The organism is Comamonas sp. MYb69, assembly GCF_037479315.1.
Taxonomy (GTDB): domain Bacteria; phylum Pseudomonadota; class Gammaproteobacteria; order Burkholderiales; family Burkholderiaceae_C; genus Comamonas.
Genome location: NZ_JBBGZG010000018.1, coordinates 56,112 through 111,647, shown reverse-complemented (window position 1 = coordinate 111,647; position 55,536 = coordinate 56,112). Strand labels below are relative to the sequence as shown.

56 protein-coding genes (1 of these 56 cut by a window edge) are annotated in these 55,536 nt (G+C 65.7%); 22 read left to right on the top strand and 34 right to left on the bottom strand.

Annotated elements, in window-relative coordinates:
• Positions 1-566: 566 nt before the first annotated feature.
• The 5 genes from WH303_RS21320 to WH303_RS21300 form a co-directional block, all read right to left on the bottom strand.
• Positions 567-1,739, bottom strand: coding sequence for a D-alanyl-D-alanine carboxypeptidase family protein (locus WH303_RS21320; RefSeq protein ID WP_339521029.1), 1,173 nt, complete (start codon positions 1,737-1,739; stop codon positions 567-569).
• An 85-nt stretch (positions 1,740-1,824) separates the two neighbouring features.
• The gene (locus tag WH303_RS21315) at positions 1,825-2,466 is read right to left on the bottom strand and encodes an alpha/beta hydrolase (RefSeq protein WP_021026532.1); all 642 of its coding nucleotides are present in this window, start codon (positions 2,464-2,466) and stop codon (positions 1,825-1,827) included.
• A gap of 98 nt (positions 2,467-2,564) precedes the next feature.
• Positions 2,565-2,918 carry a (2Fe-2S) ferredoxin domain-containing protein gene (locus WH303_RS21310; protein ID WP_021026531.1) on the bottom strand — a complete coding sequence of 118 codons (354 nt, stop codon included), beginning with the start codon at positions 2,916-2,918 and terminating at the stop codon, positions 2,565-2,567.
• Between the two features lie 91 nt (positions 2,919-3,009).
• Complete coding sequence (locus WH303_RS21305; protein WP_021026530.1) at positions 3,010-4,224, bottom strand: VanZ family protein; 1,215 nt, start codon at positions 4,222-4,224, stop codon at positions 3,010-3,012.
• Positions 4,225-4,284: 60 nt separating this feature from the next.
• On the bottom strand, positions 4,285-4,704 hold the full coding sequence (locus tag WH303_RS21300) for a CopD family protein (protein ID WP_027010811.1): 420 nt from the start codon (positions 4,702-4,704) through the stop codon (positions 4,285-4,287).
• 199 nt (positions 4,705-4,903) lie between these two features.
• Here WH303_RS21300 and hemB point away from each other — a divergent pair, with 199 nt between their 5' ends.
• On the top strand, positions 4,904-5,917 hold the full coding sequence (gene hemB / locus WH303_RS21295) for a porphobilinogen synthase (RefSeq protein WP_339521028.1): 1,014 nt from the start codon (positions 4,904-4,906) through the stop codon (positions 5,915-5,917).
• Between the two features lie 71 nt (positions 5,918-5,988).
• The gene (locus tag WH303_RS21290; RefSeq protein WP_445228319.1) at positions 5,989-7,236 is read left to right on the top strand and encodes a magnesium transporter CorA family protein; all 1,248 of its coding nucleotides are present in this window, start codon (positions 5,989-5,991) and stop codon (positions 7,234-7,236) included.
• A 23-nt stretch (positions 7,237-7,259) separates the two neighbouring features.
• Here WH303_RS21290 and WH303_RS21285 read toward each other — a convergent pair whose 3' ends face one another.
• The 3 genes from WH303_RS21285 to WH303_RS21275 form a co-directional block, all read right to left on the bottom strand.
• Complete coding sequence (locus WH303_RS21285; RefSeq protein ID WP_339521026.1) at positions 7,260-9,311, bottom strand: bifunctional 2',3'-cyclic-nucleotide 2'-phosphodiesterase/3'-nucleotidase; 2,052 nt, start codon at positions 9,309-9,311, stop codon at positions 7,260-7,262.
• Between the two features lie 145 nt (positions 9,312-9,456).
• Entirely contained in the window at positions 9,457-10,149 is a 693-nt protein-coding gene (locus WH303_RS21280; protein WP_021026525.1) for a dienelactone hydrolase family protein, read from the bottom strand.
• A 57-nt stretch (positions 10,150-10,206) separates the two neighbouring features.
• Positions 10,207-11,424 carry an MFS transporter gene (locus WH303_RS21275; protein WP_339521025.1) on the bottom strand — a complete coding sequence of 406 codons (1,218 nt, stop codon included), beginning with the start codon at positions 11,422-11,424 and terminating at the stop codon, positions 10,207-10,209.
• A gap of 134 nt (positions 11,425-11,558) precedes the next feature.
• Here WH303_RS21275 and WH303_RS21270 point away from each other — a divergent pair, with 134 nt between their 5' ends.
• From WH303_RS21270 to WH303_RS21245, 6 genes are all read left to right on the top strand, one after another.
• A complete protein-coding gene (locus tag WH303_RS21270; RefSeq protein ID WP_339521024.1) occupies positions 11,559-12,434 on the top strand; it encodes a helix-turn-helix transcriptional regulator in 876 nt (291 codons plus the stop codon).
• A 79-nt stretch (positions 12,435-12,513) separates the two neighbouring features.
• Positions 12,514-13,260: an SDR family oxidoreductase gene (locus WH303_RS21265; RefSeq protein ID WP_339521023.1), complete on the top strand. Its 747-nt coding sequence runs from the start codon at positions 12,514-12,516 to the stop codon at positions 13,258-13,260.
• Between the two features lie 25 nt (positions 13,261-13,285).
• Positions 13,286-14,002 carry a two-component system response regulator CreB gene (creB, locus tag WH303_RS21260; protein WP_339521022.1) on the top strand — a complete coding sequence of 239 codons (717 nt, stop codon included), beginning with the start codon at positions 13,286-13,288 and terminating at the stop codon, positions 14,000-14,002.
• Positions 14,003-14,011: 9 nt separating this feature from the next.
• Positions 14,012-15,484: a two-component system sensor histidine kinase CreC gene (gene creC / locus WH303_RS21255; RefSeq protein ID WP_339521021.1), complete on the top strand. Its 1,473-nt coding sequence runs from the start codon at positions 14,012-14,014 to the stop codon at positions 15,482-15,484.
• Positions 15,485-15,594: 110 nt separating this feature from the next.
• Positions 15,595-17,016, top strand: a complete 1,422-nt coding sequence (creD, locus tag WH303_RS21250; RefSeq protein ID WP_339521020.1) for a cell envelope integrity protein CreD — start codon at positions 15,595-15,597, stop codon at positions 17,014-17,016.
• Positions 17,013-17,210 carry a hypothetical protein gene (locus WH303_RS21245; RefSeq protein WP_021026518.1) on the top strand — a complete coding sequence of 66 codons (198 nt, stop codon included), beginning with the start codon at positions 17,013-17,015 and terminating at the stop codon, positions 17,208-17,210. The genes creD and WH303_RS21245 overlap by 4 nt, the downstream gene beginning before the upstream one ends.
• A gap of 70 nt (positions 17,211-17,280) precedes the next feature.
• On the opposite strand, the gene WH303_RS21240 is transcribed toward WH303_RS21245, so the two are convergent.
• From WH303_RS21240 to WH303_RS21220, 5 genes are all read right to left on the bottom strand, one after another.
• Positions 17,281-17,919, bottom strand: a complete 639-nt coding sequence (locus tag WH303_RS21240) for a hypothetical protein (protein WP_339521019.1) — start codon at positions 17,917-17,919, stop codon at positions 17,281-17,283.
• Positions 17,919-18,536 carry an ABC-type transport auxiliary lipoprotein family protein gene (locus tag WH303_RS21235; protein ID WP_445228318.1) on the bottom strand — a complete coding sequence of 206 codons (618 nt, stop codon included), beginning with the start codon at positions 18,534-18,536 and terminating at the stop codon, positions 17,919-17,921. Before WH303_RS21235 ends, WH303_RS21240 begins: the two co-directional genes overlap by 1 nt.
• A 223-nt stretch (positions 18,537-18,759) precedes the next feature.
• Positions 18,760-19,725: an MlaD family protein gene (locus WH303_RS21230; RefSeq protein WP_021026793.1), complete on the bottom strand. Its 966-nt coding sequence runs from the start codon at positions 19,723-19,725 to the stop codon at positions 18,760-18,762.
• A gap of 2 nt (positions 19,726-19,727) precedes the next feature.
• Positions 19,728-20,555 carry an ABC transporter ATP-binding protein gene (locus WH303_RS21225; protein WP_339521017.1) on the bottom strand — a complete coding sequence of 276 codons (828 nt, stop codon included), beginning with the start codon at positions 20,553-20,555 and terminating at the stop codon, positions 19,728-19,730.
• A 2-nt stretch (positions 20,556-20,557) separates the two neighbouring features.
• Complete coding sequence (locus WH303_RS21220) at positions 20,558-21,682, bottom strand: MlaE family ABC transporter permease (RefSeq protein WP_021026795.1); 1,125 nt, start codon at positions 21,680-21,682, stop codon at positions 20,558-20,560.
• Positions 21,683-21,976: 294 nt separating this feature from the next.
• On the opposite strand from WH303_RS21220, the gene WH303_RS21215 reads away from it, so the two are divergent.
• Together WH303_RS21215 and WH303_RS21210 are read left to right on the top strand one after the other, a co-directional pair.
• The gene (locus tag WH303_RS21215) at positions 21,977-23,659 is read left to right on the top strand and encodes a GMC family oxidoreductase (protein ID WP_339521016.1); all 1,683 of its coding nucleotides are present in this window, start codon (positions 21,977-21,979) and stop codon (positions 23,657-23,659) included.
• A 521-nt stretch (positions 23,660-24,180) separates the two neighbouring features.
• On the top strand, positions 24,181-24,939 hold the full coding sequence (locus tag WH303_RS21210; RefSeq protein ID WP_312988378.1) for a sulfite exporter TauE/SafE family protein: 759 nt from the start codon (positions 24,181-24,183) through the stop codon (positions 24,937-24,939).
• A 30-nt stretch (positions 24,940-24,969) separates the two neighbouring features.
• Here the strand turns inward: WH303_RS21210 and mrdA are convergent, their stop codons facing one another.
• The 4 genes from mrdA to WH303_RS21190 form a co-directional block, all read right to left on the bottom strand.
• Complete coding sequence (mrdA, locus tag WH303_RS21205; protein WP_021026799.1) at positions 24,970-26,922, bottom strand: penicillin-binding protein 2; 1,953 nt, start codon at positions 26,920-26,922, stop codon at positions 24,970-24,972.
• Positions 26,923-26,943: 21 nt separating this feature from the next.
• Positions 26,944-27,462 carry a rod shape-determining protein MreD gene (gene mreD / locus WH303_RS21200; RefSeq protein WP_021026800.1) on the bottom strand — a complete coding sequence of 173 codons (519 nt, stop codon included), beginning with the start codon at positions 27,460-27,462 and terminating at the stop codon, positions 26,944-26,946.
• Between the two features lie 37 nt (positions 27,463-27,499).
• Positions 27,500-28,441 carry a rod shape-determining protein MreC gene (gene mreC, locus WH303_RS21195; protein ID WP_312988380.1) on the bottom strand — a complete coding sequence of 314 codons (942 nt, stop codon included), beginning with the start codon at positions 28,439-28,441 and terminating at the stop codon, positions 27,500-27,502.
• 288 nt (positions 28,442-28,729) lie between these two features.
• On the bottom strand, positions 28,730-29,776 hold the full coding sequence (locus WH303_RS21190) for a rod shape-determining protein (RefSeq protein ID WP_021026802.1): 1,047 nt from the start codon (positions 29,774-29,776) through the stop codon (positions 28,730-28,732).
• A gap of 212 nt (positions 29,777-29,988) precedes the next feature.
• Between WH303_RS21190 and gatC the strand changes: the two genes are divergently transcribed.
• The 3 genes from gatC to gatB all read left to right on the top strand — a co-directional run bounded on the left by gatC (position 29,989) and on the right by gatB (position 33,381).
• Positions 29,989-30,288, top strand: coding sequence for an Asp-tRNA(Asn)/Glu-tRNA(Gln) amidotransferase subunit GatC (gatC, locus tag WH303_RS21185; RefSeq protein ID WP_116926797.1), 300 nt, complete (start codon positions 29,989-29,991; stop codon positions 30,286-30,288).
• A 142-nt stretch (positions 30,289-30,430) separates the two neighbouring features.
• A complete protein-coding gene (gene gatA / locus WH303_RS21180; protein WP_339521015.1) occupies positions 30,431-31,906 on the top strand; it encodes an Asp-tRNA(Asn)/Glu-tRNA(Gln) amidotransferase subunit GatA in 1,476 nt (491 codons plus the stop codon).
• 20 nt (positions 31,907-31,926) lie between these two features.
• Positions 31,927-33,381 (top strand): Asp-tRNA(Asn)/Glu-tRNA(Gln) amidotransferase subunit GatB, encoded by a 1,455-nt coding sequence (gatB, locus tag WH303_RS21175; RefSeq protein WP_339521014.1) that lies wholly within the window; start codon positions 31,927-31,929, stop codon positions 33,379-33,381.
• 135 nt (positions 33,382-33,516) lie between these two features.
• Here gatB and WH303_RS21170 read toward each other — a convergent pair whose 3' ends face one another.
• The 6 genes from WH303_RS21170 to WH303_RS21145 form a co-directional block, all read right to left on the bottom strand.
• Positions 33,517-33,669 (bottom strand): transcription initiation factor TFIID subunit D10, encoded by a 153-nt coding sequence (locus WH303_RS21170; RefSeq protein WP_182344043.1) that lies wholly within the window; start codon positions 33,667-33,669, stop codon positions 33,517-33,519.
• Between the two features lie 219 nt (positions 33,670-33,888).
• Positions 33,889-34,677, bottom strand: a complete 789-nt coding sequence (locus WH303_RS21165; protein WP_339521009.1) for a hypothetical protein — start codon at positions 34,675-34,677, stop codon at positions 33,889-33,891.
• Positions 34,678-34,785: 108 nt separating this feature from the next.
• Entirely contained in the window at positions 34,786-34,944 is a 159-nt protein-coding gene (locus tag WH303_RS21160) for a hypothetical protein (protein WP_165841215.1), read from the bottom strand.
• Positions 34,945-34,985: 41 nt separating this feature from the next.
• Positions 34,986-35,114 (bottom strand): hypothetical protein, encoded by a 129-nt coding sequence (locus WH303_RS21155; protein ID WP_021026809.1) that lies wholly within the window; start codon positions 35,112-35,114, stop codon positions 34,986-34,988.
• Between the two features lie 261 nt (positions 35,115-35,375).
• Positions 35,376-36,566, bottom strand: a complete 1,191-nt coding sequence (locus WH303_RS21150; protein WP_339521006.1) for a hypothetical protein — start codon at positions 36,564-36,566, stop codon at positions 35,376-35,378.
• On the bottom strand, positions 36,563-37,792 hold the full coding sequence (locus WH303_RS21145; protein ID WP_339521004.1) for a hypothetical protein: 1,230 nt from the start codon (positions 37,790-37,792) through the stop codon (positions 36,563-36,565). Before WH303_RS21145 ends, WH303_RS21150 begins: the two co-directional genes overlap by 4 nt.
• Positions 37,793-38,111: 319 nt before the next feature.
• Here WH303_RS21145 and WH303_RS21140 point away from each other — a divergent pair, with 319 nt between their 5' ends.
• Both WH303_RS21140 and WH303_RS21135 read left to right on the top strand, forming a co-directional pair.
• Positions 38,112-38,570, top strand: coding sequence for a PaaI family thioesterase (locus tag WH303_RS21140; RefSeq protein WP_021026812.1), 459 nt, complete (start codon positions 38,112-38,114; stop codon positions 38,568-38,570).
• A gap of 58 nt (positions 38,571-38,628) precedes the next feature.
• Positions 38,629-39,183 (top strand): nitroreductase family protein, encoded by a 555-nt coding sequence (locus WH303_RS21135; protein WP_021026813.1) that lies wholly within the window; start codon positions 38,629-38,631, stop codon positions 39,181-39,183.
• Between the two features lie 63 nt (positions 39,184-39,246).
• Here the strand turns inward: WH303_RS21135 and WH303_RS21130 are convergent, their stop codons facing one another.
• The 6 genes from WH303_RS21130 to serA form a co-directional block, all read right to left on the bottom strand.
• A complete protein-coding gene (locus WH303_RS21130) occupies positions 39,247-40,338 on the bottom strand; it encodes an ABC transporter ATP-binding protein (protein WP_339521000.1) in 1,092 nt (363 codons plus the stop codon).
• A 1-nt stretch (position 40,339) separates the two neighbouring features.
• Positions 40,340-41,206: a carbohydrate ABC transporter permease gene (locus WH303_RS21125; RefSeq protein WP_339520998.1), complete on the bottom strand. Its 867-nt coding sequence runs from the start codon at positions 41,204-41,206 to the stop codon at positions 40,340-40,342.
• The gene (locus WH303_RS21120) at positions 41,196-42,191 is read right to left on the bottom strand and encodes a carbohydrate ABC transporter permease (RefSeq protein WP_339520996.1); all 996 of its coding nucleotides are present in this window, start codon (positions 42,189-42,191) and stop codon (positions 41,196-41,198) included. Before WH303_RS21120 ends, WH303_RS21125 begins: the two co-directional genes overlap by 11 nt.
• Before the next feature lie 19 nt (positions 42,192-42,210).
• Positions 42,211-43,575: an ABC transporter substrate-binding protein gene (locus tag WH303_RS21115; protein ID WP_339520994.1), complete on the bottom strand. Its 1,365-nt coding sequence runs from the start codon at positions 43,573-43,575 to the stop codon at positions 42,211-42,213.
• Positions 43,576-43,672: 97 nt separating this feature from the next.
• Positions 43,673-44,629 (bottom strand): TauD/TfdA dioxygenase family protein, encoded by a 957-nt coding sequence (locus WH303_RS21110; protein ID WP_339520992.1) that lies wholly within the window; start codon positions 44,627-44,629, stop codon positions 43,673-43,675.
• Between the two features lie 192 nt (positions 44,630-44,821).
• Positions 44,822-46,051 (bottom strand): phosphoglycerate dehydrogenase, encoded by a 1,230-nt coding sequence (gene serA / locus WH303_RS21105; RefSeq protein ID WP_021026819.1) that lies wholly within the window; start codon positions 46,049-46,051, stop codon positions 44,822-44,824.
• 313 nt (positions 46,052-46,364) lie between these two features.
• Between serA and WH303_RS21100 the strand changes: the two genes are divergently transcribed.
• The 5 genes from WH303_RS21100 to WH303_RS21080 all read left to right on the top strand — a co-directional run bounded on the left by WH303_RS21100 (position 46,365) and on the right by WH303_RS21080 (position 49,520).
• Positions 46,365-47,495, top strand: coding sequence for an alkene reductase (locus WH303_RS21100; RefSeq protein WP_021026820.1), 1,131 nt, complete (start codon positions 46,365-46,367; stop codon positions 47,493-47,495).
• A 76-nt stretch (positions 47,496-47,571) separates the two neighbouring features.
• A complete protein-coding gene (locus WH303_RS21095) occupies positions 47,572-48,147 on the top strand; it encodes a hypothetical protein (RefSeq protein ID WP_339520990.1) in 576 nt (191 codons plus the stop codon).
• A 13-nt stretch (positions 48,148-48,160) separates the two neighbouring features.
• The gene (locus tag WH303_RS21090) at positions 48,161-48,523 is read left to right on the top strand and encodes a hypothetical protein (protein WP_339520988.1); all 363 of its coding nucleotides are present in this window, start codon (positions 48,161-48,163) and stop codon (positions 48,521-48,523) included.
• A gap of 80 nt (positions 48,524-48,603) precedes the next feature.
• The gene (locus WH303_RS21085; RefSeq protein ID WP_021026822.1) at positions 48,604-48,834 is read left to right on the top strand and encodes a hypothetical protein; all 231 of its coding nucleotides are present in this window, start codon (positions 48,604-48,606) and stop codon (positions 48,832-48,834) included.
• Positions 48,835-48,986: 152 nt separating this feature from the next.
• Positions 48,987-49,520, top strand: coding sequence for a GNAT family N-acetyltransferase (locus tag WH303_RS21080; RefSeq protein ID WP_339520985.1), 534 nt, complete (start codon positions 48,987-48,989; stop codon positions 49,518-49,520).
• A gap of 8 nt (positions 49,521-49,528) precedes the next feature.
• On the opposite strand, the gene WH303_RS21075 is transcribed toward WH303_RS21080, so the two are convergent.
• The 3 genes from WH303_RS21075 to pyrE are packed head-to-tail and all read right to left on the bottom strand — an operon-like array spanning position 49,529 to position 51,545.
• Positions 49,529-50,146, bottom strand: coding sequence for a DNA-3-methyladenine glycosylase I (locus WH303_RS21075; RefSeq protein ID WP_021026824.1), 618 nt, complete (start codon positions 50,144-50,146; stop codon positions 49,529-49,531).
• A gap of 15 nt (positions 50,147-50,161) precedes the next feature.
• On the bottom strand, positions 50,162-50,806 hold the full coding sequence (locus tag WH303_RS21070) for a hypothetical protein (protein WP_021026825.1): 645 nt from the start codon (positions 50,804-50,806) through the stop codon (positions 50,162-50,164).
• Between the two features lie 40 nt (positions 50,807-50,846).
• Complete coding sequence (gene pyrE, locus WH303_RS21065) at positions 50,847-51,545, bottom strand: orotate phosphoribosyltransferase (RefSeq protein ID WP_021026826.1); 699 nt, start codon at positions 51,543-51,545, stop codon at positions 50,847-50,849.
• A gap of 10 nt (positions 51,546-51,555) precedes the next feature.
• Here pyrE and WH303_RS21060 point away from each other — a divergent pair, with 10 nt between their 5' ends.
• Together WH303_RS21060 and WH303_RS21055 are read left to right on the top strand one after the other, a co-directional pair.
• A complete protein-coding gene (locus tag WH303_RS21060) occupies positions 51,556-52,359 on the top strand; it encodes an exodeoxyribonuclease III (RefSeq protein ID WP_027010895.1) in 804 nt (267 codons plus the stop codon).
• Positions 52,360-52,421: 62 nt separating this feature from the next.
• Positions 52,422-53,009: a hypothetical protein gene (locus WH303_RS21055; RefSeq protein WP_339520980.1), complete on the top strand. Its 588-nt coding sequence runs from the start codon at positions 52,422-52,424 to the stop codon at positions 53,007-53,009.
• A 3-nt stretch (positions 53,010-53,012) separates the two neighbouring features.
• On the opposite strand, the gene pntB is transcribed toward WH303_RS21055, so the two are convergent.
• Both pntB and WH303_RS21045 read right to left on the bottom strand, forming a co-directional pair.
• On the bottom strand, positions 53,013-54,428 hold the full coding sequence (gene pntB, locus WH303_RS21050; RefSeq protein ID WP_339520978.1) for a Re/Si-specific NAD(P)(+) transhydrogenase subunit beta: 1,416 nt from the start codon (positions 54,426-54,428) through the stop codon (positions 53,013-53,015).
• A gap of 19 nt (positions 54,429-54,447) precedes the next feature.
• Positions 54,448-55,536 carry the 3' portion of a Re/Si-specific NAD(P)(+) transhydrogenase subunit alpha gene (locus WH303_RS21045; protein WP_339520976.1) on the bottom strand. It continues 579 nt past the right edge of the window, so 1,089 of the gene's 1,668 nt are visible here — the last part of the coding sequence; its start codon lies beyond the right edge, outside the window; the stop codon is at positions 54,448-54,450.

The window sequence follows — 55,536 nt, the reverse complement described above, 5'->3', positions numbered from 1 at the left end:
ACTTACCGTGATTTGCTGCCAGCCCCTTGCCCCAAAGGCAAAGACGGCAGCCCCTTCGGAAATTCCGAAAAGCCCTCTAATGTACCACCTGACTCCAAATTGAGCAAATGGTTTGGACCCAAGCCCGCCGCCCGGTGGCCGCCATCCAGGCACTTTCCCGGCACAACGCCCAGCAGCCCTGCGCCAGGCGCTCTCATTTTTGCGAGCACAGAAACCACAAAGCGTGCCAGGGGCACGCTTTGCAGAGGGGTGGGCTGGGCGTCTGCCGGGCCTTAGAACCTGTTCAAAGTCTCTACGCAGCCGCGTTGGAGTGCAATCGGGATGAGTTCGAAGGGATGGAACGCAGCTTGCACCGGGGTGCAAGCAAGGGCCAGCGCGCAGAAATCGCCCGATTTCACTCCAACCCGTAGGGACAGTGGCTTTGCGGGCGGTCTGCGTCGTTGCAAATCCTCGCAATAGCTGGGCTATTGCTGCGGTATTGCGCCTAGCATCCCATCCCGCAAAGACGCTGTCGCGGCGCGAGGAGACTTTGAACAGGTTCTTATAGGGCCCGCATCAGCACCGCTTTACTTGATCCACAGACGGATCGCATCCCAGGCGCGGCCAAAGATGCCCGCTTCTGCGACATCATCGAGCGCCACCAGCGGCACCTCGGCCACTTGCTGGCCGCCTGCCATCACCTTCAAGGTGCCCAGCTTCTGGCCCTTGGTGAAAGGCGCAATCAGCGGCTCCTGGCTCACCACCTGGGTTTCGAGCTTGCCGCCGGTGCCCGCTGGCACATTCACGACGATGGGCGCCACGCTGCCGATCTTGACGGTGTTTTGCGCGCCCTTCCAGGCCTTGGGGGTCGCCACGGCCTGGCCGCCGTCAAACAGCTTGACGGTGTCGAACGCGGTATAGCCCCAGTTCAACAGCTTCTGGCTTTCGTTGGCGCGGTCCTTGTCGCTGGCAGCACCCAGCAGGATGGAGATCAGGCGGCGCTCGCCCGCATTGGGCACCTGGCGCTTGGCCGTGGAGACCAGGCAGTAGCCGGCGGCATTGGTGTGGCCGGTCTTGAGGCCGTCCACCGTCGGGTCACGGAACAACAAAGTATTACGATTGGTGCCGTTGGACTTGGGCGTGCCGGGGTAGAACCACTGCTTGGTCGCGTAGTAGTGCATGTACTCCGGGAAGTCTTTGATCAGGCGGTTGGCCAGAATGCTCAGGTCCTTGGCCGTCGTCGTGTGGCCGGGCTCGGTCAGGCCTTCGGGGTTCTTGTAGGCCGTGTTGGTCATGCCCAGCGCCTTGGCCTGCTCGTTCATCAGGCGCACAAAGTTCTCGGCGGTGCCGCCCACGGCTTCGGCCAGTGCCATCGTCGCATCGTTGCCGGACTGCACGATCATGCCGTGCAGCAGGTCATCCACCTTCACCTGCATCTTGGGGTCGATGAACATGCGCGAGCCGGGCATCTTCCAGGCGCGCTCGCTCACCGGCATGGTCTGCTCCAGGCTGATCTTCTTGTTGCGCAGCGCATCGAACACCACATAGCCGGTCATCAGCTTGGTCAGCGATGCCTGCTCGACCGGCGCATCCACATCCTTGGCCGCCAGGATCTGGCCGGTGGTCACGTCAAACAGCAGGTAGTTGCGCGCCGCGATCTCGGGCGGCTGGGGCGCTGCCAATTGGGCAAAGGCCAGGGTGGGCGCCAGCAGCGCTGCTGCAGCCCAGTTACGCAGGGTGGGCATCAAGCTCGATTTCATGTCGTTCAACTCTTAGAAACAAGTGCCTGCAGCGCATGAAGACTGGCCGCAGGATATCAAAAACAATAGCAATACTACACCACCGTCACAAGGCGGGGGCCAGCAGGTGCCGCGTGACCAGGCCTTTGAGAAGCGGTAATTGTCCGTGGAAAAAATGCCCGCCTCCGGGCACAACCGTAACCGGTAGTATCTGAGGCCGTGCCCAGTCCATCACCGCAGCGAGCGGCACCGTGTCATCGGCTTCGCCATGTACCACCAGGGTGCGCTCATGGGCTTCGGGCGGCAAGGTCGCCACCGTAAAGCGCGATGCGGCCGTGCCCACGAACACCGCCTTGTCGATCTGGCGTTGGGGCCAAAGTTCCGCCAAGGCATGGCTCATCACAAAGGAGCCAAAAGAAAAGCCCGCCAGCGCCAGATTGCCCTGGGGCGCGAGCTGCTCGACAACGGCCAGAAAATCCTCGCGCTCGCCCCGGCCCTCGTCATAGCTGCCCGCCGACTGGCCGACACCGCGAAAGTTGAAGCGCAGCGCCGTCCAGCCGCTGGCCACAAAGGCCCGCGCCAGGGTCTGCACCACCTTGTTGTCCATCGTGCCGGCAAACAGCGGATGAGGGTGGGCAATGATGGCCGTGCCGCGCTGCGCGCCATCGGGGCTGGCGGCCAGATCGCGGGCCACTTCCAGAATGCCGGCCGGCCCATGGATGGTGAAACGTTCGGTTTGCGCGTTCATGCTGCGGTCTACTCCATGGCGGGCCACCCACCGCCTGCAGCGGCAGTGGCGCCCTGTGTCTATGCGGGAAAAAGTCGGGGGAGGATGCAGGCGCGCGCTCAGCGGCCCACGTCGGGCGGGGTCAGCAAGCGCTCGACCACCTTGCCGTTCTTCAGGTGCGACTCGACGATCTCATCGATATCGTCATTGTCGATATAGGTGTACCAGACGCCTTCGGGGTAGACCGCCATGATGGGCCCGCCTGCGCAGCGGTCCAGGCAGCCGGCCTTGTTGACGCGCACCTTGCCCGGTCCGCTCAAGCCCTCGGCTTTGACGCGGGCCTTGCAGTGGTCAAACATGTCCTTGGCGCCATGGTGGGCACAGCTGTCTTCACCGTTGACGCGGTCATTGAGGCAGAAGAACACGTGGTGCTGGTAGTACTGGCCGTCGTTGCCAGGTTTTTGCTCGCTCATGCCAAGCTCTCTTCGAATGCGATCCCCCATTGTGGCAGCTTGGCGCCCGCCTGGCGCCCAGAGGCCGCAATACTGCCACGGGCTACTGCGTTTAGCCTTGCTCGGGCGGGGTGCCGGAGGCCGCGTGCTGGTGCAGCCGTTGGCGCCGGCGCGCCGCTACCACAGCAGGCAGCCGGCCCAGGCGCAGCAGCACATAGGCGATCACCGCAAACGGCCACAGCCAGCTGAGCCACTGCCCCAGGCCAAAAAAGCGGATAAAGCGCCCCTGTTCCCAGGACTGCAAGGCATCGGCGTAGTAAGGATTGGGCGGCGATTGGTTGAGCAGGTTGACATCGATCATCAAGCCCATCAGCAGCAACAGCACGCAGTAGCGGCGCGGCAGGCCCACCTGCAGCAGCGCCAGCGACACGGCCAGCGCAATGCCCAGGCGCGTGGTCTGGTCCAGCCAGTCCCAGGCATAGGCCGGCCCGTAGCTCAGCGAAGACGACAGCGCCGAGACGGCAATGCCGCTCAGCACCACCAGCGCCACCATGGCCATGCGCCGCGTCACGCTGCCCATCACGCTGAAGGCCAGCCAGCAGGGAATCAGCAGGCCCAGCAGCACGGCCATCAGCTGGCCGATGGGCGACAGCGGCTCGGTGGCCTGCATGAAGTTGGGCATCCAGTGCTCGAAGGCCGAGTTCTCCAGCATGTCGACCAGCCACATCTCCAGCCGGTCAAAGACCTGGCCCAGGCCAAAGGGCTGCGCGGCCGGGAACAGCAAGGCCAGCGGCCACAGCATCAGCAGCACGATGGCGCCACGCGCATCGGCATCGAACCAGCGTGCCCGCACATCGCGCCAGCGCCGCAAGATACCCAGCCAGGCCAGCAAGGGCACGGCCAGCGCGCCCAGCAAGGTGCCGATGCTGTTGAGCAGCCAGTCCATGTTGCTGGACACCCTTAGCGGCAGAAAAATCTGCAGGAACTCCATCGCAAGCGACAGCAGGCTGCCCACGCACAAGGCCCAGAACCAGCCCGTCCTGACCCAGCCATGGCGCCACCAACCCAGGCTCAGCAGCAAGCCCAGCGGCGCATAGCCGGCCACATTGATCCAAACATCGAACCAGGTCCAGTACGGCGGCGGGATGCGGGCGAGCAAGAACTCCGCCGGCGAGATGCCCTGGGTGCGCCAGCCGGCAAAGGGAAAGAGGCTGGCAAAGACGATCAGCGCCACATACACCGGCACCAGCGGCCAGGCGATGGTGCGGTGTTCGCCGGCCGGGGCAGGCTCTTGCAGGCTGAGGGGTGCGGAGCGGCTGTCAGGCATGGTGCGTAGGCCCTGGTGCGCAGATCGTTGTCCGTGATGGGCTACCCAAGTGTGCGCGAATTAAAAGGGTTTGACGACGACCAGCACCACGATGATGACCATGGCAACCACCGGTACCTCGTTGAACCAACGGTACCAGACATGCGAATGCCGGTCCGTGCCATTGGCGATCTTGCGCAGCAGCACGGCGCAGGCGTGGTGGTAGCCAATGACCAGCAGCACAAAGAACAGCTTGGCATGCAGCCAGCCGCCAGCACCGCGCCACCAACCCAGCCACAGCCACAGGCCCAGGCCCAGCGCCAGCACCGCAATCATCGTCATGAAGCGCAGGAGCTTGCGCGCCATCAGCAGCAGGCGCTCGCGCTCGGCCTGCGAGTCGGCCGGCACCATGGCCAGGTTCACGAAGATCCGGGGCAGGTAGAACAGGCCCGCAAACCAGCTGGCCACAAACACGATATGAAAGGCTTTGATCCACAGCATGAGCATGCGCCACAGTGTAGTGGCTGGCACGATGGCCCAGCGCTGGACCCCGGCTTAAAAGCGGTCCGATGCTGCGCGCAAGCCCGGCCTTGATCTGGCGCAAGCCCGGCACAAGCCCAGCGGCCATTCCTCCATGCCCAGCGCAGTCTCTCGGGCCCGCGCTGTGCAGCCTGCCGTTGATCTGGCGCACAATTGCTGCATGCATCTGTCCAGCCCCACCCCCTTTCCCCACAACCGTCCGCGCCGTCTGCGCCGCGACTCCTTCACCCGCAACCTGGTCCGCGAGAACGTGCTCACCCCGCACGACTTCATCTACCCGGTCTTTGTGCATGAAGGACAAGGCAAGCGCGAGCCCGTGCTGTCCATGCCCGGCGTCGACCGCCTGAGCCTGGACCTGTTGCTGCCGGTGGCCGAGCAGTGTGTGGCGCTGGGCATTCCGGTGATGGCCCTCTTCCCCCAGATCGACACGGCGCTCAAGACCCCCGACGGCAAGGAGGCGCTCAACCCCGATGGCCTGATCCCGCGCGTGGTGCGGGCGCTGAAAAAGGAATTCCCCCAGCTGGGCGTGATGACCGATGTGGCGCTCGACCCCTACACCAGCCACGGCCAGGACGGCCTGCTCGACGAGACCGGCTACATCCTCAATGACGAGACCGTCGAGATCCTCGTGGGCCAGGCGCTCAACCATGCCGAGGCCGGTGTCGACATCGTCGCCCCCAGCGACATGATGGACGGCCGCATTGGCGCGATCCGCGAGGCCTTCGAATCCCAGGGCCACATCTACACCCGCATCATGGCCTACAGCGCCAAGTACGCCAGCGCCTTCTACGGCCCCTTCCGCGATGCGGTGGGCACACGCGGCGCGCTGGGCAAGGCCGACAAGAACGTCTACCAGATGGACCCTGCCAACACCGACGAGGCGCTGCGCGAAGTGGCGCAGGACCTGGCCGAGGGCGCCGACATGGTGATGGTCAAGCCCGGCATGCCCTACCTGGATGTGGTGCGCCGCGTCAAGGACGAGTTCAAGGTGCCCACCTTTGCCTACCAGGTCAGCGGCGAGTACGCGATGCTCAAGGCCGCCGCCCAGAACGGCTGGCTCGACCATGACCAGGTGATGATGGAGTCGCTGCTGGCCTTCAAGCGGGCCGGTGCCGATGGCATCCTGACCTATTTCTCGCTGGACGCCGCGCGCTGGCTCAAAGAGAAAAACTGATAGCAAAAATACCAGGACGGGCTTGCACAGGCCCGTTTTTTTTGCCATGCTGCGCCTGAACCGAGCGAGGAATTCCGGTGAGTACACCCAGCAGCATCCGCATCTTTCACATCATCGGCAACGAGGCCAGCGAGCTGGCCGCCGTGCCCTATGAACTCCCCGACAAAGGCTTTTTGTGGCTGGCCTGCACGCGCGGTTACTTCAGCGAGCAGCTGGGCAGCCTGCAGCTGGCGCTGCAAAAGCTCAGCGGCGCGCCCCTGGTCGATCTGCATGTCTCCGACCTGCTCAATGCCCAGCTCCCCTCCCACTACGACTACACCTCGCAGTACGACCTGCTGGTGATACGGCGCCTGGCCAGCACCCCTTCGCAGGCGGGCACCGCCGCCTTGGCCGCCGCCCGGCGCACCGCCGCTGCCAAGCCCATCAATGAGGCGCCCCACATCAGCACCATCCCGGTCGGCTTTGCCGCCTGGGAGCGGGTGCTGCTGTCGGTGCACCCCGAGGACTGCACCGTGCGCGACGCCTATGCCCGGCGCCTGCTGCAGTTTGCCAAGGCCGGCGCGCCCGCCCCGCAGGATGCCAATGCGCCCGACCTGGGCCAGATATCGCATGCCACGCAAGAGCGCCTGGCACGCGAGGACAAGGCCTTTCGCAACCCCGGCAGCAGCCCCACACCGGGCGGCCTGCAGCCCATCCGCCTGCCCATGTCCCCGGCCGATCTGATGATGCGCGTGGTCAACATCATTGTGGACAACTACCTGGACCTGCGCCGCGAACTCTCGCGCCACCTGGACCAGTGGCAAAGCGCGCTGCTGTCGCCGCGCAAGCGCATTGCCAACTGGCAGGCGCTGCTCGAAGCGCGCCTGTCCCTGCACCAGCTCGACGAGATCTGCGAGGACCAGCGCGCGGCCGTGCAGGACTGGGTCGATGCGCTGGAGACCTGGCCCCAGCCCGAGGCGCCCAGCGCCCAGCGCGAGCTCGAAGCGCTCAAGGTGCGCAGCCGCGATGTGCTCGAACACATAGAGCGCGTGGTGCACCATGTGCGCCGGCTGGAGCAAAGCACCGAGACCGCCGTGCAGATGCATTTCTCGGTCCAGAGCAACCGTGCCAACGACATCATGCGCACGCTCACCACCATCACCGCCATCTTCCTGCCGCTCAACCTGATTGCCGCGATCTTTGGCATGAACTTCGAGTTCATCCCGCTCATCCACAAGGAAGACGGCTTTTGGTGGGCGATGGGCGTGATGGCCTGCATCACCGTGGCGCTGATCGGCTTTTTCTCGTACAAACGCTACCTGACCCGCACGGGTAGATAGCGCTTGCACCGCTGCTGGACGGCTTACTGGCCCAGATCAATGCGGTAGACCGCGCGCTGTGTGCCCGTGCCGTCATCGGCCTTGTCCAGCGAGACATTGGCCAGGCCCGCGGCCTGGGCGACCGACAGCGCGTTGGCCGCCGACGTGAACAGCACCTTGCCGGCCGTTGGCGTCTTGGCAAAGCGCCAGCTGTGGGCAGCGCCGTTGGCTGCGCGGGTCACCTGCGGGTGCTCCTTGATGTACGAGATCACCACATCGCGGTTGGCATCGGGCGAGGCATAGATCGTGGCGCGGCCATCGAGCTCCGGCAGAAAGCTCTTGCCGCTGGTGGCGCGGTAGTTGTTGGTGGCAATCACAAAGTCCTGCGCCGGGTCGATGGGCGCGCCCCTGTACTGCAGATCCACGATGCGGCTGCCGATGGGCTGGGTCACATCGATCTGGTAGCGCATGTCGGCGGTGGTGAACATGTCGAAGTTGTAGCCGGGGAAGCTGCTGATCAGCCACTGGTCTGCGGTGGCAGCCGGGTCGATGCGGTTGAAGCGCTGGGCAGCGGCCTCCAGCCAGCGCTTGATCTGCGCGCCGTTCACCTTTACCGCGTAGACGGTGTTGGGGTAGAGGTAGAGGTCGGCCGCGTTGTAGATCGCCAGCGGGCCGGCGGCCACATCGGTGTAGTCCGCACCGCCCTGGAAGCCCGACTTGAAAGGCGCGCTTACCGACAGCACCGGCAGCTGCGCGTACTGCGGCAGATTGGCCTGCACATAGCGCTGCACATAGTCCTGCTGCGCCTGGTTGACCAGCTGGATCGCGCCGGGGTCGCCCACATCGGCAAACTGCGTGCCCATGCGAAAGTCCGTCTGGCCCACCGGCGTTTTCACATAGCTGATCGCCGCCTGGTGCTGGCTCTTCACCACCGGTGCAATGCTGCTGTCAACGGCCACATAGCTGGTCTTGCCTGCGGCATCCTTGCCGGTGGTGGTGCTGCGCAGCTCCGACTTGCTCTGCGTCTTGTCCACGCTCCAGGCCTTGCCGTCCCACTTCAGCGCCAGCGCCACCACGCCCAGCGCCTTGCCCCAGCTGCTGGCCATCACCGCCGGCACGCCGTTGATGGTGCCGGCCTTGTTGTCGACCCCCGCCATGCTGAATGCCGGTTGCGCGGCCGTGTCGGGGAACACGCTGTGCTGGTGGCCCATCACCATCGCATCGATGCCCGCCACCTGGCTCAGGTAGAGGCCCGGGTTCTCCATGTCGGCGCGGTATTCCGAGGCGTCCAGGCCGCCGTGCAGCAGCGCCACAACGATGTCGGCGCCCTTGCTGCGCAGCTCGGGTACATACTTTTGCGCGGCCTCGACGGCGCCGGTCACCTGCACCTTGCCTTCCAGATGGCGCTTGTCCCAGCCGAGGATGCCGGGCGTGGTAAAGCCGATTACGCCGATCTTGATGGGCAGCTTGACGGCCTTGCCGTCGCTGTCGGTGCCGCTGATCTCGCGCTCCAGCACCACATAGGGCGACACCAGCGGGGCCTTGGTCTGGCTGCTGAGCACATTGGCCAGCGCCATCGGGTAGCCATTGCCCGCGCACTTCTTGCTGGCATCGACGCCATCGACCTGGAGGCCGCCACCGAGCACCTGGTTGAGAAAGGGCAGACCATAGTTGAACTCATGGTTGCCCAAGGTGCCGGCATCGAACTTGAACACGGCCATGGCCTTGTACATCGACAGCTGCTGGTCGCAGGCAATCGGCGCCACCTGCGCCTCGTAGTCGGCCAAGGCGGTGCCCTGGATGGTGTCGCCGTTGTCCACCAGCAAGGTATTGGCAAAGTCGCTGCGCGCCTGGCGGATCAGGGTGGCCGTGCGCTCAAAGCCATACGAGGGGTCATCGGCCAGTTTGAAGTAGTCGTAGCTGCGGATGTTGAAGTGCAGGTCGGTGGTCTCCAGCACCGCCAAGGTGGCGGTCGCCGATTTGGCGCTGCTGGAGCCGCCACCGCCGCAGGCCGTCAGCATGGCGGCAGCGGCCAGCGCGGCCAAGGGAAGCGGTGCCATCCGCAGATCGGCGGCACGGAAAAAGGGGGTGCGCATGGTGTTTGTCGTTGAAAGTGAGCGATGCGCGCATCATCTGCAGCCCCCATGACGACGGTGTTACGAAGACCCCCCGAAAATGCAACAAAGCCTTGCAGGCTCAGAACCTGCAAGGCTTGGTGCGGCGCTAGGCGGGAGTGACCGCTCAGCCTACATGCTTGGCAAAAAAGGCCATGCTGCGCGCCCGTGCGGCGGCCGATGCCGCTGCATCGTAGGAGCCGCGCTGGTCACAGTTGAAGCCGTGGTCGGCCGCGTAGACATAGACCTCGGCCTCGGGGTGGGCGCTGCGGAAGGCATCCACCGACGCCAGCGAGATCCAGTGGTCCTTGTCGCCAAAATGGGCCATCACCGGGCAATGCGGCTGGCGCGCGATCTCGTCGCCGGTGGTCATGCCGCCGCCGTAGTAGGGCACCGAAGCCGACAGGCCCTGGAGCTCGCAGGCTGCGCGCCAGGCCAGCAGACCGCCCCAGCAAAAGCCGGTGATGCCGACCTTGCCGCCGCTGCGGCGTGCGCCCTCGTCAATCGCGGCCTGCAGGTCCAGCAGCACGCCAGGGGCCACGGCGGGCGCTTCGGCAGCGGCCTTCAGGGCCACACCGGCCTGCATGTCGGCCTCGCTGTAGCCCAGGTCCACACCGGGCTTGACGCGGGCAAACGTGGCGGGCGCAATCGCCACATAGCCGCTTTGGGCAATGCGGTCCGCCACCGAGCGGATGTGCGAGTTGACACCAAAGATCTCCTGCACCACTACGATGGCGCCGCGTGCTTTGCCTTCAGGCTCGGCGATATAGGCGGGAAACACCTGGCCGTCGGCCGAGGTCAGATCTACAAAATGTCCCATAGCGATCACTCCTTGCTAAACAGATTCGACAGATGCGAGATGCGGGGGCCTGGTCGATTATGGCGTTGCGCAGGCCGCTGCCGGTGCCGGACGCGCCAGCATCGTCAGCCAGGCGGCCACCAGCAACAAGGCCAGCCCGCCATAGACCGCCGCCAGGCCCAAGCCGGTCTGCGGGTTCACCAGGTGGATGCCCAAGGACGCGAGCAGCGAGGTCAGCAAAAAGGCCAGACCACCGGCGATACCGCCCGACAAGGCAGCGTGTTTAGGGAACATCGACAGCACATTGGCAAAGTGGATATTGAACACCAGGCCCGCCGCCACATGGATGCAAAAGGCGACGGCCGCCATCACTTCCAGCGATGGCCAGGACGCGGGCAGCCAGGTTGTCAGCGCCAGCAGTGCGATGAAACCGGCCATCGCCAACAGCGCAGCCTGGTGCTTGGCCGCCAGCGAGCGCGCCATCGCCGCACGGGCGATCAGGCCGCCGCCCATCCAGGCCAGGCCCATCAGCAGCGCCAACGACCCCGTCGTCGTGGGCGGGCGGTGGTACACGGTCTCGACGATAAAGGGCGAGGCCATGCTCCAGCCCATCACCATCGCATACGCAGCGCTGACGCAGAGCACGCCGCGCGCAAAGGCGCGGTTGCGCATGATCTCCCAGGCCCGGCTGGCCACTTCACGGGGACGGATAGGCTGGGGCTGGGCGAGGGTCTCGCCGCCGCCCAGCAGCTCCAGCACCAGCGCAACCACCGAGAACACGGCCAGCACCACAAAGTTGGCGCGCCAGCCCCAGTGGGTCTGCACAAAGCCGCCAATAAAAGGCGCGCAGATGGGCCCCAGCGACCAGACCACGGTCATCCAGGTCAGGTAGCGCTGCAGCGCCGGGCCCCGGAACACATCGACAAAAAAGGTGCGCTTGCCGACCACGGCGACGGCGCCCAGCAGGCCTTGCAGCAGGCGCAGCGCGCAGATGACCACGATGTCGTCGCTGACGGCAATGGCCGCGCTCGACAGCGCAAACAGGGCCAGCGCCACCATCGTGGGCCGCCAGCGGCCAAAGCGGTCCAGCAGCACGCCCACCACCAGCTGGCCCAGGCCATAGCCGGCGATGAACAAGGTCAAGGTCAGCTGGATCTGGGAGGCGGTGCCGCCCAGGCTCTGGGCCATGGCGGGCATCGAGGGCAGGTAGATATCGGTGCCGATGCCCGACAGGGGGATCAGCAAAAAGGCCAGAAAAACGCCGAATGTGGCGTTGTCAGCAGTGATTCTTCGCATGGGAGTCCGCGCCTGAAAATAAACAGGGCGCCAGTGTGTTATGTTTTTTAGACTGGTACAAGATTCTGCTTAGCCTAGGCTTGGAAGGCCTATACTGCACTGCACCATTGCCGCTACCCTAACCGCCCATGACCATGCTTGCAGCCACCCCCACCCATGCCCCGCCTGCCGTTGCGGCCTCTGTCCCCTCGCAGGAGCTGGGCCACTTTCTGCGCGCCCGGCGCGAGAGCCTGTCGGCCGCGGCCATGGGCCTGGCGCGCCATGGCCGGGTGCGCACCCCGGGCCTGCGGCGCGAAGAGGTCGCCCAGCTCGCCGGCATTGGCGTGACCTGGTACACCAAGCTCGAACAGGGCCGCGAGGTGCAGCCCTCGCGCCAGGCGGTGGAGGCCATCGCCCGCGCGCTGCAATGCAATGACGACGAACTGCGCCACCTGCTGGTGCTGGCGGGCATCAAGCTCGACCAGCCCGCCGCCAGCGTGCTCGACGCACCGGGCTGCCTGCACCGGCAGTTGCTCGACAAGATGCTGCCCTACCCGGCCCAGATGCAAAGCGCTGCCTTTGACCTGCTCGACGCCAATGCCGCCTATGAGCGGCTGATGGGCGTATCGCTGCAGCAGCTGCCCGCGCTCGAGCGCAACTGCCTGCACATGAACCTGTTCAACCCGCAGTGGCAGCGCGTGATGCGCCATGAGCCCCAGGCCATCGAGCGCATGGTGGCCATGTTCCGCGCGGCCTACACCCAGCAAAGTGGCGACCCGGCGATAGCCCAGCGGCTGGACTACTTTCTGGCGCAGTCGCCGGTCTTCCGCAACGCCTGGGAGCGCTACCAGGTGCGCAGCCCGGAGAACAACGAAAAGACCTTTGACCACCCTGTTGTCGGCATCTTCCACCTGCGCCAGACCTACTGGTGGTCGGCCCCGCGCAACGGCATGCGCATGGTGGTCTACCTGCCCGTCAGCGACCAGGACGCCGAGACGCTGGACCGGCTGGCCGCGCTGCCCGCGCCTTGAATGCCGCCTGGGCATGCGGCGCAAGCTCGCCTAAGATAGGGCCTCGTAAGATAGGGCCTCTTTTGTGAGCCTCCATGCCATGACCTCAATCGTCCTTATCACCGGTGCCAGCCGTGGCATCGGTGCCGCCACTGCCGTCCTGGTCGCCCAGCATGGCTGGGATGTAGCCGTGAACTACAGCAGCAATGAAGCAGCGGCCCAGGCCGTGGTGCAGGCGGTGCAGGCCCTGGGCCGCCGCGCCATCGCCGTGCAGGCCGATGTGGCCGATGAGGGCCAGGTGTTGGCGATGTTTGCGCGCGTGGACAGCGAGCTGGGGCGCATCACGGGGCTGGTCAACAACGCCGGCGTGGTGGACCGCGCCCAGCGCCTGCAGGACATGGACATGGCGCGCTGGCGCCGCATGTTCGATACCAATGTGCTGGGCAGCTTTCTCTGCGCCCGCGAAGCGGTACGCCGCATGAGCACCGCCGAAGGCGGCGCGGGCGGCAGCATCGTCAATGTCTCGAGCCGGGCTGCCTGCCTGGGCTCGGCCCACCAGTATGTGGACTATGCGGCGTCCAAAGCCGCCATCGACACCATGACCCTGGGCCTCGCCCATGAGGTGGCCGCGCAAGGCATACGCGTCAACGGCGTGCGCCCGGGCCTGATCGAGACCGATATCCACGCCAGCGGCGGCCAGCCCGACCGCGTGCAGCGGCTGTCGGCCGGCGTGCCGCTGGGGCGCGGCGGCACCGCAGACGAAATCGCCCAGGCCATCTACTGGCTGATGTCCGAGCACAGCAGCTACTGCACCGGCTCCTTCATCGATGCCGGCGGCGGCCGCTAGGCCACCCGTTCTGACGGAACCCACCATGCACCCTGCTCCCCATGTTCTGCTGCTGGAAGACGATCCAGCCATTGCCCGCACCGTCTGCTATGCGCTCGAGCGCGATGGCATCGGCTGCACCCATAGCCTGTTGCTGGCCGATGCCTGCGCGCAGTGGGCCAGTGGCCATTTTGATGCGCTGCTGCTCGATGTGGGCCTGCCCGATGGCAATGGCCTGGACTGGTGCCGCCAGCTGCGCGCCAACGGCTCGCCCGCGCCCATCCTGGTGCTCAGCGCCCGGGGCGAAGAGGTGGACCGGGTACTGGGCCTGGAGCTGGGCGCCGATGACTACCTGAGCAAGCCCTTCAGCCCGCGCGAGCTGGTGGCCCGCACCCGCGCGTTGCTGCGCCGTGCCCAGCAATTTGCGCCGGCGCCGGCCAGCGCCAGCAGCGCCCCACCCCATGCCGCCAGTGCTGCCTTCCAGGTCGATGAGGCGGGCCAGTGCGTGCGCTTGCAGGGCGTGCTGCTGGACCTGACGCGGCGCGAGTTCCAGCTGCTCAGCAGCCTGCTGGCCGCGCAGGGCCGCATCCTCAGCCGCAACCATCTGCTCGATGCCGTCTGGGGCCTGCACAGCGACAGCACCGACCGCACGGTGGACACCCACATCAAGACCCTGCGCGCCAAGCTGCGCACCGTGGTGGCCGACCGCGACTTCATCACCACGCACCGCGGCATGGGCTACAGCCTGCGCGATGGCGACTGAGGACCGGCCATGCGTCTGGGGATCCGCCTGCTGTTTGCGTTCTTCCTGATCAACGGGCTGGCGGCCTTTTTTGTGCTGCGCGTGTTCATGGCCGAGATCAAGCCCAGCGTGCGCAAGGTGACCGAAGACACCCTGGTCGAGACCGCCTACCTGCTGGCCGCGCAGGCCAGCGATGACCTGGCCGATGGAAAGCTGGGCAGCGGTAGCGGCAGCAGCACCAGCCGCTTTGCCCAGCAGGTGCAGGCCGCCTTCCAGCAACCGCTGCGGGTGTGGATCTGGGACACGCGCAAGGCCACGCTGGACCTGCGCGTGACCGTGACCAATGCCCAGGGCCGCGTGCTGTTCGATTCTGCCGGCCAGGATGTGGGGGCCGACTACGCGCGCTGGCGCAATGTGGCGCTCACCTTGCGCGGCGAATACGGCGCCCGCACCTCACGCGAAGTGGCCACCGACGAGGCCACCAGCGTCATGTATGTCTCCGCGCCCATCGTGCGGGATGGCGCCATCGTCGGCGTGCTCACCGTCTCCAAGCCAGCCAATGCGGTGCAAAGCATCATCGACAGCAGCGAAAGCAAGATGCTGCGCGGCGGTGTGCTGTTTTTGCTGCTGTCGGCGGCCGTCGGCTTTGCCATCACCTGGTGGCTGGTGGTACAGGTGCGCAAGCTGCGCAGCTATGCCCAGCAGGTGCAGGGCCCCACCTTGCAGGAGGCCCAAAGCAGCCGCATCACCCGCGCGCCCAAGACACCCGAGGTGCCCGATGTTCCCGGCGAGCTGGGTGACCTGGCCCAGGCCATGGATTCGATGCGCCGGCGCCTGGAAGGGCGCGACTACATCGAAGGCTATGTGCGCGCGCTCACGCATGAGCTCAAAAGCCCGGTCGCCGCCATCCGGGGCGCGGGTGAGCTGCTGCAGGACGAGCTGCCCGCCGCCGACCGCGCGATGTTTGCCCAGCAGGTGGTGGACCAGAGCCTGCGCCTGCAAAACCTGATCGACCAGCTGATGCAGCTGAGCCAGCTGGAGCAGCGCAGCGCGCTGGCTACGGCCAGCCAGCACACCAGCCTGCGCGCCTGCGCCGAGCAGGCCATCGCGCAGCTGCAGGCCACCGCCACGCAAAAAGGCATTCAGCTGCTGCTGCAAGGCAATGACAGCCAGGGCGCCTGGGATGCGGCCCTGGTCACGCTGGCGATCAGCAACCTGCTGGCCAATGCGCTGGATTTCTCGCCCGCGCACAGCCAGATCGTGTTGACCTTGGCGCCTCAGCGCCTGAGCGTGCAGGACAGCGGCCCGGGCGTGCCGGCCAGCCTGCTGCCCCGCCTGGGCGAGCGCTTCTTCACCACGCCGCGCCCCAACGGCGAGCGCAGCGGCAGCGGGCTGGGCCTGTCCATCGTGCAGCGCATCATGCTGCTCCATGGCGGCCGGCTGCAGTTTGCCAACACCCAGCCCGGCCTGCGCGCCAGCCTCGATTTCTCGGCCCAGGACTGAGCCCTTCAGCCGCAGGCCGCTGCACTTCACACTGCCTTCACAGACTTCATGCTCGGCTCACCGGGGCCGCTGACACTCGCCGCACCGATACACAGAGCAACGAGGAATGCATGAAAAACAGACTGGTGCAAAAGGCCCTGAGCCTGGCCATCACCATGGCGCTTTTGCTGGTGGCGCTGATGATGATCAGCGATGTGGTGCGCGACCGCATCTACAACCGCGACCGCGCGGTACAAAGCGTGGTCAACAGCACCGCAGGGTCGCAGACCCTGTTTGGCCCGGTGCTGGCCCAGCGCTGCAGCCGTGAAGTCAGCGGCAAGGACAGCGAAGGGCGAGTGGAGACCCGGCTGGTCAGCTTTCAGCGCTATGCGCTGCCCGATGAGATCAGCCACCAGACGCGGGCCGAGATGCAGCCGCGCGCACGCGGCCTCTACCAGGTCAACACTTTCCTCATGCACGACAAGCTGGTCGCCCGCTTTGCGCCCGGCAACCAGCTGCAAGGCAAGCCCGAGGGCGGTGCCGTGCGCCACTGCGATGCGCCGCGCCTGGTCCTGCCGCTCAGCGATCCGCGCGGTATCCGCAGTGCGACTTTGCAGGTCGATGGCAAGCCGCTGCCACTGGAGCCGGGCACCGGCCACGGCGTCTACACCCGGGGCCTGCAGACCAAGCCCCTGACGGCCGCCAGTGGCAACGACAGCAGCGCCATCGAAGTGGTCGTGCTGCTGCAGCTGATGGGCACCGAGCGCCTGGCCTTTGTGCCGCTGGGCGGCACCAACCAGGTCAGCATGCAGGCCGACTGGCCCCATCCCTCGTTTGGTGGCAACTTTCTGCCGCTCAGCCGCGAGATCAGCGACCAGGGCTTCAACGCCAGCTGGAGCATCCCGGCGCTGGCCTCATCGGCGCGCCAGGCCTTTGTGCAGGAGCGCTCGCTGTGCAGTCTGGGCACGCCCGACACCAACTACCCCTACGCGACCGAAGAAAGCCAGTGCCTGGAGCAGTTCGGCACCAGCTTCATCGACCCGGTCAACCCCTATAGCCTGAGCGACCGCGCCACCAAGTACGGCCTGCTCTTTGTCGTGCTGACCTTTGTCGCCGTCGCCATGTTCGAGGTGCTCAAAAAGCTGCGCGTACACCCGGTGCAGTACCTGCTGGTGGGCTCGGCGCTGTGCATTTTCTTCCTGCTCCTGATCAGCCTGTCCGAGCACCTGGGCTTCAGCCAGGCCTATGCCATCGGCGCGGGCGCCTGCGTGCTGCTGCTGGGCTACTACGCCAGCCACATCCTGGGCAGCCTGCGGCGCGGCCTGCCGTTTGCCGCGCTGATTGCGCTGATGTATGGCCTGTTGTTTGTGCTGCTGCAGCTCGAACAAACCGCGCTGGCCGTTGGCTCGCTCGCGCTGTTTGCCGTGCTGGCGATCGTGATGGTGGCGACGCGCAAGGTCGACTGGTATGCCTTTGGCAAAGGGGACGCCCCCGAGCCAATTCCCACCCCCGCCCCCAAGACCTTTGCCCCACGCCCCCAGGAGAGCGCATGAACACCGACACCGGCATGGAACAGCAACGCCAGCAATGGCGCCAGGCCCAGCACCAGATGAGCCGCAGCCAGTTGCGCGCACTGCGTGACCAGTGGCTGGAGCGTGGCAGCCAGCTGCCGCTGCAGGCCAATGCCCGGCGCCTGATGTGGCTGCGGCTGCGCTGCTCGCTGTTGCTGGCGCAGCAGCGGTTCTGAACGTCTCGTCACCACCCAAAGCAACAAGGCAGCCCGAGGGCTGCCTTGTTGCTTTCTTAAAAATGAGGGCCTACTTGGTGGGCGATGCGCCGCTGCCCCGGCTGATGGCACGCAAGCGAGCTTCCGGCGACAGGCCGCGCACGCACTGCACATTGGCATCGCCCAGCAGGCTGTCGCACTTGCGGATGGCGGTGTCCAGATCGGCTTCGCGCTGGCGCTCGGCCTCGCTCTTGGGCGGCGTGAAGATGGACACCTCGCTGGCCGCCTGCTGGTGCGCATCCTGGATGCCGGCTGCGCGCTTTTGCTTGGCCTCGCGCAGGCAGTCCTGCTGCGCGCTCTTGCTGTCCTTGTCGTTGCCGGCATGGCGGGTCTTGCAGTCCTCGACCGCCAGCGCATGGCGCCGGTCCACCTGGGCGGCCAGGGCCTTGAAGCGGTTGTTGCCGCTGGGGTGGCGCTGCGCCTGCAGCTGGGCAGCGTCCACCGCGTGCTGGGTATCGGCCTCGACCGTGCAGCGGCGCTGCGCAGCTGATCCAGCGGCCAGGCGCTTGCAATGGGCCAGGGCTTTTTCAGCGCGTGCATCCAGCTGGGCTACGGCCTCGCGGTAGGCATCGTCGTCCATCTCGGCGGCCAGCAGCGGCACCACCGCCATGGCGCCCAGCACCCAGGCGGCCGACGCGCGCCACAGCGGGCGCCTCCATCCCCCGGGCATCAGCGCTTCTGTTGGCGCAGCCAGGTATCGAGCTGCTGGGCCACCTGGTCGGTGGCCGAGGCCAGTGCGGCGGCGGCACCGGCCGCATCGGGGCTGGCGGCGGGCTGCTGGGCCTGGAACACCTGCTGGGCCAGCCAACGCTCACCCTTGGGAGTGATTTCGCTCAGCGTCGCGCGGATGCGCAGCACGCCCTGGCTGGACTGGGCCGAATCGAAGACCTGGCTGAAATCCACCACTTCGAGGCGCAGCATCGCCGGGTAGCCGGTCTTGCGCAGCAGCTGGGTGGCACCATCGTCATCGAGCACCACGGCGCGCTGGCCGCTGAGCACATCGCGCATGCGCTGCTGGATCAGCTGCATGGCCGGCAGCACCCAACTGGCCTGGGTGTAGGGCCGCAGCTCGCGCACATCGGCATAGGCCAGGCGGTAGTAGATGGCAGCGCTGGCATCGGGCACGCCAGCGGCGCGCACATTGGCCAGCACCAGCGGCTCGGCACCGGGGGGGGGGGGGGGGGGGGGGGGGGGGGGGGGGGGGGGGGGGGGGGCCGGGCGGGGGCGGGCCGGCGGGGGGGGGGGGGGGGGGGGGGGGGGGGGGGGGGGGGGGCCGGGGGCGCCCATTGGCCCCCCCCCCGGCGCGGGGCCCCGGGCGCCCCCGGCGGGGGGCCCCCCGGGGGGGGCGCCCGGGCCAAAGTCATAACGGGCGACGGGTTGGGGCTTTTGCGGCAGGGCCGAGCAAGCGGCCAGCACCGCCACGGACGCAGCCACCAGGGCTGCGCGGCCCGCGCCTTGCAGGCGGCGGACCCAGGGCGCACGCAGGGAAGTAGAAATCATGGCATCCATCCTATCGGCCGCTGCCTGCGGCGGCAGGGGCTACAAAACCTGGCTCGCCAGGGCCCGGCAGCGCATTGGAGCTGCCATAAATCAGAGACTGCGGGTTGTTCTTGAACGCATCGGCCGTATCGCCCATGCGGCGTGCGGCCGAGCCCACGTCATGCATGGTGCGGCCCATCGCCGGCAAGGTGCTGCGGTTGAAGTTGTCGGCCGCATCGCTCACCTTCTCGACCGCCTGGCCCATCTGGTCGACCACGCCGCCCTTGGCCGCCAGGCTGCCCACTGCCGTGCTCACGTCATTGGAGGTCTTCTGGATACCCGCCAGTGTCTTGCGCGTATCCTGCGCGATGGCAGGAAGGCTGGCGAGGGCCGGGTCGAGCTTGGTATCGACCGTCACCATCAGGCGCTTGCTCAGCTGCTCCAGGCTCTGCGCTGCCTGGCCCAGGCTCTTCATGCTGTCCACCAGCACCTGCTGGTTGTCCTCGCTGAGCAGGTCGTTGACCTTGCGCGTCGCGTCTTCCACCTGCTGCAAGATGATGGGCCCCTGCTCGGCAATCTGGCCAAACGGTGAGGGCTTGACGCGCAGGCGCGGAATGCCGTCGGGGCCGGGGGGCAGCGGCGTGGTCTCGGTGTTGTCGTCATCGAGCTGGATATGGGCCAGGCCCGTGACCCCCTGGTAGCCGAGCATCGCGTAGGTGGTTTGCGTGATGGGCGCTTCCGCGTTGACCGCAATGATGATCAGCACCGTGCCGTCGCGGGCCGGGTCGAACTCGATCTTGGTCACGCGGCCCACGGCCACCCCCTTGTAGCGCACCGCCGCCTGCGGCTGCAGGCCGCTGACGGTCTCGCGGGTGGACAGTTCATAGCGGATGTAGTTCGTGTTGTCCCGGCCCATCCACAGGCTCAGGAAGATGACCAGCGCCGTGAGCAAGACCACAAACAATCCAGCCGCCAGTGCGTGTGATTTGTTTTCCATAGCTATTCCTTCACCCCACCAAGCGCCACTGGAGCCATTGCACGGCGTCCACGCTCACCCAGGAAGAAATGTTCAATAAAGGGGTGCTTGAACTGCACCACATCGGCCGGTGTGCCCGAGACAATCACCTTTTTTTCGGCCAGCACCGCCACGCGGGTGGACAGTGCAAACAAGGTATCGAGGTCATGGGTGACCATGACCACGGTCAGCCCCAGCTCGGCATGCAGGTCCTTGAGCAGCGCGCAGAACTCGTCCGAGCTGTTGGGGTCGAGCCCGGCCGTGGGCTCGTCGAGCAGCAAGAGGGGCGGGTCCATGATCAGCGACCGGGCCAGCGCCACGCGCTTGATCATGCCGCCCGACAGGTCAGAGGGCATGCGGGTGGCATGCTCGGGCTTGAGGCCCACCATCTGCAGCTTGACCATGGCCGCATCATGCACCACGGATTTGGGCAGCGTGCCCTGCTCGCTGAGCGGAAACGCGATGTTCTCGAGCACATTGAAGGCCGAGAACAGCGCGCCTTGCTGGAACAGCATGCCGATGCGCGAGGCTGCGCCGCGCAGGCTCAGCTCCTTGACGGGCTGGCCCATCACCAGCACCTCGCCCTTGGCCGGGTGCAGCAGCCCCAGCATCTGGCGCAGCAACACCGATTTGCCGGTGCCCGAGCCGCCCACCAGGGTCAGGATCTCGCCCCGGTAGACGGACATGTCCAGGTCCTGGTGGATCGCAAAGGCCCGGTCGCCCTGGCCGAACACGGTCCAGAGCTTGCGGATCTCGACCACTTTCTCATCGCTGGTCGGCGCGCTGGGGGGTTGGGAGATGGCATGGTTCATCGCTAGAACCCCACCTTGCGGAACGCGATCGCAAAGATCGCATCGAGCACGATCACCGCGGTGATCGAGATCACCACCGACGAGGTCGTGCCCCGGCCCAGGCTCTGGGTGTTGGGCTCGACCTCCAGCCCCCAGTGGCAGGCAATCAGCGCGATCGCCACCCCAAAGGTGACCGACTTGGCCAGCGCCAGGTAGAGGTTGGCGATATCGACCGCGCCGGGCATGGCCTGCAGAAAATAGGCGGGCGATACGCCCATGGCGGCATCGGCGGCCATCATGCCGCCGACCAGCGCGCAGACCGTGGTCCACATCGACACCAGCGGCATCGCCAGCGCCAGCGCCAGTGCGCGCGGCATCACCAGGCGGTAGCCCTGCGCAATGCCCATCACCTGCATCGCATCGAGTTCTTCGTTGACGCGCATGACGCCGATCTGCGCGGTAATGGCCGAGCCGGTACGGCCGGCTACCAGGATGGCGCCCAGCAAGGGCCCCAGCTCGCGCACCAGCGAGATGCCCAGAATATTGACGATGAAGGCATCGGCACCGAACTGGCGCAGCTGCAGCGACATCAGGTAGGCAAGCACCACGCCAATCAAGAAGCCCACCAGGGCCGTGATCGGCAGCGCGGTGGCACCCATCGCATACAGATGGCCCGATACATCGCGCCAGGGGCCACGCAGCGGGTTCTTGATGAGGCGCAGCACATCGAGCAGCAGCTGCCCCACCATCTCGACCATGCTGCGCACATGGGCCATGAAGCCCAGCAGCACCAGGCCCAGCTGGATCAGCCAGCCCCACCAGTTGACCTTGGTCTCCGGCGGGCAGCCCATCGTCAGCGACGCGACCCGTTCGAGCATCTGGCGCTGCAGCTCGGTGGTCCGCAGCTGCGCGGGCCACTGCTGGCCCCAGTGGTCCCACAGGAGCTGCGCGCCCACATGGTCGAGCCACTGCACCTCGCTCAGGTCCCAGCCCTGCTGGGCGCTGGGCGCGGCGCCATCGAGCTGGCGGCGCAGCTCACGCCACAGCGGGCGCTGGCCCAGCTCTGCCGCACCCCAGCGCCCACGCAGCTGCGCCCAGCGCTGCGTGCCGTCCTGAAGTTGCTGTAGATGAGGGGCTGTATCGTCCATGGGTCCAAAAACAAAGCGTGTCGCCCTGCGCGCACGCCATTCGCACTATAGCCGGTCTGTCACCCAGGCGCACCCAGCGGGCTGGCGATCACAGCGCGTGCCGCTGTAGGAAGGCATCGCCGAGCCGCGCTTGTGCGGCATCTACACCACGCTGGGCGGCCACGGGCAGGCAGTAGGCGCGATGGGTGACAGGGCATTGGTTTTCCCGCTTGGCAAGCCCGGCATACTGCTCACAAACTTGCCGATTCGATGGACCGAGGGAGCCCCATACTCCCAATGAGAAAAAGACCGCACATGCAATCTGGAGACAACACAAGTTTCGACTACATCGTCATCGGGGGAGGCACGGCGGGCGCACTGCTGTGCAACCGCCTCAGCGCCAAGACCCATAACCGGGTGCTGCTGATCGAGGCGGGCCGGCGCGATGACTACCACTGGATCCACATCCCCGTGGGCTATCTGTACTGCATCGGCAACCCGCGCACCGACTGGCTGTACAAGACCGAGCCCGATGCCGGGCTCAACGGCCGCAGCCTGCTCTACCCGCGCGGCAAGACCTTGGGCGGCTGCTCCAGCATCAACGGCATGATCTATATGCGCGGCCAGTCGCGCGACTACGACCACTGGGCCGAGCTGACCGGCGACGCCCGCTGGCGCTGGAATGACACGGTCAACTACTTCAAACGCCATGAAGACCACTGGCGCCTGGACCAGGAAGGCGAGACCAGCCCCAGCTTTGCGCAGTGGCATGGCAACCGCCGCACCGGCAGCACCGGCGAGTGGCGCGTCGAGAAGCAGCGCCTGCGCTGGGACATTCTGGACGCCTTTGCGCAAGCCGCCCAGCAAGCGGGCATCCCCGCCACCGATGACTTCAACCGGGGCAGCAACGAAGGCGTGGGCTATTTCGAGGTCAACCAGAAAAACGGCTGGCGCTGGAACACCGCCAAGGCCTTTTTGCGCCCCACCTGCTATGGGCGTTCCAACTTCGAGATGTGGACCAATGCCCAAGTCTCGCGCCTGGTGCTCGAGCGCCAGGCCGACGGCCAGCTCGCCTGCACCGGGGTGGAGGTCTGGACCGGCACCGAGATGACCATCGTCAAGGCCGACAAGGAAGTGGTGCTGAGCGCGGGCGCCATCAACTCGCCGCAGATTCTGCAGCTCTCAGGCATTGGGCCTGGTGACTTGCTGCAGCAGCATGGCATTGCCGTGCAGCATGACCTGCCCGGCGTCGGCGCCAATCTGCAGGACCATCTGCAGATCCGCTCGGTCTTCAAGATCGATGGCGCGCCCACCTTGAACGTGTTGGCCAGCAACCTCTGGGGCAAGGCCCAGATCGGGCTGGAATACCTGCTCAAGCGCAGCGGCCCGATGAGCATGGCGCCCTCGCAGCTGGGCGCCTTCACCCGCAGCAGCGCCAACCAGCCCCACCCCAATATCCAGTACCACGTGCAGCCGCTGTCGCTCGACGCCTTTGGCCAGCCGCTGCACAGCTTTCCGGCCTTCACCGCCAGCGTCTGCAACCTCAACCCCACGAGCCGCGGCACGGTGCAGATCAAGAACGCAGACTTCCGCACTGCCCCCGCGATTGCGCCCAACTACCTGTCCACCGCCGAGGACCGCCAGGTGGCAGCCGACAGCCTGCGCGTGACCCGCCGCATTGCCGCCCAGCCGGCGCTGGCCAAGTACCAGCCGGTGGAATGGAAGCCCGGCGCGCAATACCAAAGCGATGAGGATCTGGCGCGCCTGGCCGGCGATATCGCCACCACCATCTTCCACCCGGTGGGCACCACCAAGATGGGCGCCGACCACGACCCAATGGCCGTGCTCGACAGCGAGCTGCGCGTGCGCGGCGTGCGGGGTTTGCGTGTGGTCGATGCCGGAGCCATGCCCACCATCACCAGCGGCAACACCAACTCGCCGACCTTGATGCTCGCCGAGCGGGCCTCGGAGTGGATACGCGCCAGCCATGGGCCATGATGGTGCGCCGCAGAGTTTCAGCGCGGTTACAGCGTCCGTCGCGCTGACCCTGCCCTCTTCAAGGACAATCAAGCACCCAGCACGCCCTGAAACGGCAGTTTTGTCTCATTTTTTGCCGTTATGGGGCGGCTGGGCGCAGGAAAGGGGCAGAAATCGGTCGCATCCTGCAATCTGCACCAAATCAGTTACCTTTGGGGTAAATCCCAATGCACCATGCAGGTGCGATGACCTATAGTAGAGGCACTCGAGGCACTGAAACAGTGCTCTGCGAGAGGACCGAGGAGACATCTCTACAATTCGAACATTTATAAAAAGCATCAATAAAAATGAGATGCTCCTTCAAAGCGCCTTCGGGCGCTTTTGTTTTTCTGGCGCCGCATTCGCTGCCGCCCGCCTCCGCACCCGCCGGCCAGCCCATCACGGCCTGGCAGCACCGCCCCCGTCTGTTCCGCTGACAGCGCTGCATTTAGCGGCCCTGGTACGGTGCTGCACCCCACGCGGCGGTGCGACAATCTCGCCCCATGGAATGGATCTTCGTTACCTTCGCGTCGATGTTCGCGGGCTTTGTGGATGCGGTCGTCGGTGGTGGCGGCCTCATTTTGGTGCCCGCGCTGTTTGGCGCTTTCCCCTCTGCGCCGCCAGCCACCTTGCTGGGCACCAACAAGAGTGCAGGCGTCTGGGGCACCTTGATCTCGGCGCGCCAGTACGCCAAGCGCGTGGACATGCGCTGGGCCGCCATTGCACCGGCCGCAGGCGCGGGCTTTGTCGCCTCGCTGCTGGGGGCCTGGGCCGTCACCGTGGTCGACCCCAGCATGCTGCGCAAGGCCTTGCCGGTCATCCTGGTTGCCGTGCTGGCCTACACCTTGTACAAAAAGCAGCTGGGCCAGACCCATGCGCCGCGCTACAGCGGCCGCACCGAGGCCTGGGTGGCCTCGGCCATTGGGGCCACCATCGGCTTCTACGACGGCTTCTTTGGCCCGGGTACCGGCAGCTTCTTTGTGTTTCTGATGGTGCGCTGGCTGGGCTATGACTTTCTGAATGCCTCGGCGAGCGCCAAGATCCTCAATATCGCCACCAATATCGCGGCGCTGATCCTGTTCACCGCCAAGGGCCATGTCTGGTGGCACTTTGCGATTCCGCTGGCCGCAGCCAACATCCTGGGCAGCATGCTGGGCACCTGGATGGCCTTGAAAAAAGGCTCGGGCTTTGTGCGCGGCATGTTCATCGTCGTCGTGGCGGCGCTGATCCTCAAGACCGGCTACGACGCGTTCTTGCGCTAAGGGCGTGTTCCAGGGGCGGGGCCCCCGCCCTTATTGCCCCGGCTCGGCGGCCGGCTTGAGCTGGATATCTTCGACCCTGCGCGGCGTGCCCATCGGCGCGCGGCCGTCGCCGCGCTGCATCGCAGCCATGTCGGCCTCGCTGGGGTACTCGCCCATCAACCAGTAATCGATGATGCGGCGGGCAATGGGCGCGGCCGAGCCGGCACCAAAACCGGCATTCTCGACAATCACGCCGACGGCGATCTTGGGGTCTTCGGCCGGTGCAAAGGCGATATACAGCGCATGGTCGCGCTGGCGCTCTGCCAGGCGCGCGGCGTTGTACTTTTCCTTCTGGCCGATGCTGATGGCCTGGGCCGTGCCGGTCTTGCCGCCGGCCGTGTAGCGGGCCGTGCCAAAGGAGCCGCGCCCGGTGCCGCCCGTCACCACCGACACCATGCCGCGCTTGACCGCCTCGATATTGCTTTGCTTGTAGCCCAGGTTCACGGGCGGGGGCTGCTCGATGGGGCGGCGCTCGCCGGTGACCGGGTCAATCAGCGAGCGGCCCACATGCGGCACCCGGCTGTTGCCGTTGTCCAGGATCGTCGCCAGCGCATGGGTCAGCTGCAGGATGGTGAAGTTGTTGTAGCCCTGACCAATGCCCAGCGAAATGGTTTCGCCCGCATACCAGCGCTTTTGCTCGGGGCGCTTGTAGGTGTCGCGCTTCCAGGTGGTGCTGGGCAGCACGCCGCGCACCTCACCGGGCAGGTCGATGCCGGTGATCTGGCCAAAGCCCAGCGGTTTCATGAAATCATGGATCGCATCGACCCCCATCTCATTGGCCAGCGTGTAGAAATACACGTTGCTCGAATGCTGGATCGCGCGGTTCAGATCGACCGGGCCCAGCGCATGGCCGGAGCGGAAGGTGTGGCCGCCAAAGGTCCAGCTGCCGCCGTCCTGGATGATGGTCGAGGGCGTGCGCTTGCCCGTCTCCAGCCCCGCCAGGCCCATGAAGGGCTTGTAGGTGGAGCCGGTGGGGTAGGTGCCGCGCATCGCGCGGTTGAGCAAGGGGCGGTCGATGGATTCATTGAGCGCCTTCCAGCTTTCCTGGTCAATGCCTTCGACAAAGATATTGGGGTCGTAGGTGGGCTTGCTGACCATGGCCAGCAGCTCGCCGCTGCGCGGGTCGATCGCCACGGCCACGCCCCGGCGCTCGCCATACAGGTCCTCGACCATCTTCTGCAGCTTGATGTCCACCGACAGCACGACGCTCTCGCCGGGGGTGGCCGGGGAGCTGTCGAGCTTGCGCACCGCATGGCCGCCGGCCGAGGTCTCCATGCGCTCCACGCCGGTGTGGCCATGCAGCTCTTTTTCGTAGCTGGCTTCCACGCCGGTCTTGCCGATGTACTCGGTGCCCCGGTAGTTGGCCGCTTCGTCGGAGTCGTCGATGCGCTCCTTCTCGCGCTGGTTGATGCGGCCGATATAGCCGATCAGGTGGGCACCGGTCTCGCCCATCGGGTAGGAGCGAAACAGCCGCGCCTTCACATCCACACCGGGAAAGCGGTAGCGCTGGGCGGCAAACTTGGCCACTTCCTGGTCGGTCAGGCGCGAGCGGATCGGCAGCGAGTCGAAGTTGCGTGAATCCTCGCGCAGGCGCTTGAAGCGGCGCCGGTCACGCGGCGTGATCTCGATCAGCTGGGACAGCGCATCGATGGTCTCTTCGACATCGCCCACCTTGTAGGGCGTGATCTCCAGCGTGTAGGCCGAGTAGTTGGTGGCCAGCAGCACGCCATTGCGGTCATAGATCTGGCCCCGGTTGGGCACGATGGGCACCACCGCCGTGCGGTTGCTCTCGGCCTGCGCCAGCAGGTCATCATGGCGCTCGACCTGCAGCACATACAGGCGCGAGAGCAGAATGCCAAAGCACAGCACCACCACCAGACCGATGACGACCACCCGCAGCCGAAAGCGGCTGAAGGCGCGGTCTGAATTCTGGATCTCGGTCATGGTCTGCGCACAGGCCCCCGCTTACAAAGGGCGGTTCTCGTCATCGTCGGGCGGCTGGCGCTGGGGCAGCTGCAGCAGCCAGCTCACCAGCGGCCACAGCACCACGCACCACAGGCCGGGCGTCAAAAAGCCCCAGCCCGGAAAACTGCCGCGCAGCAACATGCGCAGCAGCATCAGCACCACATCGGAGGCGAGGAACAGCGGCATCACCTGCACCGCCTGGGCCATCACGCTCAGCCAGGTGATGCGCTGGCGCAGCAGCGCCACGCCATACAGCACGGCCGAATACACGAGCGCATGCAGGCCCAGCAGGGACGACTGGTGCACATCCATGCACAGGCCCAGCACAAAGGCCCAGCCCATGCCGATCTTGCCGGGCTCATGCACGCCCCAGTAGACCAGCACCAGCAGCAGCACATCGGGCAGCCACAGTGCGCGGCCCAGCGGCAGCATGTTGATCATCAGCGCCAGCACCAGGGTCAGCGCAATAAAGCCCGGGGGGACAGGGAGCAGCAAGGGCTGCCCACGCGGCATGATCATGGCTGCACTCCTGGGGGTTGGTTCATCGTAGCGGGCATCATCCGCGCTTGCCCTTGCGGGGGGTCGATGCCGGGCCTTCCTGGGTCTTGGTCTCCACCGGCGGGCGCGGGGGCAGCGCGTCTTCGGGCAGCGGGTTGATGACCATCACAAACTGCGTGCCGAACATCTGCGCCAGCGGCTCGCAGTAAACGCGCGAGAACGGCGAATCGGCACGGCGCTCGATCTTGACGATGCGCGCCACCGGCAGGCCGGGCGCATAGACGCCATCCACACCGCTGGTGGTCAGCAGATCGCCTTCCTGGATATCGGCATTGCTGGGCATGAAGCGCAGCTCCATGCCGCCGCCGTAGGCATTGGTCGGGTCGCCATAGGCCACGGCCCGGGCACCCGTGCGCGGGTTGAGCACGGGGATGGCCTGCTCCCGGTCGGTCAGCAAGGTCACCTCGGCCGACATCGGAAACACCCGGGTCACCTGGCCGAGCACGCCCATCTCGTCCATCACCGGCGAGCCGCGTGCAATGCCGGCGACCTCGCCCTTGTCGATCACGACGCGGCGGTTGAAGGCATCGGCCGTCTCGTACACCACCTGGGCAGCGCGCCCCTCGGTCTTGAGGCGGGGCACCAGGTTGAGCAGCTGGCGCAGGCGCTGGTTCTCATGGTCCAGGGTCTCGACCAGGTTGGCGCGGTGCGTCAGTGCGATGGCGTTTTTCTCGGCCACCACGGCCGCTGCCTGCGCGGTGTGCAGGTCTTCAAAATACCTGGCGCCGCCCTGGGCCAGCAGCACCGGCTGCAGCATCACCCATTGCATCGGGAACAGCACGGTGGCCACCGCCTTGCGCAGCGGCTCGGTGAGCTTGAAGCGAACGTCGGCCACCATCAGGAACACGGCCAGCGCCACGCACAGCGCCAGGCGCACATTGGCGCTGGGCCCCTGGGGTCGGAAGGTCGGTATACCGCCGGAGAAGACGTTGCGTGCCATGCGGTGGCCTCAGCAGAACCGGGCCCTGCGCGCTGCGCCTGGTCCGGGCGCGTGCCGCCCCGCCGCTCGGCGGTCAGCACGGTGGACAGGGAACAAGAGCAGGGACATCAGAGAAAAGCGAAAAAGCAGAAGCGGGCGCATGGCGGCGGCGGGCCCATCAGCCAGACCTTGTGCACACCGCCAGGGGCAAGCGGGCCGCAAAGCGCAATGGCGGGCCGGCAGCGGGCTATGGGTTGCATAGTCGCTGACGCTCGCCATTATTGCGTATCCGCGCGGAGGGCGCCCGGGTTATTCGCTGGTGAAGATGGTCACGCCCTTGCGGTCGAGCGTATCGAGGGCGATACCGCAGCCGCGCACCACGCAGGTCAGTGGCTCCTCGGCAACCAGCACCGGCAAGCCGGTTTCTTCGGCCAGCAGGCGGTCCAGGTCGCGCAGCAAGGCGCCGCCACCGGTCAGCATCATGCCGCGGTCGGCGATGTCGGCACCCAGCTCGGGCGGGGTTTGCTCCAGCGCGTTCTTCACGGCAGAGACGATCTGGTTGAGCGGCTCGGTCAGGGCTTCCAGCACCTCGTTGGAGCTGATGGTGAAGCTGCGTGGCACGCCTTCGGAGAGGTTGCGGCCCTTGACTTCGATTTCCTTGACTTCGGAGCCTGGGAACGCCGAACCAATGCTCTTCTTGATCAGCTCGGCCGTGGGTTCGCCGATCATCATGCCGTAGTTGCGGCGGATGTAGTTGATGATGGATTCGTCGAACTTGTCACCGCCCACGCGCACACTGCCCTTGTAGACCATGCCGCCCAGCGAGATCACGCCCACTTCGGTGGTACCGCCACCAATGTCGACCACCATCGAGCCCGAGGCCTCGGACACCGGCAGGCCCGCGCCGATACCGGCAGCCATCGGCTCTTCGATCAGCTCCACCTGGGTGGCGCCAGCCTTGAGCGCGGCATCCTTGATCGCGCGGCGCTCGACCTGGGTCGAGCCGCAGGGCACGCAGATGATGATGCGGGGGCTGGGCGAGAGCAAGGTGCGGGGGTGCACCATCTTGATGAACTGCTTGATCATCTGCTCGGTGATCAGGAAGTCGGCGATCACACCGTCCTTCATCGGGCGGATGGCTTCGATATTGCCGGGCACCTTGCCCAGCATGGCCTTGGCTTCGCGGCCTACGGCCTGGATGACCTTGCGGCCATGGGTGCCACCTTCATGGCGAATCGCAACCACGGAGGGCTCATCGAGCACAATCCCTTTGTCGCGTGCAAAAATCAAGGTGTTGGCCGTGCCCAGGTCGATGGCCAGGTCGGTGGAAAAGTAGCGACGGAACGCTCCGAACATGCAAGTTTCCTCTAGGGCATGGGTCGCACTTCGGCGCTCCATCGCCCTTCATTGGTGTGTGGTGAGATGACAGAAGGGTTTTTGATGCGCAATGACCGACGTTGCCGCCTTATTGCGTCAAAGACGGGATAATACCCCATCCCCTGTGAATAACTTACAGGGCAACGCTTTCCGGCCCCGTTTTTTTACGACTGGTTTACATACGACTATCTATGGCCCTGACAAAAGATGACATTGCCCGCATCGCCAACCTGGCGCGGCTCGAATTATCCGGCTCCGAGAGTGAGCGCATGCTCTCGCAGATGAATAACTTTTTCGGCATTGTGGAGAAGATGCAGGCTGTGGATACCTCCGGTGTCATGCCCCTGTCACACCCCGTGGCCGCGATCCAGGAAATCAGCCTGCGCCTGCGCGATGACGTCATCAGCGAACCCAATAACCGGGAGGCCAACCAGCGCAGTGCCCCTGCCGTGGAAAAAGGCTATTTCCTGGTGCCCAAGGTGATTGAGTAATTCACAGCATCTTCAGGCCTGGCGGGCCCTGGCAACAACCGGCCCCCGGCCGTGGTGGCAGCAGCACGCAGCACCACGCCCCTGAGACCGGCGCGCAGCGCCCTTTCCCATTCACCGAGATCGCCAAGATCGCGAGATTTGCATGAGCATCCCTACCGAATTGCATGACTTGAGCGTGGCCCAATTGGCCGCCAAGCTCAAAAGCCGCGAAGTGTCCTCCGTCGAGGCCGCCCAGCATTTTCTGGCCCGCGCCAAGACCCACCAGGATCTGGGTGCCTACATCCACATCAACGAAGAAGTGACCCTGGCCCAGGCCCGCGCCGCCGATGCCGCCATTGCAGCGGGCACGGCCGGCAAGCTCGCTGGTGTGCCGATGGGCCACAAGGACCTGTTCGTCACCCAGGACTTCCCGACCACCGCAGGCAGCAAGATGCTGGCCGGCTACCAGTCGCCGTTTGACGCCACCATGGTGAGCAAGCTGGCAGCTGCTGGCGCCGTCACGCTGGGCAAGCTGAACATGGACGAGTTCGCGATGGGCTCGGCCAACGAGAACAGCGCCATCAGCCCGGTGCGCAACCCCTGGGACACCAGCCGGGTGCCCGGCGGCTCGTCCGGCGGCTCGGCAGCAGCCGTGGCCGCGCGCCTGGCGCCTGCAGCCACCGGCAGCGATACCGGCGGCTCGATCCGCCAGCCCGCGTCGTTCTGCGGCATCACCGGCATCAAGCCCACCTATGGGCGCGCCAGCCGCTACGGCATGATCGCCTTCGCCTCCAGCCTGGACCAGGCCGGCCCGATGGCGCGCACCGCCGAAGACTGCGCGCTGCTGCTGAGCGAAATGTGCGGCCCCGACCTGGACCGCGACTCCACCAGCCTGGACCACCCGGCCGAAGACTTCACACTGAACCTGAACGACTCGCTGGCCGGCCTGCGCATTGGCGTGCCTGCCGAGTTCTTTGGCGATGGCCTGAGCAGCGATGTGCGCGCCGCCGTCGATGCCGCGCTCAAGGAGTACGAAAAGCTGGGCGCCAAGCTGGTGCCGATCAGCCTGCCACGCACCGAGCTGTCCATCCCCGTCTACTACATCATCGCCCCGGCCGAAGCTTCGTCCAACCTCTCGCGCTTCGACGGCGTGAAGTTCGGCCACCGCGCCAAGGACTACGACGACCTGGTAGACATGTACAAGAAGACCCGCGCCGAAGGCTTTGGCGACGAGGTCAAGCGCCGCATCATGACCGGCGCCTATGTGCTCTCGCACGGCTACTACGACGCCTACTACCTGCAGGCGCAAAAGATCCGCCGCATGATTGCCGACGACTTCCAGACCGCCTTCAAGGACTGCGACCTGATCGCCGGCCCCGCTGCGCCCACCGTGGCCTGGGCGCTGGGTGGCAAGAGCGACCCGCTCGCCAACTACCTGGCCGACATCTACACCTTGCCCGCGTCGCTGGCCGGCCTGCCCGGCCTGAGCGTACCTGCTGGCTTTGGCGAAGGCGGCATGCCCGTGGGCCTGCAGCTGATCGGCAATTACTTTGGCGAAGCCAAGCTCCTGAACGCCGCCCACCAGCTGCAGCAAGCCACCGACCACCACCTGCGCCAGCCCACCGGCATCGCGAAGTAACGCAGGGAGGAACACAGAACATGACCGAAACAAGCATCAAGCTCATCAACGGCTACGAAGTGGTGATTGGCTTTGAAACCCACACCCAGCTGGCCGCCAACAGCAAGATCTTCAGCCGCGCCAGCACCGCCTTTGGCGCCGAGCCCAACACCCAGGCCTGCGCCGTGGACCTGGCCCTGCCCGGCACCCTGCCGGTGATGAACAAGAAGGCCGTCGAATGCGCCATCAAGCTTGGCCTGGCGCTGGGCAGCACGATTGCGCCCGTCAGCATCTTTGCGCGCAAGAACTACTTCTACCCCGACCTGCCCAAGGGCTACCAGATCTCGCAGTTCGAGATCCCGGTGGTGCAAGGCGGTGAGGTGAGCTTCTTTGTCGGCGACCAGAAAAAGACCGTGCGCCTGGTGCGCGCCCACCTTGAAGAAGACGCGGGCAAATCGGTGCACGACGAGTTCATCGGCCAATCGGGCATTGACCTGAACCGCGCCGGCACGCCGCTGTTGGAGATCGTCACCGAGCCCGACATGGGCAGCACCGCCGAGGCCGTGGCTTACGCCAAGGAACTGCACAAGATCGTCACCTGGATCGGCATCTGCGACGGCAATATGCAAGAAGGCTCGTTCCGCTGCGATGCCAACGTGTCCGTGCGCAAGCCCGGCCAGCCGCTGGGCACCCGCCGCGAGATCAAGAACCTGAACTCGTTCAAGAACATGCAGATCGCCATCGATTACGAAATCCGCTGGCAGATCGAAGAGATCGAAGACGGCCGCGCGATCCAGCAGGCCACCGTGCTGTTCAACCCCGATACCGGCGAGACCCGCGCGATGCGCACCAAGGAAGACGCGGCCGACTACCGCTATTTCCCCGATCCGGACCTGCCACCGCTGGTCGTTGCCGACAGCTGGGTGCAGGCCGTCAAGGCCGAGATGCCCGAGCTGCCGCGCCAGCGCGCCGACCGCTTTGTGGCCGACTACGGCCTGCCCGAGTACGACGCCACCACCCTGACCCAAAGCCAGGCGATGGCCGACTACTTTGAAGCCGCCGCCAAGGCCAGCAGCCAGCCCAAGCTCGCCAGCAACTGGGTGATGGGCGAGATCTCGCGCCGCCTGAACATGGAAGAGATCAGCATGGACCAGGTCAAGGTCAGCGCCGCGCAGCTGGGCACCTTGATCGCCCGCATCCACGGCAATGTCATCAGCAACAACAGTGCCAAGCAGGTGTTCGAGGCGCTGTGGAGCGGCGAAGGCACCGACGTCGACGCCGTCATCGACGCCAAGGACTTGAAGCAATCCAATGACACGGGCGCGCTCGAAGCCATCATCGACGAGGTGATCGCCGCCAACCCCGGCAATGTCGAGCAGTACAAGGCCGGCAAGGACAAGGCCTTCAACGCCCTGGTCGGCCAGGTGATGAAGGCCTCCAAGGGCAAGGCCAATCCGGGCCAGGTCAATGAGCTGTTGAAGGCCAAGCTCGCCTGATCTCCCCGCCACCGCAGACAGCAAGAAGCCTCCAGCGATGGAGGCTTTTTTACGGGCTTGCCAGGCATACACCCTGGCTGACCCTGCTGGTTATCGCGCGGTGGCGACTACCAGTGGCTTAGGCCAACGCTGGCTTCAGCGCTGCTGCTGCGACCGGTCTTGCTGACCAGGCTGCTTTTGCTGCGGCGACTGCTGCTGGTGCTGCTGCTCTTTGGGCGAGCCGGGCTTCTGGCCCGATTGCTGCTGGTTCACCTGGTTGGGATTGCGTTGGCTGTTTGGTTGATTCATAGCGTTAGCTCCTTCAAGATGATGACGGGGCGACATTGCCCTGCCATGGTTCTATGGTCGCGCTGCCGCCGAAGGGCCGGTGTAGGAATTGACGCGCCGCCTGCTTCGAGACGTTTCTCGCTGCACATTTTGCAAAGCCGCTTTGGGCATTCCAGGCGGTAAGTGACGCAGGGTCGCCTACATCCCATTTCCATCCTTCACAGAAGTACAAGCTAGGCTCTACTCCCAGCGGTCGGCCATGTCTTCGGTATAGCCCATGACCAGAATGCGCTGGGTTTGCAGCACCGCTGGCAAGGCTTGCCAGCCCGGATGGGCCAGCAGCGCCTCATTGCCCTGGGCATAGAGCGCCCGCAGATCCGCCACCAGCGCCTGGGCCTGCGCGGCACCGGGCGGCTGCACGCGGGCCAGTGCCATCCAGGCGGCGCCCATGGCCAACAGCTGGTAGCCATGCTGCTCGGCCAAATGCTGGTGGATGGCGTGGTTTTGAAAGCTGTCCCAGTCGGCGCTGAAATAGCCATTGGGTTGGCCGGCCATCAGCGGATCGCCTTCGGCCAGCGGCAGGCGCTGGATGTAGACGACGTCATCGAGCAGCAGATCGGGCGCGCGGTTGGCGGCCAGCAGTGCGTCGATATCGCTGGCGCTTACCGCCAGGCTGCCGCAGACATCGGCCCAGCGTTGCGGGCCCTGGGCCTCGCGCAGCTGCCGCGCGCGGTGCTGCAGCGCCTGCAGATCCCAGGCTGCTTGCTGCGCCGGGTCGTCCCAGTCCATATCCAGCGGACTGGCCAGGTAGAGCCGGTCATCCTGGCTGGCATGGCCGCTGGTGTAGCTGCCCTGCTGGATATCGTCCAAGGTGCACAGATAACGGTGCGCGGGGTCGGCGGCGCGCAGCGCTTCGACATGCGCCAGCAAGGCGGCCAGGCTGCCAACTTCTTCAATCCATTGGTAGGCAAAGCTGTAGTTGGCGCGGCGGTAGGGTGGGTTGGGCTGCGCGAAGAATCCGGTGTTCATCGATATCTGCTGGCGAGGTGGTCGAGAGCGCCAGTATCGCCGCGCATGCGCTGCCGCGCCCACGAAAAAGCCCGCATCGTGCGGGCTTTGGTGTAGGGGCTCAGAAGATCAGCACATCTGTGCGTTGTCCGGTGTCTTGGGCTCGGTGCCCAGTTGGCGCCGGTTGCACTTGCACTGCTGCTGCGAGTACTTGGCCTCGCGCAACGGCTGGCCCTGCTGCAGCGGCCAAGGCTGCTGCTTGGTCATCGGCAAAGGCAGTTGTTGCATGGGGTGCTCCGTCTGGTCTTCGTGGGCCGCGCAGTCGCAGACTACTTCTGCGATGGCTGCTTGCGGTCCTGCTGGCCCGGTTGCTGCTGCTTCGGGGATTGTTGCTGTTGCTGCTGCTCCTTTTTCTGGGCAGGCTGCTGTCCGGACTGTTGGTGGTTCTGCTGGCTCATGGCGCTTACTCCTTCAGTGTCAGGTTGGCGGCAGGAGCAAACGCCTGCCGTGAGGACATGGTGCCGCTGCGGGCTGGCGCTGGCTGTAGGAGTTTTGGAGATTCGTTTGGCTTTACGTAAACAGGCCGGTGGATTTGCAAAATTTCTTTACAAAACAGCGCTGTAGGCCGCCCAATAACTATCGTATTGCGCTGCACTTTTATCGTCCACTATCCACGTTGACCATGGGCTAGCCGGGCCACGCGTGCATGCGCTGATGCCTCAGTCTTCGCTGGCTGCCTCAAGCCGCTTTTGGGGCTGAAAGTCGACCAAGGTCTGGCCCTCGTTGTCGATCACCAGGGCCGGCAGGTTCAAGCCGGTGCTCAGGTAAAAACCACCGGGCCAGGCCTGGGCCGCCAGGTGCTCGCCGTCAAACAGCAACTGCGGCATCTCGCGCGTGGACTTGCGCCACACCACTTGCAGGCTGCGCGCATCGACGATCTGCAGCACCACCTCGGCGGCGGTGGTAGGGGTCTCGTCATAGCGCATCAGCACCCGGCCCGCATTGCGGGCCAGCACCTCACCGCTGAACTGCACCGGCACGCTGGCCACCGTTGCAATCTGGGTAATGCCCGCCTCGCGCAGCGCCTGGCGGCTGACGACAAAACCATCGCTTACCGGCTGGTAGCGCTTGGGGGCGGCGCGCACCTGCTTGTCGGCGCTGGAGTGCACACTCAGCCGGGGCCAGCGCTCAAACTCCCCGGGCCGCACCTTTTGCGCAAACTGCAGCAAGATCATCGGCATGCCGTACTGGGCCACGTCGGTGTCAAAGTCGGCGTAATCGATGCGCGAGGCCGTCTGCGGGTACTGTGCCCAGGGGCGCTGCTGCCAGCGGGGCAACCGCTCGGCCCAGGGGTAGAGCTCGCCACTGGCCCAGTACAGCGCATAGCGGTCGCCGGTATTGCTGGTCACATCCAAGAGCCCCGGCTCGCGCAGCTCGCCAAAGGCGTACTTGGACACACCCGTGCCCAGCTCGGCCGCAAAGCGCTGGCGCAGCGCGGCATCCATCGGCGCAAACGCGGTCTGCGCCGGCGCGCGCAGCCACCAGTGCCGGTCATTGAGCAGCAGCGACAGCTGGCCATTGGCCTCGCTGCGCAAGCGGGCCGGCTGGCGCAGCTGCGCACGGGGCAGCACAATGCGCTGGGGCTCGCCCAGCAGCTGCTTGGCCTGCAGGTCGTTGTCCAGCAGCACAAACACATCGTCCTGCGCGGTGCTGTGCTTCATCACCCGCAGCATGCGCAGGCTGCCGTCCTCTCCTTGGTAGACGGCCGAGGCCGCCACATCGCCCAGCTCCTCGGCCTTGTCTGCACCCGATTGCAGCAGCTTGACCGTCGCGGGCACCAGCAGCGGCAGCACAAAAAAGAACAGAAAGCCCAGACCCAGCGGAAGATAAAAACGCCGAGGAATGCTCACTGCGCGGCTCCTGCGGCCGCAGCCCCAAAGTCCTGCAGCACCTCGCCGTTATCGCCAATCAGCAGCGCGGGCTGGCGCATGTCATCGAGCAGCAAAAAGCCGGCGCTCACGGCCTGGCCGGTGACATACATGCCGCCTTCGCGCTGGCCCAGCGGGGGCAACTGGTCGATGGTGCGGCTCCACACCACCTGCTGGTTGGCCTTGTCCAGAAGCTGGATCACGCGCCCCTCCTGCCGCAGCGGCGTCGGGTTGTAGGCCAGCAGCAGGCGGCGCGCATTCTCGGCCATCACATCGGCATGGAAGCGCGGCACCGCCGGCTGCACCACCTTGATGCGCAGCAGGCCCCGGTCCTTGGTGGCATAGGGGCGGGTCGAGAAGCCATCGCCAATGACCACATAGCTGCGCGGCGAGGTCTGCACCTCGCGGCTGTCGCTGGGCTGCAGGTCGTAATAGCCAAAGTAGGCGGGCTGGCCGGGCTCGTGCCTCCACCAGGACTGCACCAGCAGCGCGCGGCCTTCCTCACCGGTGGGGCGGGGCAGCGATTCATAGCGGTAGAAGGCGATCTCCTGGCCGTAGCCGGCCTGGGCCTTTTCGTAGAGGCTGCTGCTGTCGGCCACCGGCCAGATCTGGCCGAGCAGCCAGTACACCAGGTATTTGCTGCCGCTGCGGCTGGTGACCTCCAGGCTGTCAGGCCGGTCGCGGCCCTTGGGCGCTACGCCCACAATGCCCTCGCCCAGCTGCGCGGCAAATTTCTCGCTGAGCTGGGGCAGCAGATCGACAAAGCGCAGGCTCGCCAGATCCAGCCGCCAAAAGCTGCGTTCCCGCAAAAAGAGGTAGAGCTGGCCGTCCGAGAAAAACTGCAGCTCAGCCCGGCCGGCGCTGCCAGCCCAGGGCATGGCCATGCGCTGGGGCTCGCCCAGGCTGGCGCCGGTGGCGGCATCACGGACCAGCACGCGGTAGACCACATCGCCCTGCTCGCGGTTTTCAAACAGCTGCAGCAGCAGGCGCTGGCCATTGCGCTCGATCAGCGTGGTCGCCTCGCTGCGGCCCAGTGCCAGCTGCGGCGCTGCCTTGTCTTGCCAGGCAGCGGGCAGCTTCAGCTGGAGCCCGGGTTGCAGCCGGGGCAGCCACCAGGGGATGGACAGCAGCATGGCCAGCAGCACCGCCAGCCAGGGCAGGTGCCGGCGCAGCCGCGCCCCGCTGGCTGCGTCTGCCGACGCGGACATGCCAGCAAATACCTGGCCCTGCAGCTGCTCCAGCCGGAACTGCGCGCCGCACTGCAGGCAGGCAAAGCGGTCGCGCGCACCTGCGCTGCGGCAGTTCGCTGCGCCGCAGCGCGGGCAATACGGGGATGACAGAGAGGATGCTGAGGACCAGACGGGCATAAGCCAGCGATGATAAACCGTGCCCCCAGAAGCGATGCCCCCGCTTTGCAAACGAAGCTGGGCGCCGCTGGAGCGGCGACTCCCAGGTGTCAGCCACGCGGCGCGGCTTGGGGCTCCTGCCGCTAACATCCAAGGTTTTGAACCTGCTGCGTCCTGCCCCATGACCACCACTGCACCCTCCGCTGTTGCCAACGACATCCCCGCCTACACCGTGGATGAGCCCGCCAACCAGATTTTCGGCCTCAGCATGGCCATGGCCGAGGCCTTCCTGCTCAAGGGCGAGGCGATCGGCAATGAGCGCGCCCGGGTGCGCATGCCCTACCAGAAGCAGTACACCAACAGCCGGGGCGATATGCATGGCGGCGCCATCGCCACCTTGCTCGATGTGGGCCTGTCCTGCGCCGCTCGCGCGCATGATCCGTTGCGCTATGGCGTCATCACCGTGGACCTGACCATTCATTACATTGCGCCGGGCAGCGGCGATGTGGTCTGCACGGCCGTTTGCGAAAAGCGCGGCAAGAGCCTGTCCTTTGTGCGCGGCGAGCTGCATGACGATGCTGGCAACCTGTTGGGCCTGGCCACCGGCACCTTCAAGCTGGTCGATAAACAAAAAATCTAGGCCTGCAAAAAACCGGCAGATATGGCATGCTGGCAGTCTTATTGCTCACTTTTTGACCATGACGACGCGCCAATCCACCCATGCCATCCATCCCCAGTTTCTGGACCGTTTCTCGCCCCGCGCCTTCTCGGGCAAGGCGCTGACCGCCAAGGACATCGAGACCATTGTGGAAGGCGCACGCTGGGCCCCTTCGGCCAGCAACAAGCAGCCTTGGCACTTTGCCTATTCGATCAACGGCGATGCCAACTGGCAGGCGTTTTCCACCATCCCCAACGAGTTCAACCGCCGCTGGTGCCTGAACGCCGGCGCCCTGCTGGTGGTGCTGTCGAACAAGGACGAGTCTCCCGCGCCCAGCTTTGACACCGGTTGCGCCTGGGGCTACCTGGCTCTGCAAGCCCATGCGATGGGCCTGGCCACCCACGCCATGGGCGGCATCGAGCGCGATGCTGCACGCGCCGTGCTCAAGCTCGGTGACAACTGGCAGGTCGAATGCCTGGTCGCCATTGGCGAGCGCGGCGACAAGTCCAGCCTGCCCGCCGACCTGGCCGAGCGCGAGACACCCTCGCCCCGCAAGGCGCTGTCGGAGATCTTGAGCGCAGGCCCCCTGGCTTAAACGGCTGCACCCAGCAACGCAAAGGCTCCCACCCGGGAGCCTTTGTGCTTGAGAGGCCAGGCCTTAGGCGACGTTGAGCCGCTCACCGCTTTGCCGGTCAAACACATGCCAATGCTGCGGCGCCGTGTGCCAATGCAGCGCCTGGCCCGGCGCCAGCGCCAGGCGCTCCTTGACGGTCGAAATGAGAGGCTGCTGGCCAAAGCGGCTGACCACCTGGGTTTCGGCGCCGGTGGGCTCCACCACCTCGACCGTCGCTGCGCTGGTGGCTACACCGCTCAGGGGCGCCACTGCCAGCTGCACATGTTCGGGCCGCACGCCCAGCCACAGCGCACGCTCGCCTTGCGCCTGCAGGCCGGGCAGCAGCGGCAGGCGCAGGCCATCGTCGGTCACCAGCTGCCAGCCATCCTGCGCCGGCTGGCTGCGGGCGGCAATCAGGTTCATCGAGGGCGAGCCAATGAACTGCGCGACAAAGGCATTGCGCGGCCGGTCGTACAGCTCCAGCGGCGTGCCCACCTGCTCGATCAGGCCATCGCGCATCACCACAATGCGGTCGGCCATGGTCATGGCCTCGATCTGGTCATGCGTCACATAGACGGTGGTGGTGCGCAGGCGCTGGTGCAAGGCCTTGATCTCGGTGCGCATCTGCACACGCAGCTTGGCATCCAGGTTGGACAGCGGCTCGTCAAACAAAAAGGCCAGTGGCTCGCGCACAATGGCGCGGCCCATGGCCACGCGCTGGCGCTGGCCGCCCGACAGCTGGGCAGGCAGGCGGGCCAGCAGCGGCTCCAGGCCCAGGATCTCGGCCACCTGCTGCACGCGCTGCGCAATGGCCGCCGGCGCCTGGCGCTGCAGCTTCAGCGCAAAGCCCAGGTTCTCGGCCACCGTCATATGCGGGTAGAGCGCATAGTTCTGGAACACCATCGCGATATTGCGCTCGCGCGGCGGCACATCGTTGATGACATTCCCTCCCAGCACGATCTGGCCGCTGCTGACCTCTTCGAGCCCGGCGAGCATGCGCAGCAAGGTGGATTTGCCGCAGCCAGATGGGCCAACCAGCGCGACAAACTCGCCCTCGGCAATATCGAGCGATATGCCCTTGAGCACATCGTGCCCCTCAAAGTGCTTGCGCAGCTGTCTCAATGCAATCGAAGCCATCTCAGTCCTTGACGCCACCGGCGGTGAGGCCGTGAACGAGGTATTTGCGCACCAGCACCGTGAAAAGCAGCACCGGCAGCATCACCAGGGTGCCGGCCGCTGCAATCTTGGTCCACTCCCAGCCGTCGTACTGCAGAAAATTGACGATGGCGACCGGTGCCGTCACCGCCTGGGTGCGGGTCAGGATCAGTGCGAAGAAAAAGTCGCTCCACGAGAAGATGAAGCACAGCACGGCGGTGGCCACCAGGCCCGGCCGGGTCAGCGGCAAGGTCACATGCCAGAAGGCCGACCAGATGCTGCAGCCGTCCATCCAGGCGGCCTCTTCGAGCGCCGTGGGAATGGCCTCAAAAAAGCCCTGCATCATCCAGATCACGATGGCCAGGTTGAAGGTCAGGTAGACCAGCACCAAGCCCCAGACGGAATCGAGCAGGCCCAGCCAGCGAAAGGCCAGAAAGAACGGAATCGTGAACGCAATGGGCGGCGCCATGCGCGTGCACAGCACCCACAACGCCACCTGGCGCCGCTGCTTGAAGCGCCAGCGCGACAGCGCATAGGCAGCGGGCACGCCCAAGAGCAGCGACAGCCCGGTGGACAGCACGCTCACCAGCAGGCTGTTGCCAAAGGAGCGCGCAAAGTTGTCCTGCCACAGGCCCGCAAAGGCCTCCAATGTGGGGCTGAAGACCAGATCCAGCGACAGCGCATCGCCCGCCGGGCGAAAGGCCATCTGCAGCATCCACAAAAAGGGCAGCAGCACCACCATCAGCACCAGCACGGCGGCGGTGCTGCGCAGATGGCGCTGCAGGCCTTGCACGGCGCGTTGCCATACGGGCAGCGCAGGTGCTGCGTGGTGCCAGGTCTCAGCGTGCATGGGCATCTCCCTTGGCCCGGCCCAGGCGGCTGACCAGTGCGCTCAGCACAAAGATGATGGCCAGCATCACCACCGCAATGGCGCTGCCGTAGCCCCAGTACGAGAAGTTGAAGGCCTGGATAAAGCCGTAGAAATTGGTCACCTCGGTCACAGTGCCCGGCCCGCCATTGGTCAGCACATACAGCAGCGGAAAGGCCTTGAAGCTGTCGATCAGGCGGAACAGCGCGCAGACCACCAGGGTGCGCTGCAGATAGGGCAGCACGATGTAGACAAACACCTGCCAGCGGTTGGCGCCATCGATGCGGGCGGCATCGACCGGGTCGCGCGGCACCATCTGCAGCTGCGCCAGCACCATCAGCATCGTGAACGGGAACCACTGCCAGACATCGGCGGCCACAATGGCCCACAGCGCGGTGTTGGGGTTGGCGATCAGCGAGCGCAGCGGCCAGCCCCATTGCTCGAGCAGCGCATGCATCGGGCTGATGTCGGGCGTGTAGATGATCTTCCAGACCAGGGCCACCACAATCGGCGGCAGCACCATCGGGATCAGAAAGAACGTACGCAGGCCCGCCACCACCGGGCTGCTGCTGTGCAGCAGCAAGGCCAGGCCCAGGCCGACGAGCAGCTGCAGCAGCACGCTGACCGACGAGAGCTTGGCCTGCACCCAGAGCGAATCGACAAAGCGCTGGTCCTGCAGCAGCTGCGCATAGTTGCCGGCAGGCTGCGCAAAATGGAAGGTGGCTGCCGGGTCGGTCAGGCTCAGCGGCGTCAGGCTCACCACCACCAGCGTGATGAGCGGCAGCAAGGTGATGGCGGCCAGCACCACCAGTGCGGGTGCCAGGCCCAGGCCATAGGCCCGTGCCGATTCGCGCTGCCAGTTGCGCGACGCTGCAGCCGCAGCGGGCTTGCCGCGTGCCTGGCTGGGCAGCGGGCGCGCGGCTCCGGTGTCGAGCGCCTGCGGCGCGAGAGATGCAGTGGGCGGCATGGGGGCGCTCCCTCGCTGCTCAGACCGAGACGCCGGCGCGGCGCAGCTCGGCAATCGACGCGGTCTGCGCCTGCTTCATCGCCTGCTCGGGCGTGCGCTGGCCGGTCACGATCAGCTCGATGGCCTTGTTGATCTGCTGGTCCACCTGGGGGTAGGCAGCCACGGTGCGGTATTTCATATGACCTTGCTTGGCCGACAGGTCCACCGACGATGTCACCAGCGCCGCAATGTCATAGCCATTGACGCGTTGGCGCTCGCGGTAGGCGGGCGAGTCAATGTCCGAGCGCCGCGTGGGCGAGCCGTAACCTGCGGCCACGGCGCGCTGCAAGGTCTCCTTGGACGTCGCCCAGCGGATGAACTGCCAGGCCGCATCCTTGTTCTTGCTGCCCACCGGAATGCCCCAGCCATGGATGGCCGTGCCCGGAAAGCGCCCGGCCACGCCCTTGGGCACCTGGCCCCAGGCCGCCGATGCCGCCACCTTGCTGCTGGATTTGTCGGCCAGCTGCGAGAGGTTGATCTGGCCTTGCACGCTCAAATGGCTGCGCCCGGCCTTGAGCGACTGCACGGCCTGGTCCGAGGTATAGGAGACCACACCGTCGGGCCCGTACTCGCGCAGCAGGCGGGCAAAGTAATCGGCCGCTGCTATTGCCTCGGGGCTGTCCAAGGTGGGGAACAGGTCATCGGGGGCCTTGCGGAACACATCGCCGCCAAAGGCCTGCAAGAAGGGGATAAAGGTCCAGCCATAGTGGTTGTCGGTGACAAAGCCGGCCGCGCGCTCCTTGCGGTTGAGCAGCTTGGCCGCTTCCAGCCAGGCGTCTGTCGTATCCGGAAAGGCGAGACCCGACTGCTTGAGCACATCAAAGCGGGATGCGGCCGCGATCGTGACCTCGGCCTGCCAGGGGATGCCATAGAGCTGGCCGTCGCGGCCCCGCTCGGGCGCCAGCGCGCCTTCGAGAAAGTCGCGGATGTCAAAACTTGCCGGCGTCTTGTTGGCGTCGTTGATATAGCCATCGAGCGGCGTCAGCCAGCCCGAGTTGATCCAGCGGCTCGAATAGATGAAGGTGACATTGACCGCATCAAAGGCCGCGCCCTTGGTGGACAGCTCCAGGTCAGCGCGCTGGTTGTAGACCGGAAAGCCGGGTGTGTCGAAGTTCACCTTGGCGCCGGTCGCCTCCTCGAACTCGGGAATCCAGGGCCGCAGCAGCTTGGAATATGGCGAGCTGTACAGCGAGGTATTGAGCGTCACGCCCTTGAGCGGCTTGCTGTCCAGCGCCAGCGCCGGAAAGCCCAGCACGCTGCCGGCGCCGGCCGCCAGCGCAGAGACTAGTAGCTTGCGGCGCGGCACCAGCAGGCCGCCTTCGTAGTGGTAGGTGGTTCGGGTCATGGAAACTCTCTGTGGTGCGCGCAGGCGGCCATCGCCATCTGCGATCAGGGTGTGGATGCTGCGCCCAGGCGGTGCGCCTGGCCGCCGCTCAGGCTGCTCAGGCCGCTGCCGGCTCGCGCACGGTCAGGTCGACGCTGCTGCGGCCATCGACCGAGGTCGCCACGTCGCCCGTAACCGTCACGCGCCGCATCACGCGGTGGGCATCGGCATAGTCATTGATCGCGTAGTGCTGGGTGGCGCGGTTGTCCCAGATGGCGACATCGCCCGGCTGCCAGTGCCAGCGCACGGTGTTTTCCAGGCGCACGATGCGCTCATGGAAGAGCTGCAGCAAGGCGGCAGACTCATTGCTGCGCAGGCCCTTGATGCGCTTGGCAAAGTGGCCCAGCAGCAGCGCCTTCTCGCCCGTCTCGGCATGCACATGCACCAGCGGCTGCTCGGACTCGATGGTCTTGCTGGTGAACACCTTGCGGTAGCTGGCGCGGCCCTGCGTCTCGGTCTGGCTGGCGGCTGTGTTCTGGCGGAAGTTCTCCGCATAGTCATAGTCATTGCCATGCACGGCCCAGAGCTGCTCGGCCAGCTGCTGCAGCGGCGCGGGCAGGCCTTCATAGGCGGCCACGGTATTGGCCCAGACGGTGTCGCCTCCATGGCCGGGCAAGGTCACCGCGCGCAACACGCAGACCTTGGGGAAGACCGCTTTGAAGGTCACATCGGTGTGCCAGGAGTCGGCCCGGCCGCCGTGCTGCGAGTTGAGCTCCAGAAAAGCCGTGCCATCGGGTGCGGGCACGGTGGGGTGGGCCTCGATCTCGCCAAACAGGCGGCCAAAGGCCTGGTGGCCGGCGTCATCGAGGTGCTGCTGGCCCCGGAAGAAAATAACCCGGTGCTGCAGCAGCGCTGCCTTGATCTGGGCAAACAGCGCCGGCTCCAGCGCACCCGACAGCGACACCCCATGCACCACCGCGCCGATGCGGCCCGCCAGGGGCTCGACGTGCAGGGCAGTGGCTGCAGCGGCATCGGCCGCTGGGCTCAGGTGGCGAACATTGGTGATGGCATTCATGGGCGCTCCTCGTGGTCTGGCAATCGGGTTGAAGCCTTCATGCTAGGCAGCGGGGTGCGCCTCCACAACGACGCATTTCATGCATCGATATGCCAACAGCAGCTAAGAAAAAAGAGGCATAAGCCTCTTTCTTGGGTGTCTAAAGCCGCCCACTGCACCGATGCCGCTGGGCGCGGTGCGGTGGGCGCGGCATCAGAACAGCACGCGGCAGCGGATGGTGCCGGCGATCTGGGCCAGCTTCTCCAGCGCCAGGGCGGACGATTCCTGGTCGATATCGATCACCACATAGCCGACCTTTTCATCGGTGCGCAGGTACTGGCCGGCGATGTTGATGCCGTTGTCGGCCAGCACCTGGTTGATGGCCGACAGGATGCCCGGGCGGTTCTCGTGCACGTGCAGGATACGGTTCTTGCCAGGGTGCTCGGGCAGGGCCACTTCGGGAAAGTTCACGGCCGAGGTGGTGGTGCCGTTGTCGCTGTACTTGACCAGCTTTTCTGCCACCTCCAGGCCGATATTGGCCTGGGCTTCCATCGTCGAGCCGCCGATGTGCGGGGTCAGGATCACGTTGTCCATGCCGCGCAGCGGAGACTGGAACTCGTCCTTGTTGCTCTTGGGCTCGACCGGGAACACGTCGATGGCGGCGCCCAGCAGCTTCTTGGCTTGCAACGCCTGGGCCAGCGCGTCCAGATCCACCACGGTGCCGCGCGAGGCATTGATCAAAATGCTGCCGGGCTTCATCGCCGCGATCTGGGCCGCGCCAATCATGTTGTGGGTCGAGGCCAGCTCGGGCACGTGCAGGGTCACGATGTCGGACTGCTCCAGCAAGGCGTTGAGGTTGGCGGCCTGGTGGGCATTGCCCAGCGGCAGCTTGGTGACCACATCATGGAACACAACCTTCATGCCCAGGCCTTCGGCCAGCACCGACAGCTGGGTGCCGATCGAGCCGTAGCCGACGATGCCCAAGGTCTTGCCACGGATCTCGAAGGAGTTGTCGGCGCTTTTCTTCCAGCCGCCCCGGTGCGATACCGCATTCTTCTCAGGAATGCCGCGCAGCAGCAGAATGGCTTCGGCCAGCACCAGCTCCGCCACGGAGCGGGTGTTGGAGAAGGGCGCATTGAAGACCGCAATACCACGCTCGCGCGCCGCATTCAGATCGACCTGGTTGGTGCCGATGCAAAAACAGCCCACTGCCACCAGCTTGTTGGCCGCGGCAAACACATCGGCCGTCAGCTGCGTGCGGGAGCGGATGCCGACAAAGTGCACGTCGGCAATCTTGCGCTTGAGCTCTTCCCCCTCCAAGGCACCGGTCAGCGCCTCAACCTGGGTATAGCCCGCCGCCTGCAACACCTTGAGCGCGGAAGGGTGGATGCCCTCGAGCAGCAAGAACTTGATCTTCGATTTATCCAGCGATGTTTTGGTCATGAATGCGCGCTTTCTCTTTCACAAACGACAGCGGTCTGCCCACCGGGCTGCGATCGGCAGCTGGCAGACCCGGGTCGATCATGGCGCAGAACCTTTGCCATTACGCGTTGTCGGGTTGACCCTAGTACCCGGGCGGCCGACACCATCCACCGGCAAATGCTGCTTTGCAGCATTGAACCCCTTGATTTGCTTGGGTTTGCGCCCGCCGGGCGCTTGGCCGACAGGGTCCGGGCTTCAACCCTGGCCTGCAAAGGGCTGGGCTGCGTGGTACAAAAAGCGGGTAAGCCCGTGATCCAACCACAAGGAGTTTTGCATGACAAGCACCGCAACCCATAACCTGTTTGAACCTGTGCAGGTGGGTGATTTGGAATTGGCCAACCGCATTGCGATGGCACCGCTGACCCGCAACCGCTCGCCCAAGGCGGTGCCCCAGCCGATGACTGCCACCTACTATGCGCAGCGCGCCAGCGCCGGGCTGCTGATCACCGAGGCCACCGCCATCAGCCACCAGGGCCAGGGTTACGCCGATGTGCCGGGCCTGTACGAGCAGGACCAGCTCGATGGCTGGAGCCAGGTGACCCGCGCCGTGCATGCCAAGGGCGGCAAGATTGTCTGCCAGCTGTGGCATGTGGGCCGTGTCTCGCACCGCCTGCTGCAGCCGGACCAGCAGGCCCCGGTGGCGCCCTCGGCCATCACCGCCAAGACCAAGACCTTCCTGATCGACCCTGCGACCGGCACAGGCCGCTTCGAGCCGACCTCCGAGCCGCGCGCGCTGGATGCCGAGGAGATCCCCGGCATCGTGCACAGCTTTGCTGCGGCCGCCCGCAATGCGGTCAAGACCGCCGGCTTCGATGGCGTCGAGATCCACGGCGCCAACGGCTACCTGCTCGACCAGTTCTTGAAGACCGGCGCCAATGCCCGCCGCGACGACTACGGCGGCTCGATCGAAAACCGCGCCCGCCTGACCTTGGAAGTCACCCGCGCGGTGATCGACGCGGTCGGCCGTGGCAAGGTCGGCATCCGGCTCTCGCCCGTCACCCCCGCCAATGGCATTGACGATGCCGATCCGCAAAGCCTGTTCACCTACCTGGCCCACCAGCTGGCGCCGCTGGGCCTGGCCTATATCCATGTGATCGAAGGCGCCACCGGCGGCCCGCGTGAAGTCGAAGGCCGGCCCTTCGACTACGAAGCCTTCAAGGCGGAATACCGCCGCGCTGGCGGCAAGGCCGCCTGGATGGTGAACAACGGCTATGACCGTGCACTGGCCGAGCAAGCCGTGGCCAGCGGCCAGGCCGATATCGTCGCCTTTGGCCGCCCCTATATCGCCAACCCCGACCTGGTCGAGCGCCTGCGCAGCGGCGCGGCACTGAACGAGGGTGATAACAGCACCTACTATGGCGGCGGCGAGAAGGGGTATACCGACTACCCGACGCTGGCGGGCTAAAACGGCTGGCACACGAGCGGCCTGGGCCTACAAAGACCTGGGCCGTGGCTTTACCGGATTTTGGTAGAGTGCGCAGATGCCATTGACTCCCCTCTTCCGCACCACGTTCTGCCTGCTGCTGCTCCCCGGCCTGGCCGCCTGCTCCAGCCTCTGGCCCTCCAAAAAAGAGGCCGAACCCGCGCCCCGCGCGCCCCAGCAGGCGGCGCCCTCCGACAAACCGGCACCGCAGGCCCCGGCGCCAGCGGCGGCCAGCATCAGCGAGGCCGACCTGGCAGGGGTCTGGGAATGCCAGTTCCAGATCAGCATGGGCAAGGACAGCGCCAGCTTTACCTATACCAACCAGTTCAACCCCGACCACAGCCTGCGCTCCCAGGCCTTTTTGGCCTATGACATGCCCAGCAGCGAGCAGCAGTACCGCTTTGTGCTGCAAGGCACGGGCCAGTGGCGCATGGACGGCAGCACCATCACGATGATCGTGCCCAAGGTGGTCAAGCAGGACCGCTCCGAGCACAAAAAGCCCGAGCTGATGCAAGACAAGGACCTGGTGCCCGAGGATTTGAGCGACACCTGGGCGGTGCAGGCCCACAAGGGCAAGAACCTGCGGGTGACCGTGGGCAGCCTGGCTGACTCCATGCTCTGCAACAAGGAATAAAGGCCGGACGCGCATGGATTCGCTGACCCTGGCCTTTTTGCCGCTGGCCCTGTGGTGGCCGGTGGCGGCAGGCCTGTCCTTGCTGCTGGTGCTCGCCGCCGTGCTGTGGATGTTTGTGCAAAACCGCCCTGCTAGGCAGCGTCCAGCCGCTGGCCGCCCCGCCTGGCTGCCCTGGGCCTTTGCGCTGTTTGCGCTGGCCTGGTGGGGCTTTGGCCTGGGCCTGGCCTTGTGGCCGCTGCGGGAGCTGGACGAGCTGGGCCAGTGGGCGCGCGCCAGCAGCTATGTGCTGGTGCCGCTGTGGATCGGCGGCGTTGCCTGGGTGGGCGCGCTTATGGTGCAGCGCCTGCTGCGCAGCACGGCGGCCATGCGCGGTTAACACCGGTTTGGCGGCGATTGCCGATTGACAGCCGCCCCATTTGCGCCAAACTGGGGCCATGTTTGCACCGGAGGCCTGCCATGACCGATATCGACAGCATCAACCTCGACAAGCTGCGCAATATTGTGCAGAAGTTCACGCACCGTGACTTCACCGCCGCCCAGATTGCCGACGACTACTGGGATGGCGCTGCCGAGCAGATCGGTGCCAGCGGCGCGCAGTTTGAAGCCGTATTGCAGCGCAATGCGGCGCTGCTGGGTATACAGACCGTTGGCAGCCACCAGCCCGCCCGCTGGCATGTAGCGGCTTAGAACCGTTAACACAACCCTTGATACGTCGTTGCCTCGCCGGCCGCGCCCTGCCTTGTCGTACTACTCGCTGGCATGTAGCGGCTTAACAGCTGTTTCACCCCCCCTCTTCCCTATCGCACAGCACCGCCGCCCAGCGGTGCTAGGCTTGCACCATGCTGCAGCCCGCCCGCCTCCATTTCCGCGATTTCTCCCCCGCTGACCTGTTCGTCGTCGCCCATGCGATGGGGGATGCGCAGCTGACCGCGTTCTACGGGCTGGAAACAGAACACAGCGATGCCCGCGCAATTGCGCAGGAACAGCTCGATTGGTATGCGTCCGTCGCCAGCGAGGGCAGCGGCTGGTGGCAGGCGGTGCTGCTCGATGGCACCGTGATTGCGGCGGTTGGCCTCTACGACCATGACGACGAGGCCGACAGTGCCGATCTGGGCTACTGGCTGCTGCCCCACCACTGGGGCCATGGCTGGATGGACCAGGCGCTGCGCCAGTGGCTGCCCAGCGCCTTTGCGCGGCTGGGCTTGCACAGCGTGGTGGCCTATGTGGAACCGGAGAATGCGGCCTCCACCCGGCTGTTGGAGCGCCTGGGCTTTTGCCATGAAGGCCTGCTGCGCGACTGCAGCAAGCGCGATGGGCAATACGTATCGCTGCAGCGCTATTCGCTGCTGGTCAGCGAGCTATCGGCGCTGTAGCAGCAGACTCAAGCCGGCCGGCCATCCCGCACATGGCAGCCCTGCAGATGGTCATTGACCATGCCCATGGCCTGCATGAAAGCGTAGACCGTGGTCGGGCCGACAAACTTCCAGCCGCGTTTTTTCAGGTCCTTGGACAGCGCCACCGCCTCGGGCGGCACACCCATCTGGCGCACGGCGTCCAAGGTGATGTGCTCGGGCCGGCTGCCGGGCGCCGGCGCAAAGCGCCAGAGATAGGCGTCAAAACTGCCAAACTCGCGCTGCACTTCGGCCAGGCGCTGGGCATTGTTGATCACCGCCTCGATCTTGCCCCGGTGGCGCACGATACCGGCATCGGCCAGCAGGCGCTGCACATCGTCGGCGCCAAACTGCGCGATCTGCGGGGCATCAAACTGTGCAAACGCGGCTCTGAAGGACGCACGCTTGTTCAGAATCGTCAGCCAGCTCAGGCCGGCCTGAAAGCCTTCGAGGCAGATCTTCTCGAACAGCCGGCGGTCATCATGCACGGGAAAGCCCCATTCATGGTCGTGGTAGTGCTGGTAGAGGGGCGAGGCCATGCACCAGCTGCAGCGCGCGCGCTGGTCATCGGCCAGCGCCAGGCCTGGGGCGAGGGAGTCAAGAGGCATGGGGCGTGCGCGCGGCTACCTGGAAGCGGCCGGGGTCCAGTAGGGTTTGAGGCTTTGGGCCTCTTCGTCAAAGCGCAGGTTGGTGGCCTTAATCTCGTCGTTGATCGTGGCGATCTGCTCGTCCACTTCCTTCAGGTCATGGCGGTTGCCATCGAGGCGCGCCTGCAGCGGGGCGGGCGCCTTGCTCGGGTCCTTCTTGTAGAACTCCATGTCCTGGTCGATCTTCTTGCGGTCTTCCAGCAAGAAGCTACGGCGCTCCTGCACGATGCGGATCTGGGCGCGCAGCACATCGACGGCCTCGCCCCGTTCGGCATCGTGCGCGGCCTTGGTCGGGAAACGCGTTGCCAGTGCCCGCTCACGGCGCTTGCCGTCGTTGGCGCGGTAGCGCTCTTCGGCCTCACGGCGCTGCTGGGCCGCCTGCTCGGCGCGCTCACGCTCGGAGTAGGTAGGCCCGACCGTGCGCACCGCACCGCCGGGCATGGTGACCTGCTGCTCACGGTCCGCGCAGGCGGCAATGGGCCGGTCCGCCGTCAGGCGGCGCCCACCCGCATCCACGCAGCTGTAGACCATGGTCGTAGACGGGGACTTTTGGGCATGGCTGGCGCCAGCGAGCATCAGCATCGCCATGGCCAAAGCAGCGGCACACCGGTCCTTGCGCATCGTCAGATCCTTATCATTCAAAACTATCGAATTCTAATAATCAATTGCCAACGCCATAACGTTCCCGGTACGCCAGCACCTGACTGTGGTGTTCACGCATCGAATCGGCTGCCGCGCCCTGGGCCAGAAAGGCCAGCAGGTCCTCCAGTTTGGCGATGGTGCAGACCTGCATACCCAGCTGGTCACGCACATATTGAACCGCACTATGCGCCACATCCTTGCCATTCTCAGTGGCTTTTTCCTGTCTGTCCAATGCAATGGCCATGGCGTGGGGGATGGCGCCCGCACCCTGGATCAGCGCAATCGATTCGCGCGCGGCGGTGCCGGCCGACATCACATCGTCAATGATCAGCACCCGGCCCTTGAGCGGGGCGCCCACCAGGCTGCCGCCTTCGCCATGGTCCTTGGCCTCTTTGCGGTTATAGGCAAAGGGCACGTTCTTGCCCTGGCGCGCCAGCTCCACGGCCACGGTCGCTGCCAGCGGAATGCCCTTGTAGGCCGGGCCGAACACCATGTCGAATGCCACACCGCTGGCCAGAATCGCTTTTGCATAGAATTCAGACAGACGCGCCATCTTGGCGCCGTCATCGAACAGGCCTGCATTGAAGAAATACGGGCTGATGCGGCCGGCCTTGGTGGTGAACTGCCCAAAGCGCAGCACGCCAGCGTCCACGGCAAACTCTACAAAATCCTGCGCCAGCTGCGCATCCGCGCCTGACTGTGGGAGACTAACGACCATGACCCAATCCTTGTTCAAATTAACCAGCCTCAACCTCAACGGCATCCGCTCCGCTGCCACCAAGGGCGTGATCCCCTGGATTGAGACAACCCGGCCCGATTGTATTTGTGTGCAGGAAATCAAGGCACAGCAAGCGGATATGCTGGACAAGTTCGACGTCATCGATGAGATGAACGGGTATTTCCAGTTTGCCGAGAAAAAAGGCTACTCGGGCGTGGGCGTCTACACCCGCCATGCGCCCAGCGATGTGGTGATCGGCTTTTCGCCCAACGAGTTCGATGCCGAAGGCCGCTACGTGGAGCTGCGCTTTGACACGCCCACGCGCAAGTTCTCCATCATCAGCTGCTATTTCCCCAGCGGCAGCTCCGGCGAGATCCGCCAGGCCGCCAAGTACCGCTTTCTGGCCGAGCTGCACCCGCACCTGATGCGCCTGCGCGCCGAGCGCGACTTCATTCTCTGCGGCGATGTCAACATTGCCCACACCAATGCCGATATCAAGAACTGGCGCAGCAACCAGAAAAACAGCGGCTTTCTGCCCGAAGAGCGCAGCTGGATGACCCAGCTGCTGGAGAAAGAGACCGAGACCGGCGGCCTGGTCGATGTGTACCGCGTGCTCCAGCCCGATACCACCGATGCCTGCTACACCTGGTGGAGCAACCGGGGCCAGGCCTATGCCAACAACGTGGGCTGGCGCCTGGACTACCACCTGGCCACGCCCGCGATTGCCGCACTGGCCCGCAAGGAGCATATCTACAAGGATGTGAAGTTCTCGGACCACGCCCCGATCACCATCGATTACGACTTCCAGCTGTAACCCATCGCCCGGTCCCTGCGGCCTCCGTCCCGGGAGCCGCAACCGCCATTCGGGAGCCTTCCATGCGCATCACTGCAGCCTCTCTTCTTCTGGCCGGCCTGCTGGCCAGCACCGCCGCCGGCGCCAAGGATGCATCGGATTACAGCGCGCAGGAGCTGGTGGAGGCGCTGACCCAGCGCCTGTCCAAGGTGCTGCTGGCAGGCCCTACGCGGGATTCACCAGACAATACCGCCGCCATCATTGTGCTCGAAGGCAAGGCACTGGCACTGGCACCCCGGCTGCAGTCCACCCCCACGATGCGGGTGCTGAGCCGGGAGCAGCTGGTGGCCGAGCAGCGCGCCAACTTTCTGATCATCTCGCAGCTGGGCCAGCAGGGCGCGGACATACTGGTCGACTACGAGACGCCCAACAATGCCTCGTTCGGCACCTTGCGCATCCAGGACAAGGACGGCAAGCTGGTCTTCAAGGCCGAAGACACCTACCGCAGCAGCAGCGGTGCGCGCGCGACCTATGCGCGCCTCTACGGCGGCCTGCCCTGCCGCCATGGCAGCGAGATGGCCTACCGCTTCAACTATGCCGACCGCTATGCACGCAGCGGCGAGTGCCCGGTAGCGCGCTTTCCCAGCAGCGATTCGGCTTTCGAGTGGTAGGCGCTAGCTGCTGTTCTTGAGCGTCGCCAACACCTCATCGAGCATCTGCTTGGCATCGCCAAACAGCATGCGGTTGTTGTCCTTGTAGAACAGCGGGTTGTCCACGCCGGCGTAACCGGTCGCCATCGAGCGCTTCATCACGATGGACTGGCGCGCCTTCCAGACCTCCAACACCGGCATGCCGGCAATGGGGCTTGTGGGGTCGTCCTGCGCGGCGGGGTTCACGATGTCGTTGGCGCCAATGACCATGGCCACATCGGTGTCGGGAAAGTCGTCGTTGATCTCGTTCATCTCCAGCACGATGTCGTAGGGCAGCTTGGCCTCGGCCAGCAGCACATTCATATGGCCGGGCATGCGGCCAGCGACCGGGTGGATCGCAAATCGCACCTCGACGCCGCGCTCGCGCAGCGTGCGGGTGATCTCGTTGACGGTGTGCTGGGCCTGGGCAACCGCCATGCCGTAGCCCGGCACGATGACCACGCGCTTGGCCTCGCGCAGCATCTCGGCGGTTTCGGCCGCGCTGATGGCCACCACCTCACCCTGGGGCACCGCGCCCACCTGCCCCGCCGGCGTGGGCGCGCCACTGCCAAAGCCACCGGCAATCACGCTGATAAAGCTGCGGTTCATCGCCTGGCACATGATGTAGCTCAGGATCGCGCCGGACGAACCCACCAGCGCGCCGGTGACGATCAACAAGTCGTTGCCGAGCATAAAGCCCGTGGCCGCTGCGGCCCAGCCCGAATAGCTGTTGAGCATGGACACCACCACCGGCATGTCAGCCCCGCCAATGGCCATCACCATGTGCAGGCCAAACAGCAGCGCGATGGCGGTCATCACCAGCAGCGCCAGCATGCCCAGGCCCAGCGATGCGCTCTGCACAAACCAGCAGCCCAGCGCGAGTACCACGACCAGCCCCAGCAGGTTGAGCAGATGCCGCCCCGGCAGCAAGAGCGGCTTGCCACCAATGCGGCCATTGAGCTTGCCAAAGGCCACCAGCGAGCCCGAAAACGTGACCGCGCCAATGAGAATGCCGATATAGATCTCGGCCGCATGGATGGCCTTCTCGGCACCCTGCAACGGGTGCGAGGTATCGACATAGCTGGCAAAACCCACCAGGCAGGCGGCCAGGCCGACGAGGCTGTGCATCAGCGCCACCAGCTCGGGCATCTGGGTCATCTTGACCCGCTTGGCGGCATACAGCCCGATGCCGCCGCCCAGCACCAGCGCGATGACAATCGCCACCACGCCGGACTGTGAGACGCGCGGGCCAAAAATGGTCACCAGCACCGCCAGGCCCATGCCCAGCATGCCCAGCAGATTGCCGCGCCGCGCGGTCTCGGGGTGTGACAGCCCGCCCAGGCTGAGGATGAACAAGATGGCAGCGCCCAGGTAGGCGACGGTGGCAAGGCTTTCGGTCATGCGGTTCTACCTCGGTGGCCTATTTGCGGAACATGGCCAGCATGCGGCGCGTGACCGCAAAACCACCAAACATATTGATCGCCGTGAGCACCAGCGCCACAAAGGCCAGTGCGCCGATCAGCAGCCCCGGCCGGTCCGTGCCCACCACGCCCGGCGGCGCCATCTGCACCAGCGCGCCAATCGCGATGATGCTGGAGATCGCATTGGTCACGCTCATCAGCGGCGTGTGCAGCGCGGGCGTCACGTTCCAGACCACCATGTAGCCGATAAAGCAGGCCAGCACAAACACCGTCAGATGCCCCAGGAAGGCCGCCGGCGCATGGGCGCCCACCAACCAGAACAAGAGCGCCAGCACCGCAAAGATGATCGCCAGGCTGCGCGCCGGCAAGGGGCTGCCGGCGCCATGGCCGTGGCCGCGCTTTTTGGCCGCCGCCGGGCTGGCAGCCGCAGTGCCCGCAGCCCCCGTAGTAGCCGCTGCCGGTGTGGCCACGGGCGCGGCCGCCAGCGCAGGCGCGGGCCAGCTGATGCTGCCTTGGTACACCACCGTCAGGCCCCGGATCGCATCGTCCTCCATGTTCACCAGCGCATGCCCATCCTTGGCCTTGCACAGCTCCTCGGTGAGGCGCAGCAGGTTGTTGGCATACAGGGTGGACGACTGCGCCGCCAGGCGCGAGGCCAGGTCGGTGTAGCCCACGATCGTCACGCCATGGCGCACCACGGCCTCACCGGGCACCGTCAGCGCACAGTTGCCGCCCTGCTCGGCGGCCATGTCCACAATCACGCTGCCGGGCTTCATCGCCTGCACCATCTCGGCGGTAATCAGCCGGGGCGCGGGCTTGCCGGGGATCAGGGCGGTGGTGATGATGATGTCGGCCCACGCCGCCTGCTGCGCATACATCTGCCGCTGCGCCGCCTGAAAGCCCTCGCTCATCACCTTGGCGTAGCCGCCGCCACCACCGCCCTCTTCGGCATAGTCCACCGGCACAAAGGTGCCACCCAACGACACCACCTGGTCGGCCGCCTCGGCCCGCGTATCGTTGGCGCGCACCACAGCGCCCAGGCTGACCGCTGTGCCAATCGCCGACAGGCCGGCCACCCCCGCACCTGC

Coding starts and splice junctions, on each gene's coding strand:
- WH303_RS21160 (WP_165841215.1), bottom strand. CDS start 34,944: ATGCAACAACTGCCTTTGCCGATGACCAAGCAGCAGCCTTGGCCGCTG.
- WH303_RS21055 (WP_339520980.1), top strand. CDS start 52,422: ATGCGCATCACTGCAGCCTCTCTTCTTCTGGCCGGCCTGCTGGCCAGC.
- WH303_RS21210 (WP_312988378.1), top strand. CDS start 24,181: ATGGAATGGATCTTCGTTACCTTCGCGTCGATGTTCGCGGGCTTTGTG.
- hemB (WP_339521028.1), top strand. CDS start 4,904: ATGCATCTGTCCAGCCCCACCCCCTTTCCCCACAACCGTCCGCGCCGT.
- WH303_RS21170 (WP_182344043.1), bottom strand. CDS start 33,669: ATGAATCAACCAAACAGCCAACGCAATCCCAACCAGGTGAACCAGCAG.
- mrdA (WP_021026799.1), bottom strand. CDS start 26,922: ATGACCGAGATCCAGAATTCAGACCGCGCCTTCAGCCGCTTTCGGCTG.
- gatB (WP_339521014.1), top strand. CDS start 31,927: ATGACCGAAACAAGCATCAAGCTCATCAACGGCTACGAAGTGGTGATT.
- WH303_RS21300 (WP_027010811.1), bottom strand. CDS start 4,704: ATGCTGTGGATCAAAGCCTTTCATATCGTGTTTGTGGCCAGCTGGTTT.
- creC (WP_339521021.1), top strand. CDS start 14,012: ATGCGTCTGGGGATCCGCCTGCTGTTTGCGTTCTTCCTGATCAACGGG.
- creB (WP_339521022.1), top strand. CDS start 13,286: ATGCACCCTGCTCCCCATGTTCTGCTGCTGGAAGACGATCCAGCCATT.
- WH303_RS21215 (WP_339521016.1), top strand. CDS start 21,977: ATGCAATCTGGAGACAACACAAGTTTCGACTACATCGTCATCGGGGGA.
- WH303_RS21310 (WP_021026531.1), bottom strand. CDS start 2,918: ATGAGCGAGCAAAAACCTGGCAACGACGGCCAGTACTACCAGCACCAC.
- WH303_RS21130 (WP_339521000.1), bottom strand. CDS start 40,338: ATGGCTTCGATTGCATTGAGACAGCTGCGCAAGCACTTTGAGGGGCAC.
- pyrE (WP_021026826.1), bottom strand. CDS start 51,545: ATGGTCGTTAGTCTCCCACAGTCAGGCGCGGATGCGCAGCTGGCGCAG.
- WH303_RS21265 (WP_339521023.1), top strand. CDS start 12,514: ATGACCTCAATCGTCCTTATCACCGGTGCCAGCCGTGGCATCGGTGCC.
- WH303_RS21270 (WP_339521024.1), top strand. CDS start 11,559: ATGCTTGCAGCCACCCCCACCCATGCCCCGCCTGCCGTTGCGGCCTCT.
- WH303_RS21235 (WP_445228318.1), bottom strand. CDS start 18,536: ATGGGCGCCCCCGGCCCCCCCCCCCCCCCCCCCCCCCCCCCCCCCCCC.
- WH303_RS21100 (WP_021026820.1), top strand. CDS start 46,365: ATGACAAGCACCGCAACCCATAACCTGTTTGAACCTGTGCAGGTGGGT.
- WH303_RS21070 (WP_021026825.1), bottom strand. CDS start 50,806: ATGCGCAAGGACCGGTGTGCCGCTGCTTTGGCCATGGCGATGCTGATG.
- WH303_RS21140 (WP_021026812.1), top strand. CDS start 38,112: ATGACCACCACTGCACCCTCCGCTGTTGCCAACGACATCCCCGCCTAC.
- WH303_RS21285 (WP_339521026.1), bottom strand. CDS start 9,311: ATGCGCACCCCCTTTTTCCGTGCCGCCGATCTGCGGATGGCACCGCTT.
- WH303_RS21315 (WP_021026532.1), bottom strand. CDS start 2,466: ATGAACGCGCAAACCGAACGTTTCACCATCCATGGGCCGGCCGGCATT.
- WH303_RS21280 (WP_021026525.1), bottom strand. CDS start 10,149: ATGGGACATTTTGTAGATCTGACCTCGGCCGACGGCCAGGTGTTTCCC.
- mreC (WP_312988380.1), bottom strand. CDS start 28,441: ATGGCACGCAACGTCTTCTCCGGCGGTATACCGACCTTCCGACCCCAG.
- WH303_RS21145 (WP_339521004.1), bottom strand. CDS start 37,792: ATGTCCGCGTCGGCAGACGCAGCCAGCGGGGCGCGGCTGCGCCGGCAC.
- WH303_RS21305 (WP_021026530.1), bottom strand. CDS start 4,224: ATGCCTGACAGCCGCTCCGCACCCCTCAGCCTGCAAGAGCCTGCCCCG.
- mreD (WP_021026800.1), bottom strand. CDS start 27,462: ATGATCATGCCGCGTGGGCAGCCCTTGCTGCTCCCTGTCCCCCCGGGC.
- pntB (WP_339520978.1), bottom strand. CDS start 54,428: ATGACCGAAAGCCTTGCCACCGTCGCCTACCTGGGCGCTGCCATCTTG.
- gatC (WP_116926797.1), top strand. CDS start 29,989: ATGGCCCTGACAAAAGATGACATTGCCCGCATCGCCAACCTGGCGCGG.
- creD (WP_339521020.1), top strand. CDS start 15,595: ATGAAAAACAGACTGGTGCAAAAGGCCCTGAGCCTGGCCATCACCATG.
- WH303_RS21230 (WP_021026793.1), bottom strand. CDS start 19,725: ATGGAAAACAAATCACACGCACTGGCGGCTGGATTGTTTGTGGTCTTG.
- WH303_RS21320 (WP_339521029.1), bottom strand. CDS start 1,739: ATGAAATCGAGCTTGATGCCCACCCTGCGTAACTGGGCTGCAGCAGCG.
- gatA (WP_339521015.1), top strand. CDS start 30,431: ATGAGCATCCCTACCGAATTGCATGACTTGAGCGTGGCCCAATTGGCC.
- WH303_RS21165 (WP_339521009.1), bottom strand. CDS start 34,677: ATGAACACCGGATTCTTCGCGCAGCCCAACCCACCCTACCGCCGCGCC.
- WH303_RS21095 (WP_339520990.1), top strand. CDS start 47,572: ATGCCATTGACTCCCCTCTTCCGCACCACGTTCTGCCTGCTGCTGCTC.
- WH303_RS21075 (WP_021026824.1), bottom strand. CDS start 50,146: ATGCCTCTTGACTCCCTCGCCCCAGGCCTGGCGCTGGCCGATGACCAG.
- WH303_RS21225 (WP_339521017.1), bottom strand. CDS start 20,555: ATGAACCATGCCATCTCCCAACCCCCCAGCGCGCCGACCAGCGATGAG.
- WH303_RS21190 (WP_021026802.1), bottom strand. CDS start 29,776: ATGTTCGGAGCGTTCCGTCGCTACTTTTCCACCGACCTGGCCATCGAC.
- WH303_RS21245 (WP_021026518.1), top strand. CDS start 17,013: ATGAACACCGACACCGGCATGGAACAGCAACGCCAGCAATGGCGCCAG.
- WH303_RS21115 (WP_339520994.1), bottom strand. CDS start 43,575: ATGACCCGAACCACCTACCACTACGAAGGCGGCCTGCTGGTGCCGCGC.
- WH303_RS21120 (WP_339520996.1), bottom strand. CDS start 42,191: ATGCCGCCCACTGCATCTCTCGCGCCGCAGGCGCTCGACACCGGAGCC.
- WH303_RS21085 (WP_021026822.1), top strand. CDS start 48,604: ATGACCGATATCGACAGCATCAACCTCGACAAGCTGCGCAATATTGTG.
- WH303_RS21275 (WP_339521025.1), bottom strand. CDS start 11,424: ATGCGAAGAATCACTGCTGACAACGCCACATTCGGCGTTTTTCTGGCC.
- WH303_RS21080 (WP_339520985.1), top strand. CDS start 48,987: ATGCTGCAGCCCGCCCGCCTCCATTTCCGCGATTTCTCCCCCGCTGAC.
- WH303_RS21090 (WP_339520988.1), top strand. CDS start 48,161: ATGGATTCGCTGACCCTGGCCTTTTTGCCGCTGGCCCTGTGGTGGCCG.
- WH303_RS21220 (WP_021026795.1), bottom strand. CDS start 21,682: ATGGACGATACAGCCCCTCATCTACAGCAACTTCAGGACGGCACGCAG.
- WH303_RS21240 (WP_339521019.1), bottom strand. CDS start 17,919: ATGCCCGGGGGATGGAGGCGCCCGCTGTGGCGCGCGTCGGCCGCCTGG.
- WH303_RS21110 (WP_339520992.1), bottom strand. CDS start 44,629: ATGAATGCCATCACCAATGTTCGCCACCTGAGCCCAGCGGCCGATGCC.
- WH303_RS21135 (WP_021026813.1), top strand. CDS start 38,629: ATGACGACGCGCCAATCCACCCATGCCATCCATCCCCAGTTTCTGGAC.
- WH303_RS21155 (WP_021026809.1), bottom strand. CDS start 35,114: ATGAGCCAGCAGAACCACCAACAGTCCGGACAGCAGCCTGCCCAGAAA.
- WH303_RS21125 (WP_339520998.1), bottom strand. CDS start 41,206: ATGCACGCTGAGACCTGGCACCACGCAGCACCTGCGCTGCCCGTATGG.
- serA (WP_021026819.1), bottom strand. CDS start 46,051: ATGACCAAAACATCGCTGGATAAATCGAAGATCAAGTTCTTGCTGCTC.